We start from the raw sequence: 57671 nt of genomic DNA, 5'->3' as shown, positions 1-57671 counted from the left end.
TTGCGGCAGGCCATGCTGCTTCATTGCCGCTTGCATTCGGCGAATACCACTTCCTTGGTTTTCCGCTATTGTTCCTTTGTCTCTTGCCGGAACATAAGACAATGTCTTAGCAATGAATTGATTACGAGGCACTGACCTTCCGTCATCAAGATTGTCGAGTGTACGGTCTCCCCACAGGCCACCTGGATTGCGAATCTCAACACGGTCACTAAAAATATCAATCGCAACTTGCTCGCTGATCGACACTGGACCATAGTCGCGATGCATCACGGCATTGGTAATTGCTTCGCGCAGGACCACCTCAGGAATCTCCGGTTCCTGCTCTACGGTTCTTCCCCGCTCAACATATCGGGTATTGAGCAGGCTTAACGTCGCACCGATCGCATCTTCGATTTGATCTTTGATGTGGCCTTCACACACCTTGCGATGATCAAACCGTACTTCTGGATCTGCCGATTTTTGCTGTCCGGGGTGCTTCGCCACATCGATAAACAACTGCGGGAAGAATTGCTGGGGATAAACACCAAAGCACATCAAACCGGAAAAAACCACTTCACCAGCCCTATTAAGACTATTGAGCTTTCTCAAAACTGCGAGTGCAGAATTATCTCCGTTGAGCAAACGTGATTGGGAAGCATGAAGACGCTCAATGACTGAGTTGACCAACGGCATATCGAGATCTTCGATAGCCGCATCCTCCACAATTTGTTGATCAGAGAAATCAGATTCGTAACGGTGCTGGAGCTGATAGATCTCATGTGCGGTGAGATGCTTGTTCTTGTCATCGAGGCGCTTATAGCTTCCCTTCGTTATCCCCTGGTCGACAACAAAACACGGCATGCGTTTAGCCTTTTGAGTTTCCTCAGACATCGACGCGATTCCCAACGCCACGATTGGCGCCCTCAAAGGTGAAACGACGCACCTGAAATGTAGGAACCGGTTCTACTCTCGGCGCCTTGTCCCCTAGCCCGTTATCCACTGAGTCAATAATCTTGTTCGGGTCAAATCCTTGGGCAGGGATAAAACCGGAGGTTTCATCAATCCCAAGAAGTATGACGCCACCATCAGTATTGGCGAAAGCTGAAACCGTATTCCAGACGTCCTTGTTGAGTTTTCCTACCGCCGCTTTAGCCTCACAGTCATTGTCATCACTACCTTGCGCACGCAGGCGTTCGACAATCGCGTTGATGTCTTCATCACTGAAGCTTTCGACATTCCATACCGTCACTGCCCGTGCCTCCCTCAGCTATTTTCTTCACTTTAACACTGACACCGCTGACTTTTAACAGTGAGAGCACATATTTGATAAGTGAGGAGTTCACTTCTACCACTGAGGACATCACTTTGATCAGTGAAGCGCCTCATTGTCAGAGTGAGCTACAGAAATAGCAAAGTGTATGCAGCGAGGTCGACGCAGGACGACGGGTTGGCCCTAACAGGCCTTAACGCTTCTGGTAGAGAGCGCTCTTGCGGGCAAAGACCGGATCGGAGGTCACAAGCACGCCGAGGTTGCGGAAGATACCTTCATCCACAGACCCCAGGATGGTGGTGGTGTGGACGTCGCAGCCCTGCAGTTCCTTCAATGCATCGAGGGCGCGGCGGGCATTCTCATCCTTCGCAGCGGAGACTGACAGGGCGATGAGCACCTCATCGGTGTGCAGGCGCGGGTTCTGAGAGCCCAAATGCTTGGTCTTCAAAGTCTGAATCGGCTCGATGGACTCCGGCGACAGCAAGTGCAGCTCGTCGTCGATGCCGGCCAGGTGCTTCAGCGCATTGAGCAGGGTAGCCGCCGAGCAGCCCAGCAGCGGGGAGGTGCGGCCGGTGATGATGGTGCCGTCGTGAAGCTGCAGCGCCGATGCGGGTCCCTCGGTCTCCTCTGCCTTCTGACGCGCCGGCTCCACCACGGGGCGGTCAGTGGCCTTGATTCCAGCCTTGGCCATAATCACCGCAGCACGTTCCGACTGGGTGTTATCGAGACCGTTGCGGGCCTCCTCCACCAGGGTCTTGAAGTAGCGGCGGATGATTTCCTGTTGGGAGGCCTCGCGGCAGACTTCGTCGTCAGTAATGCAAAAGCCCACCATGTTCACGCCCATGTCCGTTGGGGACTGGTAGGGCACGGTTCCGGTAAGGCGCTCCAACAGGGACTTGAGCAGTGGGAAGGCCTCGACGTCACGGTTGTAGTTCACCGTGGATTCGCCGTGCGCGGAGAGGTGGAAGTGGTCGATGACATTCGCGTCATTAAGGTCCACCGTGGCGGCCTCATAGGCCAGGTTCACCGGGTGATCCAGCGGAAGGTTCCAAATAGGGAAGGTCTCAAACTTGGCGTAACCTGCCTGCACGCCGCGCAGGTTCTCGTGGTAGACCTGCGACAATGCCGTGGCCAACTTGCCGGAGCCCGGGCCCGGCGCGGTCACCACGACGAGGTCCCGGGAGGTCTCCACATAGTCGTTCTTGCCCAAGCCATCCTCGGAAACAATGAGATCAATGTTGGAGGGGTAGCCGGGGATGACGCGGTGACGCGCCACGGTCAGACCGAGGCGTTCTAGACGCTCGATGAAGGCTTCCGCCTGGCTATTGCCCTCCTCCAGCTGCGTCATGACGATGTTGTTGACTAGGAAGCCGCGGTCCCGGAAAACGTCGACAAGCCGCAGCACATCATCTTCATAGAGGATCCCCAGGTCACCGCGCATCTTCTGGCGCTCGATGTCCTTGGCATTGATGCAGACGAGGATTTCCACGTCATCCTTGATGCGCTCCAACATCGCAATCTTGTTATCCGGCGTGAAGCCGGGCAGCACACGGGAGGCATGCATGTCATCAAAAAGCTTGCCACCCATCTCGAGATAAAGCTTCCCGCCGATTTCTTGGCGCCGAGCGTTAATGTGCTCCGACTGCAGCTCAATGTATTTTTCACGGTCAAAACCGAGTGCGCGCCCCATAATATTTAGGCCCTTCCGTTCAACGGGTAGTACCCGGAAAGTCTACAGCAGCACAGCCCCCGCGTAGACTTCCTGACATGCCTGAGGGACACGTTATTCACCGCCTTGCCCGCACACTCAATGCGGATTTCCGCGATGCACCACTCGCTGTGAGCAGCCCCCAAGGCAGGTTCGCTGCTGAGGCCGCGCTTGTCGACGCCTCACCCCTCACCCTCGCCGAAGCCTTTGGCAAGCACCTGTTTCTTCACTTCGATGCCGAGGACCCGCGCCACGTCATCTATATCCACCTAGGCCTCATCGGCTCCCTGCGTTTCGAGCCCTCGGCTGACGTGTGGGGCCAGATCCGACTACGCCTCGATAACGGCACAACGGCCGCCAACCTGCGCGGCCCGCAGTTCTGCACTCTTATTACCGAGGAGGAATACCAGGCCAAGGTGGCGAAGGTGGGCCAGGATCCGCTGCGTGAGGATGCTGACCCCGATGCCCTGTGGGCCCGGGTGCATGCCTCACGGCGCAGCATCGGTGCAATGCTCATGGACCAAGGCCTCTTCGCTGGTGTAGGAAATATTTACCGCGCCGAGGCTCTCTTCCGCCGAGAACTCTCCCCCTTCATCCCCGGCACTCAACTCGACCGTGCCGAGTTCGATGCTATCTGGTCTGACCTGGTCGGCCTCATGGATTACGGCGTGGAACACGGCCGCATCGACACCGTCCGCCCAGCTCATACCCCGGAGGCTATGGGCCGCGAGCCCCGCAAGGATGACCACGGCGGCGAGGTCTACGTCTACCGCCGCGCCGGGCAGCCCTGCCATGTCTGCGGCACAGAGATTCAGGAGAAGGTCATGCAGGGCCGCAATCTCTTCTGGTGCCCGACCTGCCAACCCGCGCGCTAGGGTAGTCAGTTATGCGCCCTTGCTACACCGTTGCCACAGTTCGTGCTGCTGAAGAGCGGCTTCTAGCCCAGCAATCGGAGCCGGATCAGCTCATGCGGCTCGCCGCCGCAGCGGTGGCGGAGACTGCCGACACCATGCTGGCCGCCCGCCCCGGCGCAGTGCTCATCCTGGCCGGCCCAGGCGGCAACGGCGGCGATGGCCTCTACGCCGGCGCGCTCTTGGCTGAGCGCGGCGTAGACGTTCACGCCCTAGTCCCCCAAGAGCACCACGACGCTGCACTGGATGCGTTCCTCGCCGCGGGTGGCACGGTCCTTCCTTCCGACGTTTCGCTACCTGACGGCAGCGAAACTCCAGGCAGCGCGCTGCTCATCGACGCCATCGCCGGCCTCGGTTCCGCCCGGGGCCTCTCCGGTACCGCGCTCTCGCTCTACGAGCAAGCCGTTGCATCCGGTGTGCCGGTCCTAGCCGTCGACATGCCCACCGGCATCAATGCTGACACGGGCATGGTCGCCCCAGACACCGTCGAGGCCGATGTCACCATCACCTTCGGGTACCCACGCCTGGGTCACGCGCTGGCTGCCGAATGCGGACAGGTGGTGGTCTCCGATCTCTTCCTGCCCAGCGCGCCCTCCTTCGCTGAAACCCTCGCTGAACTGGATGAACCAGCGGCTTTCATCGCCCACGAGCCCACGGTTCCCTTGCCCTGGGAGTGGCTCCCGGGCGAACTCGATCTTCCTGGCGGGCGTGCTTCCCGCCCCTGGCCCGTCGGCTGCACCGGGCCCATCGCCGATCCCACACCACATTCACGTTCCGACAAATACTCTGGCGGCGTCGTTGCCCTCGCCGCCGGCAGCGAGGCCTACCCGGGTGCTGGCATTCTATGCGCCACCGCGGCGGTGCGGGCCACGCCGTCGATGGTGCGCTTCATCGGCGACAACACCATCACCTCGCTCCTCCCAGAGCTGGTCTGCCACCCCGACGTCGCCTCCGCCGGGCGCGCTCAGGCGTGGGTTGTGGGCCCCGGCCGCGGCACCGATTCGGCGGCGGCCACCGAACTGCGCAGGGTTCTGGCCCACAAGCTTCCCACCATCCTCGACGCCGATGCCCTTACCCTCCTAGCCCAGAACACCTCGCTGCGCCAGCTCGTCACCGAGCACCCGCTGACCATCCTCACCCCACACGAGGGCGAGTTCACTCGTCTCTACGAGGCCACCTTCGGCTCTGCTCTCAATGCGGCTAACGGCTGGAGCCGCGCCCTCCACGAACTAGCCGAAGAGCTGAACAGCATCATCCTGCTCAAAGGTCGCCTCACCCGCGTCACCGCTCCGGACCTGCCCATCTACGCCTTCAACGCCGGCCACTCCTTTGCCGCAACTCCCGGCTCTGGCGACGTGCTCTCCGGCATCCTCGGTGCAGTGATGGCTCAGCTTTCCGCCACCTCGCCCGCCGCGTCCCCCACTAAGGTCATCGCCGAGGTCCTCCACGCCGGCGCCATCCACGCGCATGCTGCGTCCATCGCGGCTGAGACCCCCGAGGGCTTCGCCCCCTGCTCCACCTCCCAAATTGCGGCGGCCATCCCGCAGGCCATCGCGCGCCTCCTCAACGCGCAGCGCTAGCTCCGTAGCCCGGCACTAGCTCCGCAGCAAGGTACGTTTCGATCAAATAGCACCCCAGAGATTCGAAGATCTGGGACCTTATTTGATCGAAACGTACCCAGCCGCCACCGTGTTGGTACGTTTTCGCAACGAAGCCCTAGACTTTCGCGGTTCTCGGGCCACTATTTACGAAAACGTACCGCGGCGCGGCGCAGAATCCCGGACGCGGTGCCGACGGACTTGCGCAACAGTCCCCGAGTGCCCACCGGCACGGTGCCGCGGCGCAGGGAGGTGTTCTCCCAGGGCCATGTCATTCCAGCCCAGGCTGCCATGACGGCGAGGGTCTCCACCGCAATGTAGCCGGGCCATGGGCCGAACAGGTTGATGATGGAGGGACTGCCCGGCGCGTGGTTGAGGAAGCCGTAGTTGCCGTCGGTCTTCGCATTGACCGCCATGGCGATGGCCATCCAGATGGGCGTGACCTTAACGGCAAAGCGGTAGCCCTTCCACGTCGGTCGATAGCCCAGGCCAAAGGTCAGGCCCAGCGGCACGGCGAGCGCCACGATGTGGAAGAACCAGTAGGTGCTAAAGCGCAGCCAGCGTGGGGCAAAGTAGTAGATGACATCCGGGGTGATGATGGCCTGCGGGTTAAGGATGATGCCCCAGAAATACGTCAGGGTGAGGGCATGCTCGTTGCCGGTAATAAGGCCGAGCGCCAAGATGGGGCGCAGCACGTCACAAAGGTGCAGCGGGAGGGACTCTCGGATATCGAACTGGGAGGGGTCCAGGGAAATGACTGTCCATGCGGTGCCGAGGACCAAAAGGACCCAGCCGACCATCTGTCGTACGAACTTTTCACGGCTTGTGCCTTTAACACGGCGAGCGCCGACAATGAAGACACCGCAGGCAGCGATGGTAATCGTCAACATAAGCGCATGCAGCGGGGTCCATTGCTGCATGCGCTCATAGTCGGTAGGGGTTACCCGTGGGCGGCGAGGTCGAAGCATATCGGAGTACTAATGTACTCCGCCTTCAGCACTTGTGGGCACTAAGAAGAAAATTAGTTCCTTGTATCAATTAAGGACTAGGCCGCCACGTCGGAGTAAGCGGAGACGTGTCCGTCCTTGACTTCCAGGACACGGTCGGCATAGTCCAGCAGGCTGCGGTCGTGGGTGATGAACAGGGTGGCGGTGCCAAAGTCCTCGGTGACACCGCGCAGAAGCTTGGCGATGTCTCGCGAAAGCTTAGAGTCAAGAGCAGAGGTGGGCTCGTCCGCCAGCAACACGGAAGGCTGGCCCATAAGAGCACGGGCAATGTTGACGCGCTGGCGCTGGCCACCGGAGAGCTGGTTCATACGGCGGTTACCAAAGCCCTCAAGGCCCACGAAGCTTAAGAGCTCATCGGCACGATCCTGGCGCGGCTTGCGGCCTTCCATGTGGTCGATGATGAGTAGCTGCTCACGCGCGGTCAGTGAAGCAATGAGGTTGGCCTGCTGGAAGATGAGGCCACGGGAACCGGTGCGCTCCACGGTGCCGGAGTCCGGTTCGATAAGGCCAGCGGCTACGGAAAGGAGAGTTGACTTGCCGGAGCCGGACTCGCCAATGACAGCGGTGAGCTCGCCGGGATTCACGTCTAGGCTCACACCGTCCAAAGCGGTAACACGGGATTCGCCGTCGGGGTAGGTCACCACGATGTCGCGGAGGGACAGAGCAGGAGTAGCAGTGGTAATCATTAGGCGTTGCCTCCTAGGGCGTCGAGCGGATTGATCTTGGAAACGCGGCGGGTGGCGAGGAAGGCACCGGCGATGCCGAGCAGCCAGATGCCGAGTGCGGGAACGATGACCGTCAAGACAGAAACCTCAAAAGGCACGGTGCCCTGGGCGGCGAGGCCCAGCAGCCAGCCGACGAGCGCTCCAATACCCACGCCAGCAGCCAGGATGATGGCCGCCTGGGCAATAGCGTCCTTGAGCAGGTACGTCACGCTGGCACCAAGAGCGCGGAGGATAGACAGGTCACGGGTGCGCTGGATGGTCCAAATGCTCAGGAAGGCGATGGTCACCAGCGCGGAGATGCCGTAGAGGAAGGCCTGCATCGTCAACAGGGAGCCGCGCTCCGAGCTGTAGGCCGGCAGGCCAGACAGCGCCTTGCCCATGGACACGGACGTCTCCGTCGGCTCTGTGGTCAGCAGCGCCACGCCCACCATGCCTTCCGGCGCGTGGGAGACCTGCTGCCAGGTGGCCGTGTCGACCCAAATAACCGGGGAGTGGGAGTAATACTCATCCGGGACCATGCCACGCACTTCCAGGTCAACGCCACCAAGCGTGCCCTGAGAAGGAGCGTTCATGTCTTCATCGATGGACTGGCTAAGAATCATGCCGCGTTCCGGAATCAAGGTGTCCGTCCCGGGAATCTCAGTGCCGGCAGGCAGGCCCAGGACGGCCACACCGCCGTGGCCTTCCAGCTTGGTCTGGCTCGCGCCCAGCGGGAGACCACCGTCGACGACATCCTCAGCGAAAATCTCCGACTCAGTAAAAGACGGGTCTTCGGTGGAGAAGGTCACGTTCGGTGTAGTTTCTCCGAGTGCCTCCAGCGCAGAAGTATTTTGCTTGGACAGGCCTTGGGTAAGGCCGGACAGCATAACGAGCAACAACGTAATCAAAGCCACGACGCCGCCGATCAGGAAGAAACGACCGCGCGCGGTGACTATCTCTCTCAATGCAAGGAACATAGTATTCATACTGCTCACGCGCTAAGAGAAAGTAATCGGGTACCTAGTTGAACCTTCACTCAACCAGTTGGTTGATTCGGCCTCAACCGCCGAGGCGATAGGCTGGATCGGCGTGATGATGCGAAACAGCTTGTGGACCGTTGGCCTCCACATCATGTTCGGATTCCTGCTGGTCTTTGGCGTACTCCGCGCCTGGGCCGATGACCGGCTCGATGCCCGAGTCCTCGGTCTCTCGATTGCCCTCGCCGTGGTCTATGCCGGCTTCGTGGCCTACGCCGCCCGCAAGCCCGCTCGCCCCGTGCCCACTACGCTGTGGCTCGCTGTGCTCTGCTTGTTGTGGATCGGCCTCATGGTGCATGCCCAAGACTTCATGTGGATGGAATTCCCGCTGGTCTTCGTCTTTGTCCATGCCCTCCCCTTCTGGCCTGGCATTCTCGCCAGCGTCGTGCTGTGGGCCATCGCCGCCTTCATCCCTGCCTGGCTGCACCCCCAGGCATGGACGGCAGCGGCTGCTATTGGCCCCTTTATCGGCACCTGTTTCGCCGTGGTCGTCTACCACGCCGCCCGCAAGATTCAGGCGGAGGCGGTGCACCACGCGGCCGTCGCCAAGCAACTGCGTGAGACACAAGAAGAGCTGGCCGCCACCGAGCACCAGGCGGGCCGCCTGGAGGAGCGTGAGCGGCTCTCCCGGGAGATTCATGACACCGTGGCCCAGGGTTTATCCTCCATCGTGCTGCTCAGCCGCGCAGCCAAGAACAGCACTGACCCGGAGGAGACCACCGCGCAGCTCGAGCTTATTGAGAAGGTGGCCAAGGATAACCTCGCGGAGGCTCGCCGCTTCGTCAAAGAGCTCGCCGCCCCGACCTCCTCCATCGATGAAGCTCTGCGCGCGCTGGTGGATGAGCTTCAAGCTCAGGCACACGGTCTGGGCCTGCACACGCAGTTGAGCCTCAAACTCACCGGCGGCGGCGAGGTGCCTACCGAACTCCACCACGTCATTCTGCGTTCCGCGCGCGAGGGGCTAACCAACGTAATGAAACACGCCGACGCCGACCGCGCGGTGGTCACACTGGGCGCTTTCACTGATGAGATCACCTTGGACGTGGTCGATGACGGCCGCGGCATTAACGGCCCACAAGGTTTCGGCCTGACCGGCCTAGAGCAGCGTGTTCGCAGCGTTGGCGGCTCTGTCCAGGTAGAATCCTCACCGGCCGGCACCGCGCTCGCGGTGCGAATCCCAACAGGAAGCAGCCGTAATGGTTAACGTGATGCTCATCGATGATCACCCCGTGGTCCGCGCCGGGCTGCGCGCGATTCTCAACACGTTCCACGACATTGATGTGGTCCTGGAGGGCTCTGACGGTTCGGCGGTGGAGAAGCTGGTGCTTGACAGCGTCCCCCCGATCGACGTCGTCGTCTGCGACATCCAGATGCCAGACGTCGATGGCATTGCCGCCACCCGGCGCGTGCGTGAGCTCAACGGCCCACCGGTGCTGATTCTCACCACCTATGACACGCAGGCGGATATCCTCGCCGCAGTCGAAGCTGGCGCGATGGGTTACCTCCTCAAGGACGCTCCCGAGGAAGCCTTGCATAACGCGGTCCTTGATACCGCTGCGGGCAAGCGCACCTTGGCCCCCGAGGTCACCAACCTCTTGGCAGAGCGTCTAGCCCAGCCGGAGACTGCCCTTTCCGCCCGTGAGCTGGAGATTCTTCAGGCACTGTCCACCGGACAGTCCAACAAGCAGATTGCGCAGGAGCTATTCATTTCCGAGGCCACAGTGAAGACCCACCTTGTTCACATCTATCAAAAGCTCGGAGTGGAGACCCGTACCGCGGCGGTGTCTGCTGCCCGCGAGCGCAAGCTCATTTAAGTCGATGCATACCTATGATTGCATTGTCGTTGGCGGCGGCCAGTCCGGCCTCGCTACTGGCTACTACCTGCGCAAAAAGAAGCTCGACTTTCTTATCCTCGACGCCAACCCTTCCCCCGGCGGTGCTTGGCAGCACGTGTGGGATTCGCTGACGCTCTTTAGCGATGCCGAATCCTCCGCGCTTCCCGGCTGGCCCATGCCGCACTACCCCGGGTTCCCGCCGGCCGCCCACGTGGTGGACTACCTCACGCGTTATGAAAAGCGCTATGACCTGCCCGTTCGGCATGGCGTAGAGGTCACCGCCGTGCTTGTCGACGCCCCCTTCTTCCACCTCACTACCGCCCACGAGGAGTTCCGTGCCCGCACTGTTGTGGCCGCCACCGGTACGTGGACCGCACCGTTTATCCCCTTCTACCCCGGCGCGTTTAAAGGCCGCCAGTGGCACACCGCCACCTACCCGGGCCCCGCGCCGTTTCTCTCCACGCTAGGCAACGACGAGAGGAGCTGCGCCGTGGTGGGCGCAGGTAACTCTGGTGCCCAAATCGCTGCCGAGCTCGCTCTCGAAGGCGTGGACACTACATGGTTTACTACCCACCCGCCGCGCTGGATGCCGGATAACGTCGACGGACGCGTGCTGTTTCGTCGCAGTCGACAACGCATGCTGGCTCAGCTCAAGGGCGAACCGGACCCAGGCTCAGAGTCGGAGCTCGGCGATATCGTCATGGTCCCTCCCGTACTCAAGGCCCGGGATAGTGGGCTCCTGCGCGCGACGCCGATGGTGGAATCCCTCGATGAGCTCAACCAGCAGGGCTTTAGCGATCTCATCTGGGCTACTGGCTTCCGCCCTGCCCTGCGCCCTTTCACCGGGCTACTCCACAACGGCAAACCCACGGTGGAAGGTTTCTTCCCCGTGGGCTATGGCTCATGGACTGGGCCTGGTTCGGCGACGATTACCGGTGTTTCTCCTTATGCGCGGCAGGTGGCAACCACCATCGCAGAGCGCGTTCGGCTCACCCCGAACGCTTAAGTTTCGAAACGCCTAATTCAGCAGCATGGCTCCGATAAGCGCCACCGACGCCAGCGCCAGAAGAAAACCCAGGCGCTGCAGGACTTTCATCTGCTGCTCGCGGCTCAGCCGCGCCATGAGAAGTGCGCCAAGAATGCTGCCCACGCTGTTGTAGAGGACATCATCAATATCGCTAAAGCCTAGGGAGAAAACGTACTGCGCGGTTTCAATCCCCAAGCTCACCGTGAGACCTAACAGCAAAGCGCCTCCGAGACCCCAGCGAATCCGCCTTACATTGCGCCCCACCACGTACATCGCCGCGCCGAAGGGCATAAAGAGAAGGATGTTGCCGAAGAGATCGCTCCACCCTCCGTACCACACCGAAGCTGTTTCAAAACCACCAAAGAGATGCAGGTTCACCTTGCGTACTGCATGCGCTGAGCCATCCACGACGCCCGGGATGTCCATGAAGGGCTTGCCCAGCGTGGCCAGCCCGACGGTGACAAGGGCGAGAAGGGTGACGAGGAGGGCGTCGCGAAGCACATGCCGGTACGGATCCGGCACGGACGCAAGCCGGTTTCGAGTGTGGCGTAGCTCTGTGGTGCTCATGGTGGACACTGTAAGAGGAAAAGCTGACAAGTTCCTAGTACATTTGCTGCTAAGAGGCTGCTTCACAGTGTCGGTAGGATAGTGCGCATGAGCACACTAATTGTCACCCGCACCGAGTCCGGCGTTTCCCAGACTTTCCAGGACGAGCAGGTTCTGGCAGAAGGGGACACGCTGGTCAATGTTCAGTTTTCCTCCCTCAACTACAAAGACGCCATGGCTTTGGAGGGCGATAAGGGCGTCATGCGCATTGACCCGCTCGTGCCCGGCATCGACGTCGTAGGCACCGTGGAGGAAACCACGGATGAGCGTTTGAAACCGGGCCAGCTCGTCGCAGCCTTCGGCGACGGCCTAGGCGAGTTCCGCCACGGCGGCTACACCACTCAGCAGCGCGTCAACGGTGAGGCCACCATCCCCGTTCCGGAGCGCTTCAGCGCCCACGATGCTGCTGCCATCGGCACCGCCGGCTACACCGCGGCTATCTGCGTGAACCAGTTGCGCACGCACGGCACGACGGAAGGTCACATCCTCGTCACCGGCGCGACAGGCGGCGTGGGCTCCATCGCCGTACAGTTGCTCAAGTCTGCCGGCTACGAGGTCACCGCCGTAACTGGCCGCGTGGACTCCCAATCGGAGTACCTGACCCGGCTAGGCGCCGATCACATTCTGGACCGCGCTGCGCTCTCGGAAACTGGGCGCCCGCTGCAGAAAGCACTGTACGACGGCGCCATCGACACCGCCGGCTCTACTGTTCTAGCTAACGTTCTGGCGCAGGTGCGCTGGGGCGGTGTTGTCGCAGCCACCGGCATGGCGGCCGGCCCAGACTTGCCGGCTTCGGTCCTGCCGTTCATCCTGCGCGGCATCGTGCTGGCGGGTGGCAACTCTGTCGACGCTCCGCGCGCGGTGCGTGAGGCTGCTTGGCAGCTTCTCGACGACCACCTAGACCTCGACCTGCTGCACTCCATTACGGAAACCGTGCCGCTCGACGCCGTCGCCGCGGCCGCCAAGGAACTGCGTGCCGGCACCCGCCACGGGCGCACTGTAGTGGAAATTTAACTGCGCTGATGAACGCGATGTGACAGGGCTTCGTCATCCGTACCGGGGGCGGAGCCCAGCTCGCCCGTAGTGTCATCGTCAGTGCGGGCTAGCCAGATGGAGGACACCACTAGTCCACCCCAGATGACGACGACGAAGAGGATAAAGAGCAGGATTGCGCTGGTAGTCATTGTCATTCTCCTTTCCTACTTGGTGTTATTTTTGGCCTGAGACGGGCACGGCATTGTGTCCGGGCGCGGCTGCGCTCTCGGTGCTCACTTCTGCCGCGGTACCGGCTGCCAATGGGTTTGGGGTACCTGCGGGGCGGCCGCCGACTGGGACGCCGTAATCCGAGGTCTCCATGCCGTCGAGGTACTTGTGGCCGCGGAATGCTAGGAGCGGCATGAGCAGACTTCCCAGCAGGATAAGGCCGAGAACTGCCCACCCAAAGAGCCCAATCTGGATCGAGGCATAGCCCTCATAACCTTCACGCGCGATGGTGAGAATCTCGTTGACGAGGAAGTACACCAGAAGCAGCGGCGTAGCCACGAAGGTAAGGACCTGCCAGGAGGCTCCAACCTTGAACTCGGACACGGCGTTGAGGTGCTGCTGGATTTCACGGCGGCGGCCGGTAATCCACCCCACCACAATCAGCGCGCAGATAGAGCCAAAGACAATACCCAGGTTGTTAGTGAACTTATCCATGATGTCCAGCGTCACCAACCCGGAGGACGTGGAGAACAGGAAGCAGGACAGGACCGCCATGACACTGCCGACAGAAATCGCGGATACCCGTCGGGACACATCGAACTTATCGGCCACCGCAGAAACCACAACCTCCATGATGGAAATCAATGAGGTCACGCCGGCTAGGAACAGTGAGCCGAAGAAGAGGACGCCGAAGAGCCCACCCAGCGGCATGAGATTGATGATGGTCGGGAAAGCGATAAACGCTAAGCCAATGCCGGAAGAGGCCACCTCATCCACGGCCACGCCCTGCTGCGCCGCCATGTAACCCAAGGTGGCAAAGACACCAATGCCGGCTAGGACCTCGAAGGAGGAATTCGCAAAGGCGGTAACCAGACCGGTGTTGGTCAGGTTGGTACGCGGCTTGAGGTAAGAGGCGTAGGTGATCATGATGCCGAAGCCGATGGACAGCGAGAAGAAGATCTGACCATAGGCGGCAATCCACACTGAAGGGTTACTCAGTACGGACCAGTCCGGAGTAAAGAAGGCGTTCAGGCCTGCAGCGGCCCCTTCCAGGAAGAAGGCACGAACCACAAGGATGATGAACATGACCGCCAGCACCGGCAAGAAAATCGATGTCAGTTTGCCAATTCCCTCGTTGATGCTCGTGGCCAACGTCGTAATACAGACAATCCACACGAGGATCATGACGATGAGGATGGAGGGAACAACGTTGCCGGAATAAGTGGCCTCTGGGTCTGCCTGGAGGAAGTCACTCATGAAGTAGGTGGCCGGATCATCGCCCCACGCCTGCGTCACTGACTTCACGGTGTACAACGCCGCCCACGCAATGATGGCGGCGTAGTAGATGGCAATGAAGAAGTTCACGCCGACCTTGAACCAGCCAACGCCTTCCCAGCTCTTGCCGATGCGACGGAAGGCCAACGGCGCCGAGCCGCGGAAGCGGTGGCCAATGGCCAGGTCAAACCAGAGAATCGGAATACCCGCGGTCAGCAGCGCCACCATATACGGGATAAGGAAGGCACCACCACCGTTGTCATAAGCAACGTAGGGGAAGCGCCAAATATTACCCAGGCCGACGGCGGAGCCAATTGCAGCCATGAGGAATACGAAGCGGGTATTAAACGTATCGCGCGTCGACTTAGTTTTTGTCGTGGTTGTTGAGGACATGAGAGCACCTTCTTGTAGAGCACATCCCGTGCGCACGGGCCCGAAAGAGGGACCTTCAGCATCCACATGCGGACGAGTATTAGGGAGGAGTTTATACTACCTGCCGACCTATAGGTACCACTTTCTGAGAATTGTGTCTCATTTGTTGCCCCCTAGGGTGCACATCACTCCTTCTTCACAACCGCCGAAACCCCTCGGCCCCCAGTCTTCTATTCGGGACAACGTGTCCCGAACTAAAGCTGAGCGCCGAGGGGCGTCGAGATTGAGGAGCTTAGGGCGCGGCTAGACGTGGAGATCGCGGTTCTGGATTCCCTTTGGAACGGCGAGCACTCCAACCAGGGAGATGGCCGAAATTGCAACGCCATAAGCCGCGATGGCCATCGAAGTCTCGAACCTTGTGTAGAGCATCTCCGCAATCATCGGGGCGAATGCGCCACCGATAATCGAACCGAAGGCATAACCAATGGACACGCCCGACAGGCGCACCTTGACCGGGAACATTTCTGCATACATCGCCGATTGCGGGCCATAAGTCGCGCCCAAGATAACGCCCAGGAGGCATACAGCAGCGCCGAACAACATGACATTGCCCGAATCGACCGCTAGGAACACTGGGGTGATGTACAGCGCAAGGACAATATAGCCGCCAATGAACGTCGTGCGGCGCCCCACCTTGTCAGACAGATGACCGAAGTACAGCGTGCCGATGAACCAACCGATCGAAGCGACGAGGGCTACCCCAAGCGCCTGCGGGCGGGTATAGCCCACAACCTTCGTGCCATAGGCGGTGAAGTAGGCGATGACAAAGTAACCAATAGCATTATTGGCAGCAAAGATGACCGCACACTTGATCACGGTTCCTAGGTGACCCTTAAACAGGACCGCGAGCGGTGCCGTGGACTTCTCCTTCAGTTCCTGCATTTCTGCGAAGGCTGGAGATTCTTCCACCGCTCGGCGAATGAGGTAGCCGAGGACGATGAGCACAACGGAGGACAAGAACGGGATGCGCCAACCCCACTCAAGGAACTGCTCCGGGGTCAAGACAGAGGAGAGCACCAGCATGAAAATGGTGGCAAGGAACATGCCGAGAGGAACGCCAACCTGGGGGAACGCTCCAAATAGTCCACGCTTACCCGCAGGTGCATGTTCGACAGACAGCATCGCCGCACCGCCCCATTCGCCACCAGCGGAGAGTCCCTGAAGAATACGCAGTACGACTAGCAGGATAGGCGCTGCCATACCTATGGATGCGTAAGTAGGCAGAACACCCATCAACATTGTTGCCAGGCCCATGCCAACCAGCGTCACGACGAGGACCGGCTTGCGACCAAGCCTGTCACCCAAGTGTCCGGCCAAGATCGCCCCGAGAGGACGGAAGAGGAAGGAGATACCCAGAGACGCCCAGGAGATGATCTGCGCGAGTGAAGCGCTTTCATTGGAAACCGGATCGAAGTACTGAGTAGCGAAAATCAGACCGGCGGCCTGAGCGTAAATGAAGAAGTCAAACCACTCAATAGTGGTTCCAACCATCGAGCCGGCAAGCACACGTTTGTGTTCTTTGGTAATTCCCGGCCCTTGGGCAGGCTGTTGGGTGACTGGTGCAGACATAGTGGGATTCTCTTCTCTATGGGTGCAGAAGCACGGTGAATACAGTTAAGCCAGTGAACGAACGGGGCAATTAGTGAGGCGGGGTATGCCTGAAGGACCGAGAGCGCTGCAGAGTTTTACTGACCGCGGTTGTCGACGATCCTCTTGGCCTTGCCCTCACCGCAGTCGACGTAGTCAGCAATTTCGACACCCACGCTGATGCCGATGCGCTCCTTGATCTGCTTCTTCAGCCACTGGGCAGAAGCATCGATCTGATCGGGCGTCGCCTCCGGGGAGTGCTCAACTACCAAGGTGAGGTGGTCCATGCGGCCTCGCTTGCTCAGCACGCACTGGTAACGCGGGCGCAGGACACGATCTTCAGTGATGATCTCTTCGAACTGAGACGGGAAGCAGTTCACACCACGCAGAATGATCATGTCATCGTTACGCGCGGAGATACGGTCGATGCGACGCATCGAGCGCGCGGTTCCTGGGAGCAGACGGGTGATGTCGTGGGTACGGTAGCGGATAATCGGGAAAGCCTCCTTCGTGAGGGAGGAGATAACCAGCTCGCCATACTCACCGTCTGGAACCGGCTGCATGGTTTCCGGATCAATAATCTCCGGGTAGAAGTGGTCCTCCCAGACAGTCAGGCCATCCTTGGTCTCCACACATTCCTGGGCCACGCCTGGGCCCATCACTTCGGAGAGACCGTAAATATCGGTTGCGGTGATGCCAAAACCTTCCTCAAGCTCACGGCGCATTCCCTCACTCCACGGCTCGGCACCAAAGACACCAGCGCGCAGGGAGGACTCACGCGGGTCCAGACCTTCTTTGCGCATGCGATCAAGGAGGTTAAGCACGTAAGACGGGGTACCCAAGATCGCGTCCGGCTGGAAGTCCTGCATGATCTGAATCTGGCGCTCCGTTTGACCGCCGGAGGTCGGAATTGCGGTAGCGCCCAAGGCTTCGACGCCATAGTGGGCGCCGAGGCCGCCGGTGAACAAGCCGTAGCCAAACGTAATCTGAACCTTATCGCTCTTGCGCAAGCCTCCTGCCCGCAGCGAGCGCGCCACGAGCTCTGCCCAAATGCGCACGTCATTTTCGGTATAGCCCACAACTGTCGGACGGCCAGTGGTACCGGAAGACGCGTGGATGCGGGAAATTTGGTTCTGTCCTACGGCAAACATCCCGAAGGGATACTCCGCGCGGAGAGTTTCCTTGTCCGTGAACGGAAACAGCGCAAAGTCCGAGAGCTCCTTGAAGTCATCCGGATGGACGCCCTTTTCATCAAATGCACGGCGGTAGTGGGGGACGTTGTAGTACGCGTGACGCAACTCGTTCTTCGCGCGCGCGGTTTGCAGCGCAATAATTTCGTCGCGGGAAGCGTACTCAATTCCCATCTGGGGGCCATGGTGGTCGGAGAAAATGTCAAACGTTGCGGTCACGTTATTTGCCTTTCAATTCGGGGAGGGGGATACCACACCCATTGAGCTCCCTCGAAAATGCTGCAAGAAGTTGATTAGCAGGTACAACACGCACAAAGTGCGTTACTTACTTACCGTTCGGTTAGGTAAGTCTTGTGACGTACACTACAGACTACAGCGGTGATAGACAACACATTTAGGCCAAGTTTTTAAGGAGCACCACATTATCGCAGGCCACGGCGATTTCATAGGCAAAAGAAGGTCTCACCCCACATGAAGCCCCCAACGCCGAATCGGCTTACACGTTCAGCGCTACCCCTTTTTCATCGCATGCGGGGCCAAGCCGCCGAAAACGACACTTTCAAATGTGGCAGCCAATTCATCGGCATCAAGCCGTCCTTCCGGCTCATACCAATCGGACGTCGAGTTGATCATTCCGAAAATCATGCGGGTCAGCAGCGAGGCATCAACGTCGGAACGAATTGCCCCCTCCTCCTGAGCTGCCGCAACCAGCGGGACTACAGAACGCGTCAGAATGCGACGACGCTCAAGAGCAGAACGCTCCACCTCAGAGTTACCCCGCAAGCGGAGCAAAAGCGCTACAGACTTCGGATCGGAGCACAGCACCTCGATCGAGCCACGCAACAGCCCACGCACCTTATCCCCCGCCGATACATCGGCTGCAGCCATCTCTTCCGCGACTGCCTCTAGACGGCTCAGCGCCTGCACCACCGTGAGCTCCAAAATCTCCTCCTTTGAGGAGATGTGGTGGTAGAGCGCGGACTTAGAAATCCCTAATTCGCTCGCCACGTTGTCCATCGACGTGGCGTCGTATCCGCGAGCGGTAAAAGCGCGAACAGCTGCACGAATGACATCTTCACGGGAGTAGCCGGGGCGGCCACGGGCCGCGCCCTGAGCGATGGATTTCTCTTTATTCACGCAGTCCATTCAAGCAGAGTGCACTTCACACCGTTAGACTAGTGAGCCACCACACCCTTTATTTGCTCCCTCGGTGTCACTGCGGAAGGCTCTTCCCAAGGAGATTTTCCATGAGCACCGACCACCCCATCCTCGCCCCCGGCGTCGCCGAAGGCCCCGAGTTCACTCACGTGCGCACCATGTTCGATGGTGACCGTGCCACCGCGGAGATCGGCGCGAAGATTACCGCTCTAGGTGTCGGCACGTGCGAAGGCCACTTCACCATCCGCCCGGAAATGTGCAATGGTCACGGCACGGCCCAAGGCGGCTACCTGTACATGTTCGCCGATTCCATCTTCGCCGGCGCCTGCAATTCAGGCGGCGACTTGGCCGTGGCCGCACACAACTCGATCCACTACATCGCACCCGCCTTCGAAGGGGACGTCGTCGACGGCGTTGGAATTACCCGCCAGGCATGGGGCCGCAACGGCGTTGTCGATGTCACCCTCAGCATCAAGGGAAAGCCCATCGCCGAATTCCGCGGCACATTCCGCGTTCTCCCTTCTAAACCACAGAATCGCAACGCGTAAAGCGCAGATGTAAGCCCAGCAGAGGGCATGCAGAGATAGGGCGCAGCTCACAAAATTGGTTGACATAGCTCACACCTGCGCCATATACTGACCAACCAGTCAGTAAGTATTACCCAGCCCACACTGAGCAGAGAGGGAACGATTCCTCCCATGACCCCATCAGAAAAAACACTCGCCGCCGTCCCGGCTGCGGATGAAGCACAAGCACAGCAGCACTTCGACGAGCTCATCGCCGAGGATTCCCGCATCGAGCCCACCGACTGGATGCCAGCTGCCTACCGCAAGACCTTGACGCGCCAGATTTCCCAGCACGCGCACTCCGAAATCATCGGCATGCAGCCGGAGGCCAATTGGATTACCCGCGCACCTTCGCTCAAGCGCAAGGCCATTCTCATGGCGAAGGTGCAGGATGAAGCCGGCCACGGCCTCTACCTCTACTCCGCTGCGGAGACCTTGGGCACGTCGCGCGACGAGCTCGTGCAGCAGCTTCTCGACGGCACCGCCAAGTACTCCTCCATCTTCAACTACCCGGCGCGCACGTGGGCCGACATCGGAGCCATCGGCTGGCTGGTGGATGGCGCCGCCATCTGCAACCAGGTCCCGCTCTGCCGTGCTTCCTACGCACCCTATGGCCGCGCCATGGTGCGCATCTGTAAGGAAGAGTCCTTCCACCAGCGCCAAGGTTGGGAGATCCTCTACGAGCTGTCCCACGGAACGCCCGAGCAGAAGCAGATGGCGCAGGAAGCCATCAACCGTTTCTACGGCCCAGCACTGCAGATGTTCGGCCCGCCGGATGATGACTCCCCCAACTCCAAGCAGTCCATGGCGTGGAACATCAAGCGCTTCTCCAACGACGAACTGCGCCAGCGCTTCGTGGACATGATCGTCCCGCAGGCTGAGGCCCTTGGCCTGCACTTCGAGGACCCGGACCTGAAGTGGAACGAAGAGCGCGGCCACTATGACTTCGGCGAGCTCGACTGGTCCGAATTCAAGGCAGTTATCAAGGGCGAGGGTCCCTGCAACGTGCAGAGGATGCAGCGCCGCCGCCAAGCGCATGCCGACGGCGCCTGGGTCCGCGAAGCCGCTGCGGCCTACGCCGAGAAGCACCACTCGGCTGATACCTCGCTCATCGCTTAACGCCTAAGCACACTGCCCAACCAGCCACGACACTTTAAGGAAGATTCCATGTCTAGCTCCACTTGGCCCATGTGGGAGGTCTTCGTACGTTCCTCCCGTGGCCTTTCCCACGTTCACGCCGGCTCGCTCCACGCACCGGATGCCACGATGGCCCTGCGCAATGCCCGTGACCTCTATACCCGGCGCAACGAAGGAACCTCCGTCTGGGTTGTCCCCAGCGAGGCCATCGCCTCCTCCGACCCGGACTCCAAGGGCGGATTCTTCGAATCGCCACAGGGTAAGAGCTACCGCCACGCCACGTACTACGACAAGTCAGAAGGAGTACCGCACCTGTGACCGGATTTGCAGCCGCCGATTCTGCGACCAAACAATCGCAGGGCAACGGCATCACCGCAGAAGACATCGCCGCTTCCGGCGCAGTCGCCCCCGAAGACACGGCCAACTATGCGCTCATGTTGGGCGATGATGCCCTCATCTTGGCCCAGCGCCTGGGCTGGTGGATTTCGCGAGCACCGGAGATGGAAGAGGATATCGCCCTAGGTAATATCGCCCTCGATCTCATCGGGCACGCCCGCTTCCTCCTCACCTATGCCGGCACCGCATGGGGCAAAACTGAGGATGACTTAGCCTACTTCCGCAATGAGGAGGAGTTCCGCTCCGCGCGCCTTGTTGAGCAGGAAAATGGGGACTTTGGCTACACCATCGCCCGCCAGCTGCTCTTTTCCTACTACCAATACGGGCTCTACACCGCCCTGCTGGAGTCGAAGGATGAGACGCTCGCAGCTATCGCGGCCAAGGCCATCAAGGAAGTTGAGTACCACGTCGATCACGCCAACCAATGGATTCTGCGCCTTGGCCTCGGCACCGAGGAGTCGCACCGCCGGATCACGGAGGGCCTGATGTACATGTGGCCCTACCTCGACGAGCTTTTCGAGGATCTCCCGCTCCACGAAAAGCTGGCAGCAGAAGGCATCGCGGTTCTACCCTCAAGCCTGCGCGCGCAGTTCGACGAGCGCATCGCCTACGTCCTGGACAAGGCAGGCCTGGCCATCCCGGACGTCAAGCAAGCTCGCTCCGGACAGCGCACTGGGCGTTTTTCCGAGCACCGCGGTTTCATCCTCGCGGAGATGCAGTCCCTGGCGCGCCAGCACCCCGGCGCGACCTGGTAGAGACAAGGAAAGGACCAAGGTTTCATCGTGTCCATCACTGATAAATCCCACCCGCTGCGCCCCACGCAGCCTGATGATGCCCACGTGTGGGACGTCGCCGCCGAGGTGCCCGATCCGGAAATCCCTGTCATTTCCATCGCTGACCTTGGGATTCTTAGGGATGCTCGCCTCGAAGGCGACACTGCGGTGACCACGATAACGCCAACGTATTCCGGCTGCCCTGCCATGGAGCACATCACGACGGACATCACCAGAGCGTTGACCGAGGCCGGTTACGCCAAGGTACGCGTTGACCTCGTGCTCCACCCGGCGTGGACCACTGACTGGATGACGGAGACCGGCCGGCAAAACCTCAAGGACTATGGCATCGCGCCTCCCAGCGGGAAAACCCGGGTTACGCCAGAAGGTCCTATCCCGCTCACACTCGAACCACCGCCGGCCATCGAATGCCCCCACTGTGGCTCCCGCCGCACACGTAAGCTTGCCCAATTCGGTTCCACGTCCTGCAAGGCTCTGTACAACTGCCTGGACTGCATGGAACCCTTCGACTACTTCAAGGTGCACTAATGACCACGACTCCCTCCGCTCCCGCTAAGAAGAAGGCCACGTTCAACACCCTGACCGTGTCCGAGGTGCGCGCACTGACTGAGGATTCCGTGGAGGTTTCCTTCGCTATCCCTCCGGAGCTGCAAGACGACTATGACTACATCCCCGGCCAATACGTTGCCCTGCGGGCGACCATCGATGGCCAGGAAGTCCGCCGTTCTTACTCCATCTGCGATGTGCCGCGCGATGGCATTCTGCGCGTCGCCATCAAGCGCGACCGCGGTGGCGTGTTTTCCACGTGGGCTAACGACACTCTGAAGCCCGGCGACACCATGGATGTCATGAACCCGCAGGGCGCATTCACCTCGAAGACCCACCTAACCGGCCTCAACAACCCCGAGGCTGTACGCGAGGAACTGGAGAAACTGGAGAACCCACACCTCGTAGCCATCGCCGCAGGCTCTGGTATCACGCCGATCATGGCGATCGCGCAGACCGTGCTCCACACCTCCCCCGACACCACCTTCGAGCTCATCTTCGCTAACAAAGGCGGCGGTGACGTCATGTTCGCCGAAGAGATCGGTGACCTCAAGGACAAGTTCCCCACGCGCTTTGCCGTGCACCACGTCCTCTCCCGCGAGCAACGCGTCAACCCGTTGTTCTCCGGGCGCATCGACGCTGAAAAACTCCAGACCCTGCTGGATAACGTCGTACGCACCGACAACGTCGATGAATGGTTCCTCTGCGGCCCCTTCGAGCTGGTGCAGCTCGTACGCGACGAGCTGGCCAGTCGCGATGTCGGCGAGAAGGATATCCGCTACGAGCTGTTCACCACCGGCAAGCCCTCCGGAAACCAGAACCAGGCTGGCCGCCACGTCGAAGTCGATCCGGAAGGCGATAACGTCAGCATTAATTTCCAGCTCGATGGCCTCTCCGGTTCTGTTGAGTCCCCAGTTTCTGCACGGGAATCCTTGCTCAACGCGGCCCTGCGCGTGCGGGCCGACGTCCCCTTCGCCTGCGCTGGCGGCGTGTGCGGCACCTGTCGCGCCAAGCTGGTCGAAGGCGAAGTCGACATGGCGGAGAACTACGCACTGGAGGCCGACGAGGTCAAGGCCGGTTACATCCTCACCTGCCAGTCGCGCCCAACCACGCCCGCCATCGTCCTCGACTTCGACGCCTAGGAGTAATACCCATGATTGACCTGCACCACGACGCCGAAGCCGGAGTCGTCGAGCTCGTATTCAACAACCCGAAGGCCCTGAACTCCCTCGCAAAGGAAGATCTCGCCGAGCTCTCCCGCGCACTCGATGAGGCCGCGCAGCTTAACCCCCGCGCGCTCATCTTGCGCGGCGAAGGCAAGGGCTTTTGCGCCGGCCGCAACATCAAGGGACTCAACCCGCGCGAAGACGACGCCACTGCTTACCTCGCGGGCGTGGTTACCCCGGTGCTCAAGAAGATCGACAACTTCCCCGCTCCCACCTTCGCCGCCGTACACGGCCCGTGCCTCGGCGTGGGTCTCGGCCTCGCCTTGGCGTGCGATGTCGTGTACGTCGCCGAGGATGCCAAGTTCGGCTCTCCGTTCGCCAACCTGGGCGCCACCCTCGATTCGGGCGGGCACTCCCTCTTCGTCGAGCGTCTAGGAACGCACCGCGCGATGGACCTCATCATCACTGGTGATCTCATCTCCGGCGCGGAAGCAGTGCGCGCAGGACTCTTCTCGCGTGCAGTCCCGGCAGAGGAGCTGCTGGAGTTCACTCGGGACGTCGCCAAGCGCGCAGCCCACGGCGCCACCCAAGCTTTCCTCACCAGCCGCACCCTAGTCCAGGACATCCGCGATAACGGCACCGGGCTGTGGGCCAGCGTCGATGCCGAGAACATCGCCCAAGGAAAACTCTGCGATACCGAGGACTATTACGAGGGCTTCGCTGCCTTCAACGAGAAGCGCCCGCCAGTCTTCCACGGACGTTAAACCACCAACGCACCCCGTAGTCCACTCAGCTCAGTACACAAGAACTAGTTAAGGAAAAACATGACCGCTTATCTCGTTTCCGGCTTCCGCACCCCCGTGGGCCGCTACGGCGGCGCACTGTCTTCGGTTCGCCCAGATGACCTCATGGCCACCGCCATCAAGAAGACGGTAGAGGAGGCTGGCCTTGACCCCTCCGCGGTGGATGACGTCATCATCGGCAACGCCAACGGCGCCGGTGAAGAGAACCGCAACGTTGCCCGCATGTCCTGGCTGCTCGCCGGTTTCCCGGACACCGTACCGGGCATTACGGTCAACCGACTGTGTGCTTCGGGTATGTCGTCGATTGCCCTAGCCACCGCCCTTGTGGAATCCGGCCAGGCGGATATTGTCATCGCCGGTGGCGTCGAGTCCATGTCCCGCGCGCCCTGGGTCATGGAGAAGCCAAGCAAGCCTTTTTCCAAGCCAGGCCAGGTTTTTGATACCTCGATTGGCTGGCGCTTTGCCAACCCGAAGTTCACGGAGCAGGAGAAGATGACCTACTCCATGCCGGAAACCGCCGAAGAGGTGGCTAACGTCTTCGGTATCAGCCGCGAGGACGCCGATACCTTCGCCGTGCGTTCCCAGGAGCGCGCGCTCGCTGCTATCGAAGCCGGCAAGTTTGCCAGGGAAATCGTGCCCGTCGAGGTCACCGACCGCAAGGGCAACGTCACCGTGGTCGATACCGATGAAGGCCCACGCCCGGGCACCACGATGGAGGTTCTGGCCAAGCTGCGCCCGGTGACCTCCCTGGGTGACGTCACCACGGCGGGTAACGCCTCCTCGCTCAACGACGGCGCCTCCTGCGTCATTGTCGCCTCCGACGAGGCCCTGAAGAAGCACAACCTGACCGCCCGCGCCCGCGTGGTGGCCAACTCCGCGCGCGGTGTGCGTCCGGAGATAATGGGTACTGGCCCCATCCCTGCTACCCGCGACGTGCTGGAGCGCGCCGGCTGGGAGCTGGACAGCGTGGATGCCATCGAACTCAACGAAGCCTTTGCATCACAGTCCATCGCCTGCATCCGCGAGCTCGGCTTGGATGAGGACAAGGTTAACGCCTGGGGCGGCGCCATTGCACTGGGCCACCCTCTGGGTTCCTCCGGCTCCCGCATTACTTTGACCCTGCTCAACCGCCTGGAAACGGATGAGCTCAGCCGCGGCATCGCCACCATGTGCGTGGGCGTGGGCCAGGGCACCGCGATTGCGATTGAGAGGGTATAAATTGACGACTGCCATTGAGATTTCAACGCGCGGTGAGAACGACGAGATAGTCGTCGCCAAGCTCAACCGCCCCGAGGTGCGCAACGCCATCGATGAGCAGATGGTGACGGAGTTTCACGAACTGTGCGCCCAGCTCGAGTCTGATCCGCGCATCCTCATTATCACCGGCTGCACGGTAGATACCCCGAAGGGCCCCCGCGGGATCTTCGCCTCTGGGGCGGACATCGCGCAGCTTCGTGAGCGCCGCCGCGAGGATGCCCTCCGCGGCATCAACTCCGGCATCTTCCACCGCATCGCCTCACTGCCGGCCCCCGTCATCGCGGCGGTGGATGGCTACGCCCTCGGCGGCGGTCTGGAGCTGGCCTTGGCGGCAGACTTCCGCATGTCCACCCCTTTTGCCAAGTTTGGGCAGCCGGAGGCGGGCCTGGGTATCGCCGCCGCTGCGGGCGCTACTTGGCGCCTCAAGGAGTGCGTGGGCACCCCGTTGGCGAAGGAGATTCTGCTGACCGGGCGCATCCTCAACGGCGAGGAAGCACTGGCCAACCACCTGGTCAGCGAGCTGCATGAGCCGGATGCGCTGGTCGACGGCGCTCTGGAACTAGCCGGACGCATTGCCCAACAGGACCCACTGGCCGTGCGCTTGACCAAGCAACTCATCTCTATGCCGGAGTCGGCCCACCCGGCGGTGGATAACATCGCCCAGGCCGTGCTCTTTGAGTCCCCCGCCAAGTTTGAGCGGATGCAGGCCTTCCTGGACCGCAAGAAATAAACCTTCCACTCACAAGGAGATTCAACTCATGTCCTCAGTACTGCAGGTTCCTGCCAAGGTCGGCGTGCTCGGCGGCGGCCGTATGGGCGCGGGCATCGCGCATGCCTTCTTAGCCGCCGGCGCGTCCGTGACCGTGGTGGATATCAACGATGACGCCGTGGCCGCCGCCCGCGAGCGCGTGCACAAAGCCATCCGCGGCTCCCTCGACCGTGGTGCGGAAGGCAGCTTCGAATCCTGGGATGAGCGTCTCAGCTTTTCCACCACTGCCTCCGCTTTCGCCGGTTTCGACCTTGTGGTTGAGGCAGTTCCGGAATCGATGGATCTCAAGGTGGCCGCCTTCCGGGATATCGCTGAGGCAGCCCCACAGGCCGTCGTGGCCACCAATACCTCTTCGCTGTCGGTATCCCAGCTGGCAGAGAGCATCCCCAACGACGTCATCGGCCTGCACTTCTTCAATCCGGTTCCGGCTTCGAAGCTGGTGGAGGTGGTCGTCGCCGAATCCACGCCGGAAGCCCTCGTGGACACCGCCAAGGGCTGGGTCGAGGGCCTGGGCAAGACCGCAGTAGTGGTCAAGGACGCCCCTGGCTTCGCTTCCTCCCGTCTCGGCGTGGCCATCGCGCTTGAGGCAATCCGCATGGTGGAGGAAGGCGTGGCCTCCCCGCGCGATATCGACAACGCCATGGTGCTGGGCTACAAGTTCCCCATCGGCCCGCTAGAACTGACTGATATCGTCGGCCTGGACGTGCGCCTTGGCATCGCGGAGTACCTCGAATCTCAGCTGGGCGAGCGCTTTAGCCCGCCGCAACTCATGCGGGACATGGTTGCCCGCGGGGAGCTGGGCCGCAAGTCCGGCAAGGGCTTCTACGACTACTCCGAGTAGCCACTCCCTCCCACACCCGGCTCGGGCACCACGAAGCGGTACCCCAAGCCGGGCTCGGTGAGGAGGAAGGCGGGATTGGCTGGGTCATCCTCTAGCTTGCGGCGCAACTGGGAGGTGTAAATACGCAGGTAGTGCCCCTGCCCCTCAAAGCCTGGGCCCCAGATTTCAGAAAGCAGATCCTCTTTGCGTACCAAGCCGCCGTGGGCGCGAAGTAGCGTGGTGAGCACGCCCCACTCGGTGGGGGTCAGGTGCAGCGGCTCACCGTCTTTAGTGATGGAATGGCGCGGAACGTCGATCACAACGTCTCCGGCGCGTACCACAGCGGTCTCAGTGCGCCTCACTGGACTCTGTGGGCTACCATGTCTTAGCGCCACGCGCACGCGGGCCAGAAGCTCCTCCATAGAGAAGGGCTTGGTGACGTAGTCGTCCGCGCCGCGGTCGAGAGCTGCGGCGCTGAACAGCGGATCAGAGCGTGCCGTCAAGATGATCACCGGTACTGCAGACCATCCGCGGATTCCTTCCAACACGACGGTTCCGTCCATATCCGGCAACCCCATGTCCAAGATGACTACGTCTGGCTGCTGCTGTGACACCACCTGCAGTCCCTCAGCACCTGTACGTGCTGGGTGAACATCGTAGCCTCGAGCCTTGAAATTAATGCTCAATGTGTTGAGCAGACGCGGGTCATCGTCCACGATGGCGATGCTAGTTTTCTTCGACGTCATTTTTGTTCTCCTCCCGCGACGGGAAACCGCAAAATAAAGGTTGCGCCCGGGGTGGCAGCCACCTCGATGCTACCGCCCATGGCCTCCACAAAGCCTTGAACAACAGAAAGGCCAAGGCCCACTCCGTTGTCGTTGCTGGTATCACCCAAACGCTGAAACGCCTGGAACAGTTCCTTCTGTTTCTCCGGCGGGATACCCGGTCCTTCATCACCGACAATCAGTTCCACCTGTTCGGCGATGGTCTGAGCACTCATCGTCACCTGACCAGTCGGTGCATAACGCAGGGCGTTATCAAAGAGATTGGCCAAGACACGCTCCATGAGGGCTGCATCCGCGCAGCACGTAACTCCACGCACAGTAGGGTCCAGATGGATGCGCCCGATTTGCTCCGGGGAATGCCCAAAGGCGCAGGAAGCGATGGCACGATGAGCCACCTCTGCCACCTCGACGACGTCGTGGCGAGCGGTGATTGCTCCAGCGGTAAGCCGGGAGTAATCCAACAAATTGGTGACCAACCCGGTGAGTTCCTCGATGCTCGCCGCAGTTTCTGCCAAAAGCATATCTTGGTCCTCGGGAGTGAATTCAATGTCGGCATTACGCAATGACGACACCGCCAACTTGGCCGTTGCCAACGGAGTACGCAGATCGTGGCTGACACTCGACAGCAGTGCTCGTCGCAGCTCGTCTGCAGCGGCTATCGCATCAGCGCGCGCGGCCTCAGCAGAAAGCTTTTCGCGGCGAACAATTCCCGCCAGATAGCCCGCGACCACGGTGACAAGGCCACGATCCCGGGCAGACAGAGTCGGGCCCGCAAGACGAAGCTGAACCGTCCCATCTTCGCTCGCCACAACGGTGTCCACTGTCTGTTCATGGCGCACTTTCTCGGGAATATGAAGGTGTTTCGAAGTGCGCTCGGGGCTAACTGCGCGCCAGGTGGCAAGGACGTCACCGTTGTCATCCAGCAGCTCCGCTCGACGACAATTGAATGCCTCCCCCACCTTGCGCATCACGGCATCTTTCGGGGAGGAATCTGCTCGGCGATTCAACGCGGCACGGGAAAACACCGTAAGCAGCTCAGCATCGCGCGCAGCCACAGCTGCATTCGCCCGCTCAATCTTGGCGCGGCGCACAAGTATGCCAACTGCCAGAGCGATAGCCACCATGACCACGGCGATGATAGCGTTAGCGGGATCGGCGATGTCGAAGGTATGGATTGGCTCGGTGAAAAACCAATTGACCGCCAAACCGGAAGCCACCGCCACCACCACGGCCGGCCACAGGCCACCCACCAAACTGACAAGCAGAATGAGTGCAAAGTAGAACGCAGAACAGGTACCTGTTCCCAAGTCCTGGCTGTCAGCCTGCACTAACAACGCAGTGAGTCCGACGAAGGCCAACGCTGAACTAAGCCACGCGATTGCACGCTGCGGGAAGGGCCGGAAAGGATGCAGCATCCGCGTGAGCGGAAGCGGCTTTTCCGGGGGAAGGTTGACAAGGTGGCAGTCAATCGAGCCGGATTCGCGCAGTACTGTCTCTGCTACTGTGCTGTGCCAGTGCACGCCGAAACGCCGCCGCGGCGACACCCCGACAACAAGCTGGGTAGCGTTGACGCTTCGCGCAAAGTTGAGCAGAGCTTCCGGCACGGAGTCCCCAGTAACCTGGTGCAGCCGCGCGCCCACATCGTGGGCCAAGGTCTGCAGCCGGGCAAGTTGTTGCGCCGATCCCGCCACCGAAGAGGAACGCGACGTGAAGGAATCACCAAAAACAACGTGGACCACATGCAGTTCCGCCGAAGATTTCGTCGCGATGCGCCGCCCGCGCCGGATCAGGGTCTCAGCATGGGCAACGTTTTGGATGGCCACAACTACCCGCTCACGTGCTTCCCACGTATCGGTGATTTTTTGATCCGAGCGATACGTAATGAGTGCTTCATCAACCTGATCTGCCAGCCAGAGCAGTGCCAACTCGCGCAACGCGGTGAGGTTTCCCACGCGGAAGTAGTTGTTGAGTGCAGGTTCGATGCGTGCTTCGCGGTACACGTGTCCGTCGCTAAGCCGGGTGCGCAGAAGCTGCGGGGAGACGTCGACCAGCTCGATTTCATTCGCAGCACGCACTACCTCATCCGGCACGGTTTCCTGCGGTGCGATGCCAGTAATCTGCTTAACAACATCGTTGAGGCTCTCCAGATGTTGGATATTGAGAGTCGAGATGACGTCAATTCCGGCATCCAGAATCTCTTCGATGTCTTCCCACCGCTTCTCGTGCTCTTCGTCGCGAGGATTGGAGTGGGCAAACTCATCGACGAGGACTATGTCAGGCTTGCGCTCGATGACTGCGGCGGTATCCAGCTCCCCGGCGGACAGACCGTCAACGGTGCGCCGCGGAATGATCTCCAAACCCTCGCACAAGGCTTTCGTATATGCGCGACCGTGGTCTTCCACAATGCCGACGACAACGTCACGGCCTTGGTTAATCAGCGTGTGCGCCTCACTAAGCATGGCGCAGGTTTTGCCCGCGCCGGGAGCGGCGCCCAACAAAATCTTCAAGGTGCCGCGTTTGGTGCGCGAGGACGGCGCAGTTGCTTCGGTCAACATTGCTTCATCTTATGAGCTGATCTTTATGAGCAGGGAGTAGGCGTGGGCAACGACATATTGAGAGTTGTCACATTGACCGTGTCTTCGCCTAGAAACCCGAGGCTGGCATGCTCCGTGTTCTCGGCGATAAGCTTTTCCATCTCTTCCTCGCTAATGCCCTGCTCCCGAGCCACACGCGGAGCTTGCAGCTCGGCGTACTCGGGGCTGATGCCGGAATCCACTCCGGAACCGGAGCCCGTGACGGCGTCGGCAGGCACACGGTCTTCGCTTACGCCTTCCCGTTGGGCAATAGCGGCGCGGCGTTCCTGGATGTTCTTCTCCAGCTCCGTGCTGCTCGTACCGTAGTTACTCATTCCCTCGGCGCGAGGGAAGAAGTAGGGGCCCTCGCTCACCCCGTCTTGGATTTGGGTAGAACCCACGAGGCACTCACCTTGGTAGATGAGATTGCCGTCGGCGGACTGCGGTGTGATGCGGGAAATGGCCCACACAGCCGCCGGATAGACCATGCCAAGCGCTACGACGCAGAGCAGCACGGCGACAAAGCCGGCAATGAGGTTACGCAGATAAACACGCATTGTTCTTCCTTTTTCTTTGCAGGTTCTCTTTAGAGGCCTGGGAGGAGGGAGACGACCTGGTCAATGAGCCAGATGCCGATGAACGGGGTAATCACGCCGCCTAATCCCCAAATACCGAGGTTGCGGCGTAGAAGGGAGGACGCGGAGGCTGGCTTATACGACACGCCCTTGAGTGCCAATGGGATGAGCGCGACGATGATGAGCGCGTTAAAGACCACCGCGGACACGATGGCGGACTCAGGCGAATGCAGGTGCATGATGTTGAGGCGTTCCAAGTGCGGCAACTGCGCGGTGAAGAGCGCCGGCAGGATGGCGAAGTACTTTGCCAAGTCGTTGGCCAAGGAGAAGGTGGTCAACGCACCACGGGTGATCAGCAGCTGCTTACCAATGCGAACGACGTCGATAAGCTTCGTCGGATCAGAGTCCAGGTCCACCATGTTGGCGGCTTCCTTCGCCGCGGAGGTACCAGTGTTCATGGCTACCCCCACATCCGCCTGCGCCAGGGCCGGGGCGTCGTTGGTGCCGTCACCGGTCATGGCCACCATGCGGCCTTGCGCCTGCTCTTCGCGGATGCGGGCGAGCTTATCTTCCGGGGTGGCCTCGGCGATGTAGTCATCGACACCGGCTTCCTTAGCAATGGCCGCGGCGGTCAGCGGGTTGTCGCCGGTGACCATGATGGTTTTGATACCCATCTGGCGCAGCTCGGCGAAACGCTCGGCCATGCCGGGCTTGACGACGTCACTCAGCTGCACCACCGCGATCACCTTGCGGCTGCCATCGGATTCTTCCACGGCAACTGGCAGCGGGGTACCGCCGTCTTGCGCAATCTGGGTTACTGAATCCTCGATCTCTTGCGGCCACGTGCCGCCTGCCTCAGTTACCCACTTTCGCACGGCGTCGCCCGCGCCCTTGCGCAGCTTTCTGTTAGCCAGGTCGAGACCAGACATCCTGGTAGAAGCGCTGAACGGGATGACTTCAGCCTTCCGAGCTTCCGCGTCGCCCTCGCTAGACAGAGAGTAGTTCTCCGTCAACCAAGCCACGATGGAGCGGCCCTCCGGGGTTTCATCCGCCAAAGAAGAAATGCGCGCAATTTCTGCAGCGTCGCGCTCGTTCACACCCGAAGCCACGATCAGGCCCGTGGCCTGGCGGTTGCCGTACGTGATGGTGCCGGTCTTATCCATAAGAAGCGTGGCGACGTCACCGGCTGCTTCCACCGCACGGCCGGAAGTGGCCAGAACGTTGTGGCGAACGAGGCGGTTCATGCCGGCGATACCCACGGCGGATAGCAGTGCGGCGATGGTCGTCGGGATGAGGCATACCAGCAGCGCGACGAGGGACAGCGGGGACAACTCAGCGCCGGTGAACAAACCCATGGGAGCCAAAGCCGTCACGGCGATGAGGAAGAGGATGGTCAGCGTGGAGAGCAGGATGCTCAACGCAATCTCATTCGGAGTCTTGCGGCGTTCGGCTCCTTCCACCAGAGCAATCATCGTGTCCACAAAGGTGGAACCCGGTTCAGAGGTGATCTTGACCTTGATGGAGTCAGAGAGCACCACAGTGCCGCCAGTCACGGCACAGCGGTCACCGCCGGCCTCGCGGACGACGGGAGCCGATTCACCCGTGATAGCAGACTCGTCGACGGTAGCGGCGCCTTCGATGACGTCACCGTCACCCGGGATGGTCTCTCCGGCCTCCACTCGCACGATAGATCCTCTCGTGAGCTCAGACGCAGGGACCACCTCAATGCCGGAGTCCGTTATGAGGTTGGCAGTAGCATCATCACGCACAGAGCGCAGGCTGTCGGCCTGGGCCTTTCCGCGGCCTTCGGCATAAGCCTCCGCAAAGGCCGCGAAGGCGATAGTAAACCACAGCCATATAGTCACGACCCATCCGTAGAAGCTGGGGTTGATGATGGACCACACCGTAGTCAGTGCGGCGCCGACCCACACGACGAACATCACGGGGTTGCGTGCTTGGGCAAGCGGGGACATTTTGCTTGGCAGCGCCTTCAGCGCCGCAGCGGCAAGACCGCTATTTTTGTCCGCAGTCTTTGTGCGAGGAGCCTTGACCTGCTCAGCGGTCATGGTGGGGGTTGTCATGATAGTGCCTCCGAAATGGGACCCAGGGTGAGGACGGGGAAGAAGGTGAGTGCTGCGACCAGCAGGATGACGCCGATGGTCAACAGGGAAAAGGTGATGCCGGACGTGGGCAAGCTGCCGGCAGTGGTGGCCTGGCGCTTCTGCCCTGCCAGGCTTCCGGCTAGGTATAGGGCGAAGACGATCGGCAGGAAGCGGCCCAACAGCATGGCCAAGCCCAACGTGATCTGCCACCAGGGCTCAGTCACCGTGAGACCTGCAAAAGCCGAGCCATTGTTGTTGGCCGCGGAGGTAAACGCGTAAAGCACTTCAGAGAGGCCGTGCGCATTGTCCGCTGTGCCCGGCGCGCCGAAGTTGGTTGCAGAGAGCTCAACCAGCTTGCGCTGCGCCACGGAGGCTCCGACGCCCACGAGGACTAGAACCGGCATGGTGAGGATGTAGAGGCTGACTGCCGAAATTTCCTTGCGTCCAATCTTGTTGCCCATAAACTCCGGTGTGCGGCCTACCAGGAGACCACCGATGAACACTGCGAGGATGGCCACAATCAACAGACCATAGAGGCCAGTGCCCACACCGCCTGGAGCGATCTCACCCAGCAACATGTTGAGGATGAGCAAGCCGCCGCCCAGCGGAGAATAACTATCGTGCATGGAGTCCACCGCACCCGTCGAGGTACCCGTGGTGGACACGGCGAACAATGCCGAGGCGTCAATGCCAAGGCGCTGTTCGATACCTTCCAAGTTGGCGCCTGCCAGCTGGGACGCACCGCCGACGAGGGTGTGCTGTGCCCAGGTCACTAGGACAACCATCACGGTCCACAGTCCACCGGCAACGCCAAGCAGCGTCCACGCGTGCTTCTGCGACTTAAGCATCACACCGTACGTGCGAATCATGCAGAAGGAGATGACGAGCAGGGAGAAGATCTCCACCAGGTTGGTAAAGCCCGTTGGATTCTCAAACGGGTGCGCAGAGTTGGCTCCGAAGATGCCACCACCGTTGGTGCCCAGCAGCTTGATAGCTTCTTGGCTGGCCACGGGAGCACGGGAGATATCCACGCCAGAGTCAGTGACCAGGTTGGATCCAAAGGTTTGCATGGTTCCGCCGAGGATGAGCACGGTGGAGATGATGAGTGACAGGGGAAGCAGGATGCGAACCAGACCACGGGTGAGGTCCACCCAGAAGTTACCGATGAGCTTCTGACCATCCTTCGTTGCTGCCACGTCGCGCTGGTAACCCAGGTGGCCGATGCCGCGGATCAACGCAACAGCCACGCACATGCCCACAGCAGCCGAGGCAAAGTTTTGTACGGTCAGGCCCAGCATCTGCGAAGCATTGGTCAGGGTGTCTTCGCCAGAATAGGACTGCCAGTTGGTGTTGGAGGTAAAGGAAGCCGCGGTGTTGAAGGCCATCCACGGCTCCACTGCGTCTTCGCGGGCGTTGCCAAAGCTTGGCAGCACTGCTTGGAGCCGCTGCACTGCGTAAAGAACCAAGACAGAGGCTAGGCTGAAGCCCAGCAGCGCACGAGTGTAGTTCTTGGCGTTATGGCCCCGGTTGGGGTCAACCCGCAAAATTCTGTACACGAGGCGCTCGACAGCCCAGTCTTTTTCAGAGGTATAGGCACGGGCCATCCAGTTACCAAGCGGCACATAAGCCGCCGCTAGAAGGGCAAGGAGGGCGAGGTACTGCGGTGCTACCGCCACAATGCTGGCGATCATGCGAAACGCTCCGGGTCAATAAGGGAAATGATGAGATAGGCCACGAGCGCGACAACAATAATGAGCCCAATGACCGCTGTGATGGTGTTCATGATTTACGCGTCTCCGTCCATAAACTCGTTGATGGCGGAGGGAGCGCTAAATGTAAGGACCACGATCACGATGACCAGAATGTCCAACATGTGGGAGAGACCCCCTTGGGTGAAAGCAATACAAGGTGTGCCCGGTGCCCCAGAGCATCGAGCGCCGGTGCTGGTGAGCACCTGCCGATCATTGACGTTAGGCCCGCTCTCCCCTAGACCTACGGGTTATTTGCGGCATCTTTACACCCCTTGACCCCGATTTTTACGCTTTATTTACGGACTCCCTTACCTCCCTTCCGCTTTAGGGGAAATCAACGCATTCGTGATGCGCGCCGTACACAGTCTCCTCCCCTCGTCATCAACGATGACGATCTCGTGGGAGCACAGCGTCTTGCCCAGCTTGATCGCGGTGGCCGTCGCCGTGACTAGGCCGGTGCGCCCAGAGGCGTGGTGCGTGGCGTTAATGTCCACGCCGACGGCGACCTTGCCCAAGGTTGAAGCGTGAATCACCGCCGCCCAGCTGCCAACGGCCTCGGCGATACAGGCCATGGCACCACCGTGGAGCAGACCGAAAGATTGGGTATTGCCCTCAACCGGCATGGTGGCCACCACTCGCTGAGCTGACTCTTCCAGGATTTCTACGCCCATCTTCTTGTCCAGCTCACCCAACTGAATCTTCCATACCTCCGCGGCCATGCAGTACTCCTTACTTACTCCTAGAAATGTGACGCAGACTATACTAGCCTGTATTTACTGACCAACCGTTCGGAAACTAATGGAAAGGCCAAACTTTTCGCTATGACTGAAGCCCTCGTCCCCAGCTACCTCTCCGGCCAGTGGCTCACCCCAGACAATCCTTCGCGCGTTACGGACGTGCACGACGCCTCCACCGGGGACGTTGTCGCCAGGGTTAGCGCCGAAGGCCTCGACATCGCCAGCGCCATCGACTACGCCCGCCACACTGGGCGCGAAGGACTCCAGAAGCTCACCTTCCATGAGCGCGCCCTCAAACTCAAGGAGCTGGCACTCTACCTCCAAGATCACCGCGAGGAGCTTTACGAACTAGCCAATAAGGCCGGCGCCAACAAACGCGATAATTTCGTTGATATCGACGGCGGTATTTCCACCATGTTCACCTTCTCCTCGAAGGGACGCCGCGAGATGCCCAACTCCACCGTCTTGCCGGATGGCGAGGCAGAAGTCTTTTCCAAGGACGGCTCCTTCATTGGCCGCCACATCTACACCTCCATCCCCGGCGTCGCAGTGCAAATCAACGCCTTCAACTTCCCCGTTTGGGGCATGCTGGAGAAGTTCGCCCCGGCCTTCATCGCGGGCGTGCCCTCGATTGTTAAGCCGGCGACGCCGACTGGTTACATCACCGCGGCCTGCGTGCGCCTCATGATTGATTCCGGGATCCTGCCGGAGGGCAGCCTGCAGCTCATCTCCGGCTCCGCCCGAGACCTGCTCGATCACCTGGATTACCGCGACCACGTGGCGTTTACCGGCTCCGCTGACACCGCGAATACCCTGCGTGCACACCGCAACGTCATCGAGGGCGGCATCCAGTTCAGCGCGGAGGCGGACTCCCTCAACGCAGCCATCCTGGGCACCGATGTCACTGCAGATTCCCCGGAGTTCGAAGCCTTCGTCAAGGCGGTCTTTGGCGAAATGACCTCGAAGGCCGGCCAGAAGTGTACGGCCATCCGCCGCGCCATCGTCCCGCATGCGCTTGTCGACGCCACCATTGAAGCCCTCAGCGCACGCCTGAGCGAGAAGGTCGTCGTGGGCGATCCGCGCGATGCCTCCGCCACCATGGGCCCGCTGGTCTCTGCAGATCAGAAAGCAGACGTCGCGGAAGCCGTCGAGAAGCTCAAGGCAGGCGGCGGCGAGGTTGTCTACGGCGGCGAGGAGGCCGAAGGCGCATTCTTTAACCCCACCATCCTGCGCTTTGCCGATAACCGCGCCCCGGCCGTGCACGACACCGAGGCTTTCGGCCCCGTCGTCTCCTTCCTGGGCTATGACTCCCCCGCCGAGGCCATCGAGCTCGCCGCCCTGGGCTCCGGTTCCCTGGTCGCCTCCGTCATTACGCACGACCCGCAGCTCACAAACGAGTATGCCCTCGGCATCGCCGCCCACCACGGCCGCCTGCACTTCCTTGACCGCGATGACGCCAAGACGTCTACTGGGCACGGCTCTCCCCTTCCGCACCTCGTCCACGGCGGCCCAGGCCGCGCCGGCGGCGGCGAGGAACTCGGTGGCGTGCGCGGCATTCAGCACTACATGCAGCGCACCGCCATCCAGGGAACCCCAGACCATCTCACCGCCATCACGGGCCAGTGGCACCGCGGCGCGGCCGTGCAGCGTGTGACCCGTGCCGACGTTGAGAATGGCCAGGGTACCCACCCCTTCCGCAAGGACCTGGCCACGCTGCAGATCGGCGACCAGTTCGCCTCCGACCTGCGCCACGTTTCCCTCGAAGAGATCCTCGAGTTCGCGGAGAAGACCGGCGATACCTTCTACGCTCACACCGACGAGGAAGCCGCCACAGCTAACCCCTTCTTCCCGCGCCGCGTAGCACACGGTTACCTGCTCGTCTCCTGGGCAGCGGGACTCTTCGTGGAGCCGGCACCGGGCCCAGTCCTGGCCAATTACGGCCTGGAAAACCTGCGCTTCATCACGCCGGTGACCTATGACGATTCCATTCGCGTGGAGCTGACCGCCAAGCGCATTACCCCGCGCGTGACCGATGACTACGGTGAGGTCTGTTGGGACGCCGTCCTCTATAACCAGGAGGATGAGATTGTGGCGACCTACGACGTTCTGACACTCGTAGAGAAGGTCAACACAACCTACGCCTAGGACTCGGCCTCGATTTCTCGCTAATTATTTGCGAGATAAGTCACACAATCGGGGCGAGTTTCTTTTATCATTACTGTCATGAAAGAAACTACCCCAGTCACTAACTCCATCATCATCGTGGGCACCGGCCTCGCCGGCATGGTCGCCGGCTACGAGGCCCTCAAAGGTGGCAAGCACGTCATCTTCCTTGAACAAGAAAACCGCAATAACCTCGGCGGGCAGGCCTTTTGGTCGCTTGGCGGGCTGTTCTATGTCAATTCCCCTGAACAATCCATGATGCGGGTCAAGGACTCCGAAGAGTTGGCGTGGCGGGACTGGGCCAACTCCGCTGATTATGACCCAGTGACCGAGGAGGACCGTCACGATTACTGGGGCAAGAAATGGGGACGCGAGTATGTGCGCTTCGCCGCCAATGAAAAGCGTAGCTACCTCAAAGGCCTGGGCCTCAACGTCTTGCCCACTATCGGCTGGGCCGAGCGCGGCTCTGGTGATGCGTCCGGCCACGGCAATTCCGTCCCGCGCTTTCACCTCACGTGGGGCACGGGCCCCGAGGTCGTGCGTGTCTTCCGCGAGCCACTCCTTAAAGCAGAAGAAAAAGGCCAGGTAGAGTTCCATTTCCGCCACCGCGTGGATGAGCTCGTCGTCGAGAACGACGAGACGGGTCGTCCGCGTGTCGTGGGCGTGCGCGGCAGTGTCCTCTCCCCCACCAACCAGATACGTGGCGAGGCGAGCCCGAGGGACGTCGTCAAGCACTTTGAGCTCCGCGGCTCCGCCGTGGTCATCGCCACCGGCGGCATCGGCGGCAACCTGGAGAAGGTACGCAAGATGTGGCCCACTGAGCGCTGGGGCGAATGCCCGAAGGAACTGGTCACGGGTGTGCCGGCACATGTCGACGGCCGCGGTATCGACATCGCCCAGAACGCTGGCGCTTCCGTGGTCAATACCGACCGCATGTGGGCCTACACCGAAGGCATGACCAACTGGGATCCCATCTGGCCTGGTCACGGCATTCGCATCATTCCGGGCCCTTCGGCACTATGGCTCGACGCCGAAGGTAATCGCCTGCCCACCAACCTCTTCCCCGGCACCGATAATCTGGCCGCGCTCGCCCACATTGGTCAAACCGGCCACGGCTATTCCTGGTTCGTGCTCAACAAAGCCATCGTGGACAAAGAGTTCATCTTCTCCGGCTCCGAACAAAACCCGGACCTCACCGACAAGGAGATCAAGAAGCTCGCCGGCAAGTTGGGCCCGGGTACGCACGTGGCGGTTAAGGCTTTCATGGATAACGGCATCGACTGGGTCGTTGAGGATAACCTCGCCGATCTCGTCGCCGGCATGAACCGACTCGCTCCGGAGGGTTCCCCCACTATTGAGGAGGCCCACTTGAGAAAAGTCCTGGAAGACCGCGACTCGCAGCTTGATAATCCTTTCAGCAAGGACGCCCAAGTCAACTACATCCGCGTTGCGCGTGGCTTCTTAGGCGACAAGCTCATTCGTGTCGCTCCCCCGCACCGCATCCTCGATGAATCCAAGGGCCCACTCATTGCGGTCCGCCTGACGTTTCTCACCCGCAAGACTCTGGGCGGGCTGGAAACCAACCTGGATGGCCAATGCCTCAACGCCGACGGCTCGGTGCTTCCCGGTTTGTATGCCTGCGGCGAGGCCTCCGGCTTTGGCGGCGGTGGCATGCACGGAAAGAACGCACTGGAAGGAACCTTCCTCGGCGGCTGTATCCATTCCGGCAAGCGTGTAGGCGAAGCCCTAGCGAAGAGTTAACTAAGAGCCAACCAATAGTTCACCCAGCGCCATCGCCCATACTGTCCTACCGTAGAGACCATGAACCTCGCTAGAAACGTCCGCATCGTCGTGGAGAATCCTTACTTTACGGTCACACGCTTCGTCGCCACGCCCGCTGAACTCACCGTGGGCGAAATGATCATCATCGTGCATGCAGCTCTCGGCCTCGAACCATCAAGCCCGGGCCAGCTCATGGTGCGTGAGGACGAGGAGCCCATCGATATCTTCCCCATCATCGACTCGGACTTCTACACGTCCTTCGGTGATGACGTCCACTACCACCCCTCTGAGGGCGATTGGTGCATCACCATCAGCATCGCAGATACCTCCCGGGTGGTCATGGGGCTGCCTGCGCTTATCTCCGGCGAAGGCCCCGACCTAGTCACTGAGTTGGGCTCCCCGCAGGCGATGTTCAGCGTCATGCTCGACGTTCAAGCCTCCATGGCTTACATGGGCGTCCCGCCACAGGACATGGAGCGCATCTTCAGGCTCTTTCCCAATTACACCCTTGACCAGATCAATCAGCGGCTGACAACGTGCTATCACCCAGCGATCGCGCAGCGCTTGGCGACGATGGGCACGGAAGCCGCCAACCTTGAAGGAGGAACCCAATCCTCACTCAGCTCCGAGCTCCCCTTTGATCCGTTCAGCGCTCACCCGTGGGATGACTTCTCAGATGACGTTGATGACTTGGGCTTCCCCACTGAGCTCCTCGAGCAATGGCGCGAGGAAGTTTATGAGGCCTACCCAGAGCTGAGCCCGGATTTTGCGCTTCCGGAGTTATCTGAGGACACCGTCCAGATGATTGGTCAGCGTGTACGCGAATACTTGGATGTCATCCGCGACTTTCCCCGCCTCACCGGCGCTGGATTCCTCAAACAAGCTGCAGTTCAGCGCTTGAAGGACTGGCTGCCGAAGCCTAACGCCCATGAAACCGTCAAGCGTGAGGACTACCACCAGACGCTGTTGAATCTGCGGGAGTTCTTCCTCGGCCTAGATTGGATTACGTGCACCACCTCTACCATCCGAGTCACTGAGCTTGGCGAAAGGGCTGCCCGCGATCCGGACTTTGCAACGCAGCTCATTCTTGGAGCCATTCCCTATTCCTACTCTCCTCCGAGTGGTGCTCCGCAGCTGGGCTTAGACCTCGTGCATCTGCTGCGCGGCGACATACCGACGCAACTGGACTGGGACCCTATCCTCATCATCTCGCGTGACCTGTTCTTCGCGCTGGGCATTCTTACCCATGACACCCACCTGGCCACTATCAAGCCAGGTCACGAAGGTTTTGTGGCCGCTGTACTCGCGTCTTTGCGCGATGACCTCAACCAAGAACTCGACTAGCACCAGCACGCGCTGTGTAGCGCGTGGCTAGGCCTGTGGCCCCGCGCCAGGGCCCTGATTCTGGCTCTGGCCTGGGTTGCGGCCTTGGCTGTGACTGTGGCCTTGTGGCGCAGCGGGTTCTTCCTGTGGCTTCGCAGGAGTTGAGCGCACGCGCCGCACCGCAATCACCAGCAAGACAAGACCGCTGAGCAAGAACGCCAGGGCCCGGAAAATACCGGACAAGGCAGCTAGGTCGAAGAAGGTCAGCTTCAGCGTTGCCACGAGGGCAAGGAGAATACCCAGGCCAGTGAAACCTTCGTGGTGCTTGATGAGCAAGCGCGCGGCAATGAGCATCCAGGCAACGGACACCACCACGTGGCTGGCAAACCACGGCGAGGAACCCCAGGCGTCACCGGTAATGAGTCCGCCAAGACCGGTAATTGTTCCAACCACTGCAACCATGCTGAGGCCCAGCGCAAAGACTGTCGCGCACGCAGCGTACACGCGATTGTTAGCGAGCCCATGGATCTGGGACCTGCGCAACCACGTTGCAATCAATGCCAGACCCAGCAGCACTGCGGAAGCAAACATTGTCGGTTCTTCACGGAACGCCTGCGGAACGGCAATGCTCGAGAAGAATAGGGGATTGACAAAGATCACCACGCCTACTACCCACGCTGCTTGCAGAGCGCCATGCTTTAGGTAGGGCAGCAGAAGCACCAGCGCGATGTAGAACACTGCCGTGAGGGCAACCGCAACCCACAAGCGCACATCGGACATGCCACCGTTTGCCCCATGTTCACTATCGGAAAAGTTGGCGAGCTGGGTGGCTTTATACGCGAGCGCAAAGGCAACAGGGAACACTCCCAGCGCAATGCGTCCTTGTAGTTGGCCCCACGCTACCGCAGCGATGGCGGCAAAAGCGGCAACCAGAATCCACGCAGGAATCTCATAGTTCACTCGCACAAGGCAGAGCCCCAACAACAGTGCTGGCACAAGCAAGCCAGCTGTGTAATCACCGAAAGCCCTACGGCTAGTGGGGAAGTGGACTGCAAGGCCTACGAGTAGTACAGCGGATACACCCAACACCGCGTTGGCCACGATATGCATATCGGATGACTTGCCCATGATCAGGTTGGCCACGACCAGCAGCAGTGCAATAGCGCCGGTACCACGCAAAGTATCGTTCCTGCGCCACGCTGAGTAGCCCAACACCATCAGCGGCATGAGCAGCACGGGCAAAGCACCAACACCGGTATTGGCAATCAGAATGCTGGCTACCACGGCCATACCGATGGCAAACCACATGATGGTTAGCCTATGGAAGCCTTCGGGCTTGTAGTGGACGGAGGCCATGTACGCGGCAAAAAGCATGGTCAGAATTACCGCGCCTAGCCACGCTGGCCACCATCCCAGCCAGGTCACCACCAGCAAGGAAGTAACGAGTGCTGAATACAGCGAAGTCGCCAGCAGAGCAGTGGTTCCTGCTTCTGGCGCCTTGCCACGGAACTTCCATGCTGCGCCGGCCAGCGCTAAGGAGACCACATAGGCAAGGATCACTCGTCCGAGCGGACCAAGCAGCCCTGCCTGAATGGCCATGCCCACGAGGAAGGCGACACCAATCAGGGTGATGACCGTTCCAGCAATAGCCACAACACCGATGAGTGTCTTTTCTTGGTCTTCTGGATTACGCGGCTTCTTAGGCACCCAGGGCTGCGCCGGCGGTCGCTGCTGACCACCGTGCGGGGCCGGGGCACCGTTGGGTCCATGCTGCGGCGGGAATTGCGGCACAGGTTGTCCTTGCGGTCCCCGCTGTGGCTGTGCTCCTTGGTGTGGCCGTGGCATTGCTCGCTGAGGAACGCCTTGAGCCTGTCGCTGATGCTGCTGCGGAGGCTGTTGAGGTTGCTGCCGCGGACGCTGCACCTGCTGCGCACTCGGTCCTGCCTGCTGGCGGGGCATAGGCCGCTGAGGGCCAGACTCCAGAGGACGCGGCTGGCCACGATAGGGCGGCTGTTGCGACCGTTGCGGTTGCTGCTGCTGTGCGTTGGGGAATCGCGTAGGCGAAGGCTGCAGTGGTGCCTGTGCTGCCGCAGCCTGGGCCCGAGCCTGTTCTTGCTGGGCTAGCCACCGGCGGGCTTCATGAAGCTCGCGCTCTGCCGCATCCAATCGGCGGCGGAGCTCTTCAAGTGCTGGATCCTGTTCCATGCCTATTGCTTACCTTTGTTTTCAGTAAGCAGCCACGCAACTGACAGCTTTGTTATCTACTTGAAACCAAATATTGCCCTTGCCGCCACACTCATAACCCCAGACCTGAAACCCCATACTCGCTGGTCGGCGTCGCCTAGCGCTTGGCGACGCCCCACCTCCCACCAGGGAGTTGCGGGTTCCAGGTCTGGGGGTTTGGTGTTATGCGGCCTGGCGGAACGTGGATGTTGGTTTACTTCACCACCAGGTTCACCATGCGGCCCGGGACGTAAATCTCCTTGACCACGTTCTTGCCGGCGGTAAGCTCCGCAATGCGCTCATCGGCCTTGGCGATGCCTACGACGGTGTCTTGGTCGGCGTCGGCAGGCACCATGACGCGGGCCTTGACCTTGCCGTTGATCTGCACCGGCACCTCAATCTCGTCGTCGACAAGGTACTTCTCGTCAAACTCCGGGAAGGATTCGTAGGTGATGGTGCCCGCGTGGCCGAAGCGCTTCCACAGTTCCTCCGCGATGTGCGGGGCGACGGGGGAGACCAGCTGGGCCAAGGGCTCTACCGCGATGCGCGGAGCGCCCTTCGGGTAGGTCTTGGTCAGGTAGTTGACGTACTCGATGAGCTTGGCCACCACCGTGTTGAGGCGCAGGTTCTCGTAGTCGTCACGTACGCCGGCGATGGTGCGGTTGAGGTGCTTCAGGTCATCGTCGGAAAGCTCTGCGTCCGTTGTGGACAGCTCGCCCGAGGTCTCATCGATAGCTAGGCGCCACAGGCGCTGCAGGAAGCGCTGCGCACCGACGACGTCCTTGGTTGCCCACGGGCGGGAGGTGTCCAAGGGGCCCATGGACATCTCGTAAACACGCAGGGTATCGGCACCATAATCGCGGCAAATGTCATCCGGAGCGACGGAATTCTTCAGGGACTTGCCCATCTTGCCGTACTCCTGGTTGACCTCTTCATCCCCGTAGTAGAACGCGCCATCGCGTTCTACTACCTCGGCGGCCGGGACGTAGACGCCGCGGGAATCGGTGTAGGCATAAGCCTGGATGTAGCCCTGGTTGTACAGGCGGCGGTAGGGCTCCTTGGAGCTCACGTAGCCCAGGTCAAAGAGGACCTTGTGCCAGAAACGGGCGTAGAGCAGGTGCAGCACGGCATGCTCAACGCCACCAACGTAGAGGTCAACGCCACCCGGGTCGTTGGCGCCGTGCTCGTCTGGGCGCGGGCCCGTCCAGTAGCGCTCGTTCTCCAGATCGCAGAACTTCTCATCGTTCGTCGGATCGATGTAGCGCAGCTGGTACCAGGAAGAACCTGCCCACTGCGGCATGACGTTGGTGTCGCGATAATACGTCTTGGGGCCATCCCCCAGACCCAGGTCCAGCTCCACCTCAACCCACTCGCGGGCCTTGGCCAGCGGCGGCTGCGGGGAAGAATCGGCATCATCCGGGTCAAAGGACACCGGTTTGTAGTCTTCTACCTCCGGCAGCTCGATGGGCAGCATCGACTCCGGAAGCGGGTAGGCCTGGCCGGCCTCGTCGTAGACGATGGGGAAGGGCTCGCCCCAGTAGCGCTGGCGGGCAAACAGCCAGTCACGCAGCTTGTACTGGATCTTCTCGCGGCCCACGCCCTGCTTCTCCAGCCACGGGATGATGGCAGCGATGGCCTCATCCTTGGACATGCCGTTGATATCCAGGGAATCGTTGGCGGAGTTCACGGCCTTGCCGGACTCCGTGTACGCCTCCTTGGTGATGTCGCCGCCGGACACAACCTCGGTAATCGGCAGGCCAAAGACGGTAGCAAACTCGTAGTCACGGGTATCGTGTGCCGGAACCGCCATGATGGCGCCGGTGCCGTAACCGGTCAGGACGTAGTCCGCGATGAAGATCGGAACCTTCTTGCCGTTGACCGGGTTGGTGGCATAGGTGCCCAGGAAGACACCGGTCTTTTCCTTATTCTCCTGGCGCTCCAGATCGGACTTCGCCGCAATGGAGGCGCGATAGGCCTCCACGGCCTCCTTGGGGTCGTCGTTGCCAAAGGTCCAGCGCTCGTCCACGTCATCGTCGTAGGGGATGGGGGAGAGGAGAGCGTCGACAAGCTCGTGCTCCGGAGCCAGCACCACGTACTCCGCGCCGAAGAGGGTGTCCGGGCGCGTGGTGAAGACGTCGATGTCGTAGCCCTCGGCGTGGAAAGTGACCTCCGCGCCGCGGGAGCGGCCAATCCAGTTGCGCTGCATGGATTTGACCTTGTCCGGCCAATCCAGAAGCTCCAGGTCATCGAGCAGACGGTCCGAGTAGGCGGTGATGCGCATCATCCACTGGCGCAGGTTCTTGCGGAAGACCGGGAAGTTACCGCGCTCGGACTTGCCCTCCGCGGTGACCTCCTCATTAGCCAGCACCGTGCCCAGGCCCGGGCACCAGTTCACGGTGGAGTTGGACAGGTACACCAAACGGAACTCATCGAGCGCGTGGCGCTGTTCTTCCTTAGTCAGATCCGCGTAGTAGCGGCCATCCTTGGTGGTGCGCTTGCCCACCTCGAGCTCCTTGATGAGCTCAGACATTGGGCGCGCCTTCTGCTGCTCCTCATCGAACCAGGAGTTGTAAATCTGCAGGAAGATCCACTGCGTCCACTTATAGAACTCCGGGTCAGTCGAGGCCACCGAGCGGCGTGGATCGTGGCCCAGACCCAGCAAACCCAGCTGGCGGCGCATATTCTTGATATTCGCCTCCGTCGTAGTGCGCGGGTGCGTACCCGTCTGGATAGCGTACTGCTCCGCCGGCAGGCCGAAAGCGTCGTAGCCCAACGTGTGCAGGACGTTCTTGCCCAACATACGGTTATAACGGGCAAAGGTATCAGTAGCGATATAGCCCAGTGGGTGGCCCACGTGCAGACCCGCACCAGACGGGTAGGGGAACATATCCTGGATGTTCAGTTTCTCCGCGGGGAGCTCCTTGCCCTCCTCCGCGAGCGGCCCAACTGGGTTCGGCGCGTTGAACGTACCGTTGTCCTTCCAGTATTGCTGCCAGGCACTTTCAATTTGCGCGGCGAGCTCCGGCGTGTAGCGGTGGGTGGTGTTATCGCTCGGGTTAGTCATGGTTAGACAGTGTAGTCACCCCACGGACATCTCCCCAGTTAGACCCAGCCATGCCGCATTCTGCTCCGCTGCGCGGCGGCGCCACTGTCGACGCCCCCTTGTTCTCCCTAGGCATCGCCACTAAAATCACCATTGTTCTACTGTTCTACATTTGGCTATCCAAGGAATCACTAGCCAATAAGCAAGGACGCAGAGCACCGGTCTACCGGACGTTCAGGCAAGGCGGTTGAAGCGATGACCAGCATTTCGTTGCACAAACTCAATCAACGTTCTTGCCGCATAGTGCAAGCGGTGGCTGCCGGAATCTTGAGCCACAATCCAGAGCCTTACTCACAGCCAAGCAGCACAGACTTTCTACCTTCTGGTGCCGACGTTGTTTCGTTACTGGACCGAGAAGACCGCTTGTGACGATTTGTGCGGTTACTTCGGCATTCCAAAAACGCCGAGATTTTAGCCACGCCGCGCCATCTCTGCCACTTCCTTGCGCGCGTCTTTAAGGATCTGCGCAATGTCAGCTGCGTCTGCAGCATCTACGTCATAGGCACCAGCCGCTTGGGCTTCAGCCGCCAGCTCTCGCAGCGCTTTACGACGTTCAGTCCGCTGTCCATCCCGGTACTGCAGTAGGTCAACAAGCCGAACCCGCCTATGCTTGCCCCCTGTGGTGCACTCAAACGGGATCGACCCATCCTCGAGCTTTTTCACCAAAGTTGGCCTACTAATACTCAGGAAGTCTGCTGCTTCCTGCGTTGTGAGCAACTGGTCCACCGGCGCCACAGTAATAGCCTTTCCTTGACGCATCGCACTAACAACCTTCGAAAGGGTGCCCCCGGAAGGGCGCTTTAGACCTTCTTCACCACAGCAGGCTTCAGCTTCATCGCGCCAAAGCCGTCAATCCGGCAATCGATGTTGTGGTCTTCCTGGCCTGTGCCGGCATCAAAATTAAGGCGAATACCGCGCACCTTGGTGCCGGACTTCAGTGGCTGCTGCGCGCCTTTGACCTTGAGGGTTTTGGTGATGGTGACGGTGTCGCCGTCGGCAAGCGCATTGCCCACTGAATCCACGATGGTGAGGGCGGCTGCCTCCGCGGGCGAGGCTTCGACAGCGTCGGCGGAGAACTCGTGCGCGCACTCCGGGCAGACGATGAGCGGCGGCATTTCGTAGGTGTATTCGGAGGAACATTCGGGGCAAGGTGGCAAAGTTGTGCCTGCAGCGTCAGTCATAAGGAACAGTCTATCCCGCGTGGCGCAAAAAGATGATCCTTCTCTCATTCCTTTGATTGATACCCGGGTGGGGTATAGGATTATGGCACACCCAATCGGATTCATTCGAAAGAACTATGAAACGTCTTATTTCTCTCACTGCCGCATGTGCCGCAGCTATCACCCTGTCCGCCTGCTCCACCGAGAGCCCCGTTCAGAGCGAAGCCTCCAAGAGCGACGCTGCCACCACCGAGGTCCAGCAGGTCTCCGCCGAGGAGATCCAGGCCGAGTTCGACCTTGAAGGATTGGACGGCCCGGAGATCATCGACAAGCTGGATCGCATGCCCAAGGAGGAGCGCAATCGCGATCTTCACGCTTCCGTGCGCCCGAACGAGTTGATCCTCACCGCCGAGCAGGGCCAGGCCTCCCTACCCCTGCCGGAGGACAAGTTCTACGTCTCCATCGCACCGTATGTCTCTGCTACCCACGATTGTTTCAACCACTCCCTGACCACCTGCACCGGTGAGCTCGGCAAGGAAGACATCCACGTCACCATCACCGATGACGAAGGAAACGAGCTGGTCAACGAAGACACCACGACCTTTGACAACGGCTTCATTGGTTACTGGCTGCCCGCCGACAAGAAGGGCACCATCACCATCAAGCAGGACGGCAAGACCGGTGAGGTTCCCCTGGATACCTCTGACGAAGGCGGTACCTGCGTGACCACGCTGCAGATGGCATAATCTGCCCATTCACTCACCACGGTGAATCCCACCTCCTGGGGTTCACCGTTTGTCGTTGTTAAGGTAGCTTCGCCGTGCTTGCCGACGCCGCCCGGAAAGAGCGCTTTCACACCCACGCTTAAATTTCCCTGGCGTTTACCCGTCCGTAGCCTTGCCGACATCCACACTCACTACGGTTCTTCAGTGGATTCAGGCCATGCACACAAAAGATGGCCCTACAAAGAAAACTCTGCCAAGCAGTCGTACAAGAAGTCCATCAATGTCGTGGCATCATCCGAACGGAACAACTCATCAAGGGCAAGGTTGAACTCCAATCTTCTCGCCTTAGGGATATTCAATGCCGTATAACCGCAACTCATCAACTGACCAAATGCGAGGAAAAGCGCCATGTCTTGAGACATCGATCCTCTGCGACTTTTCCGCACCGAAGTGACGGCTGCTGAAAATAAGCCCGCATACGGGGCACAATCTCGGCCCGCACAGCTCCCTGTCCCGCGAAGTATCCGTGACGTTGCGGCTACCCGATTTTCGGGCACCAGCCCACAGCCCTGGATCTCACACACCTGTCACTGTCGTTCACGGTGAATAAGGGCGAAAAATTTCAAATTTCTGGCCCTTATCTACCGTGAATGTAGCCTCAAGCCTGAATGCCGGTTCCGAAAACGAAAAGTCTCGAGACTTCACACGCTCCCACCAGCCACATGGCAACCGCACCCCGCCGTGTCCTATGATGAAGCAAATGAGCGCGGAGATTTATTCACTTCCAACTACGCCACTGGTAGCCAGCGAGTACATCGAGCAGGGCCCCCGTCTTTCCCTGCGCCGCGGCAGCAATATCCTCACACTTCAGCTGCCCGCCACCTTTCCGGAGGCAGAACTCACCAATCCCCGCTGGGTCGTCCAATCACATTTCATTGATCGCCCACGCACGCTGCGTGAATTCGCCACGGACGAGCCACTTGAGGTTGGCATTCCTGGCCCCTTTACCCGCATCATCGTGACGCTGCGCGACGGCGAGGAGGAGCTCATCGAGCCCACGACCTTCACGGGCATTACGGAAGACGCTCCTTTTATCGTCTACGACCGCACGACGCTCATCGCCCCACAGGGCACCCTCGAGGCCGCTGAACCTCTCGGTATCTGGGCTGGCTGGGAGGTCGGCGCGCTGCCGGACCGGGTGACGGTGCCGCAGAGGGAACCGGTGGACGTCGCCAAGCACAGCGATTTTGAGTGGGACTTTGACGTCGCCGTCCTTCCCAACGCCTGCGGACTCGATAACGAGCCGATTTTTACTCAGTCCCCACGCGTGCACCTCATCGCGGAAGGGGAGTGGCGTATCGATCTCACCTACGCGCCCCTCGGCGGCGAGCAGGAGGAGATTTCTGAACAGACCTTCGAGCCGGACATCGCCGAACCTTTCCCGGGCGATCTCTACGAAGACCCCTGGGTAGGGCGCTATAAGGTCTCCTTGCACCGCGACGACGAGCTTGTCGACGTCCGCTTCATCTCCCTCGCCGAGGGCCTCCACATGCGCGCGACTAACGACGGTCCGCGCGGGATGGATTTCCGCATCATCGATGCCCTCGGCGCGCACTCGGCTTTCAGTTACACGCTGGCCTCTCCGCCAAAGAAGCCCATTGCGCTGGAGAAGGGCCTGCGTACCTTCGAGGACACCGAGGTTTCGCGCCGCGAGGTCGTGGCCAGTGATGCCGGGTACGAGCTCGAGTTCGACGTCTGGCCCGAAGCCCTGTTCAGCCGCGTCAAGCGCATTGGTCTGGAACCCACGGAGCACTCCGACAAACCGGTTATTTTCGCTGGTCAGCTCGATCAAGACGATATGTTTACCGTCCATTCTCCGCGCCCGCTGCCGCTGGCCAAGTTCGTCACCATTGATGGCCGCCAGAAGATTAAGGAGTTGGCCCGCACCTCGAAGACCACGCAGGCAGTCACGAGCCTCGCCGTGCCGAATGCCGCCTTGGCCAATGCCGTGCGCAAGCAGCCTTCTGCCGAGCTTTTCCTCATGTGGTCTACGTTGTCCTACGAGGACTACCTGGATTCCCTGCCGGACGCGGAACGCGCCGCCCACGAAGCCCGCAGCCTCGAGCGCCGCATTGTGGAGTACGAGGCGTCGGCCTCCACCAGCCTCATCTATGCTGCCTTGGCCACGGTGCGCAAGACCCCGTTGGTCAGCCGCGGCCTGCTCGGTGATGGGGAAGTAATCATCGAGCAGAACGTGGATCCGCAGGTAGAATTGCTGGGCTGGGCATGGCCTTTGGCTAACCCCACCGTTTCCCCTACCCAGCTCACTCCGACAGAGAATGGTTTCGAGCTGTCTGCCGACCTCCTCGAACAGGGCTCGCTGCTTGTCGACGTCCGCGAGCTCAACCCCACCTCGAACCTCACCGCCCCCGCCCGCCCTTCGAGCGCGTCCATTGTCGTGACCCCGGAGGGCGCCGAACCGGCCCGTGCGTCCAAGGATTGGACACCGGAGGAGCTGTGGGGTGCCTTCCGCGCGCTGCACGTGCTGTCGCAGCGCAGCCCGAACCCGAAGCTGCAGGCGATGTTCGACAGCATCATCGACCGCCTGCGTACCAACCCTGAAGCAGCGCTCCACGCCTTGGCCCGCACCGGCGTCAGCGTGAACCAGCAGGCACGCGCCATAGCGCGTACCCGACTCTTCCACTCGCCACTCGCGACCGACATGGAACACAGCGCTGACCACTACCTGGATCTTCTCCTCGACCCCTCCGCCAGCAAGAATGCCGAGCTCACTGCCGTGCGCGAGACCGGCGCGGATGGTCTGACTCGCCCGATGCTGCTCAACGCGGCAACGGTTCACAGCCCAACCCCGAATGTTGATGACCTCATGGGGGAGGCCGCTCGCGTCGCCGCCCTCCGCGAATGCTTTGCCAACAACGGCGCCCTCGATGCGCTGGGCACCATCGAGCACCTGCGCAAGGACGCCACTGCACTCGCGTCGGTGGTGCAGAATGCCGGCGTGGACATGTCGATTAGCCATACCCTCGTGGCCTTGGGCGCCTTTGCCAGCGGAAATACCGCAGACGAGCTCAATGCCGCTGCTTGGATGCCTTATATCTCCTATGCCTTCGCCTTGGCTTCCCGCGCCGCGGCGAACGACATCATCATGGAAAGTCCCTTACTCAAGGAGGACATGCCCATGCTTGCCGACGTCCTCCCCCTCGCCCCCCGCCTTTTCTTCTACGACCTCGTGACTGCGGAAGCCCTTTTCCACAATCGCGACATCTAGCGCAGTGAGGTGTGCCACAATAGGTGAGCATGAAGGTTATCTCCACCAACGTCGCTGTCCGCCGCCCAGAGCCGCATGGGCGGCACGAGTACACGGGCATCGATAAGCAGCCGCGCCCTTTCCTTGACCTTGAGGTCCCCGGGCCCAACTACGGTGACGGCTCCGGTGTGGTGGGAGATTCCATTGGTGACCACGCCCACCACGGCGGCGCCGAGAAGGCTGTCTACGCTTATGCCCGCGAGGAGCTCGACTACTGGGAAGGCGCGCTCAACCGCGTGCTGCGTGACGGTTACTTTGGGGAGAACCTCACCACTGAGGGTATTTCTTGGCCGAATATTCGCATCAACCAGCGCATTCAGGTGGGGGAGTGCGTGCTCGAGGTTTCCATCCCGCGCACGCCCTGCGCCACCTTCTCCGGCTGGATGGACGAGCCCGGCTGGCTCAAGTCCTTCACCGAGCGCGGCGATTGCGGCTCCTACCTGCGCATTATCACTCCCGGCCGTATCAACCCCGGCGATGAGATTACGCTTATCGGCCGCCCCGACCATGACATCACCATGGGCATGGCCTTCGCCGCCAAGATGGGGGACAAGGACCTAGCCCAGCGCGTCGTCGACGCCGACTGCCTCGCTCCCGTTCATCACGACCAGCTGGTTAAGAGCCTGCAATCCCGCGGTTAGCTAGCCATTCATAGGTTGTCGCTTGTGAGCCGCGCGTACCATCCATACGCACGAATCGTGCCTTCACCAGTGACTTCAGAGCATATCGGACCTGCGCTCGAGTGAGGTTTGTGGCTGTTTCTATTTCGCCAATGGACAGGGGTTGTACCGCCGCACTCAGCGCCTCCGCTACGCGCGGGGCGTTGATCCCTAGGCCATCCAAGTTCACTGGGGTATCCATACGTCGGTCAGTGTCAATACGTGATTCCTGCTTGCGTAGTGGCTCCCAGGTACGGGCTTCTCCACGCGTGTCCGGCCGCCACATCTTCACCGTAAATTGCACACCGGAATCTATCAGGTCAGGCTCCGGCAGTCCTTGCTCTCGCGCGGCATCCAACATGAGCTGCACGCCGCCGCCTTCGCCCTCAATGACAAAAGAGCCATCGTCTGCTTTGAGATATCGGCACAGTCTATAGAGACGCTGGTTAATCTCCTGTCGTGCCAGATCTCTCGACTTCAGCTGCTCTACCGTCAGATCCCGCAGGCCACCTGGGCTGGAGATGACCATCTTGTCCGGTAGTAAGCGGACATCAATCGATTTACCAGCCCCTAAGGTATTCGGCCCAAGATCACGGTGCACCAGTGCATTCGCCACGGCCTCTCGAATGGCCGAAAGGGGAAGTTCAGGAACTTCCACCATTGATCCATCCTCTCGATATCGCCGTACGGCGGCTAAACGTTGCCTTACCCAACCCATTACCGAGTTCAACAGCACCGGGACGGGCCCCTCAAAGGTCTCCAACCCCAACACTCGCCCGTGCTTCGAACCATTCGGTAGCCTTTGCGCCACTGTTACTGCTAAGGAGGGAAAATGTCCTTGAGGATAGAAACCCAGCGCATACAGGCCAGCAAGCGTCAGCTCTCCAGTCGCGGTCGTTACCGCTAGTGCCCGTAAGACGTCCTCATCTTGAGTAAGTCCCGATAGTCGCCGATTCTTCCTCCGCGCCTGAACCAAGAAATCTTCCACCACGGCGCGGTCCAAGTCTGCGATACTCGTGCCTTCCACAATCGTCGTGTCATAGGACACTGCCTCTTCGGCATGCAGCTTCGCTACGTCCATCATGCGTAGCTCGGAGGCACTCATACGATAATCCCCATCAGCCATTCGAAGATACGCTTCTCCCCTGTAGATAGCAGGCTTATCAATAATCGGAAGGCCCGTAACCTCCGCAATCACGACATGCGTGCCATCTATTGCCACACTGTCGGTATGCACTGTGACTGGAGGGGTGATGGCATGACGCGCCTGCGAGGCCAGAGCAGCCTCCATCTCCGAAGGATTCTCAATGCCAGTGACAATGAAGCCTTCTTTCTCATTGACGCCGAGAATGATAAGACCGCCACTCGGCATGTTTGCGAACGCGCACAATGTCTGCGGTAGAGAGTCCGGAATGCCCCCTTGAGCGGTTTTGACCTCGACTGTTGTTGAATCACCGCCGCGCAACTCAAGCTCGGCCAATAGCTCTCTCAGCTGATTCTCGGACCAATTGTTCACGATGAATACCCGCCCTCAATGTTAACAATGACGGCTCAATGCTAACTTCATTCCCGTTCAATGACAAGATTTCTCATTGATCTTCCCATTGAGGTGTCATTGACGTTCTCGTTGAAGCCGAATTATGACCCTGAAACCCCGCATGTTTAAGAGTTATCTAGCGCCCAAACCCCGATGAGTGGTTGGATAAGAGTTATCCAACCACTCATTTACTTTTTGACGAATGGACAACCTCTAGCAGACGACATCCTGAACCTCCTCAACCTTGCAGACCGTCAGCTCGCCTGCAGCCGCTTCGACACAAGACTCTCACCACCTACCGGGCGCGCAGTTCCACGTGCGCAGTCTTAAAGGTTGCGGATACGCTCTGCGTCAGCCACGAGATTCTGCGTGAGCTTCTCCGCTTCAAGACCACTCAAGTCGCAACTATCGAAACGGGCCAGCCAGTCGGTACGGATAGCGCGGGAGTCGAACCAGGTTGCGCGCTCAGCCTCAATATCCTCGATGCCGCGTAAGGTGCGGCCGTCGCGGGTGCGGATCTCGAGGTCGTCGACAAGCGGCGCGATAGCCCGAAGCCCTGGAATGATGGCCTTAAAGCCCGACGTGTGGGAAACCTCGTTAGTCCACCGCGGGTAGCGGCTCACGCGCTGCGCCTCCAAGTATCGCTGGACCACGCCTAGCCTTGAGACCTCCTGCGCTACCGCCAGCCCCACGACCTTCACTCGGAAACCCGCAGACCGAAACTTGGCTATCTCTCCCGCTATGAATTCCGGGTTAGACAACGTGTTCTCAATGATGAGGGAGTGCCCATGCTGTCGGCCATATTCAATGAGCGAGGACATCCAATAGGGAACCGGCCCATTGGTGAGCACGTCCATGCGCAGGGGATCGCGCTCCATGATCTCGTCGAGGGCAGGGTGATACTTTCGTAGTTCATCCGAATCTAGAATGACGTGATCACCCGTGAGCATTTCAATCACCGAAGATTTTCCCGATGCTGGTTGCCCTGCTACATAGATGACCTCAGGCTCAGCGGATGGCTGACGAAAAAGATAAGCAATACGCCGCTCAAGGACGCGGCGTTTGAAAGCATCATCTACCGGAAAATCCGCGGCCTTCAGCACTGTCACGCCACCTTTGCCCGGGTTTCAAGCTCATCGAGCAAGCGAGCAAAGAATTCTGCGGCCGCGCGGATTTCATCAAGGTCGGTGTTATCCACACCACTCACAGTGCGCTGGACAAAATCCTCTTGGGCAGTCCAATACTCAATCTCCAACGCGCTGTCGGTTGCAAGCTGCTGGCGGAAATAGGCAGCTTTTAGCGAGGACGCAACCTCCTTCATGGCGTCGAAGGCTGCGTACTCGATCTCCGGGACTTTGGCGGTGCTCATGGCGCTAAGAATAGCAGCGCCATGGCGGTTTTAGCCGTTGATGATCTGCGGGTAGGCCAGGCCCTTGAGGCCCTCGGTGCCGAACTCCACGCCGTAACCGGAGGACTTGATGCCGCCGAAAGGCACGCGCGGATCCACCGCACCGTGGCTGTTAATCCAGGTGGTGCCGGCCTCCAGCTGTGCGGCAACTTCCAGAGCACGCTCGCGGTTGGAGGACCACACGGAGGAACCCAGGCCCACATCGAGCTTGTTGGCCTGCTCAATGGCCCAATCGAGGTCCGTGTACTTCACAATCGGCAGTGCGGGACCGAACTGCTCCTCCACAACCAGCGGGTTGTCCGGGTCGATGTCCGCCACCAGGGTGGTGGGGTAGAAGTAGCCCGGCGCGTCATAGTCCGGGTCACCGCCGAGCAGCACGCGTGCGCCGGAGTCCTTGGCGGCATTGACGAGCTTGTCGACGATGTCGAACTGCTGCTTGTTCTGCAGCGGGCCGAGCACGTTCTCCTCTTCCAGGCCCACGCCCATCGGGGAGGCCTTGGCTACCTCGATGAGGGCTTCGCAGACGGCGTCGTACAGCGACTCCGGCACGTACACGCGCTTCATCGCCGCACAGGTCTGGCCGGTGTTGATGAACGCGCCCCAGAAGAGGTCGCCGGCGATCTCCTTCGGGTCGGCATCATCCAGCACGATGCCCGCGTCATTGCCGCCAAGCTCCAGCGTGAGGCGGGTGAGGTTGTCCGCGCTGGCCTCCACAATCTTCTTGCCGGTGGCGGTGGAACCGGTGAACATGATCTTGTCGACGCCCTCGTGAGTAGTCAGCGCCGCGCCAACCTCACCGGCGCCAGTAACAACCTGCAGGATGCCCTCCGGCAGAACGGAGTTGATGACCTTAATCAGACCCAATACGGACAGCGGGGTGTACTCGGAGGGCTTGACGACGACCGCGTTACCCATACGCAGCGCCGGCGCAATCTGCCAGACGGTAATCATCATCGGCCAGTTCCACGGGCCAATAGCACCGACGACGCCGAGCGGGCGGTAGTTGACGGTGGCGGTGATGTCATCATCCACGGCGGTGTAGTTCGGGTGTTCAAAGGAAGCAGTAGCATTCAGCCAACCGGAGCAGGCACCGACCTCGAAACGGGCGTTCGGCCCGTTGAGCGGCTTGCCCTGCTCACGGGAGAGCAGCTCAACCAGCGCTTCCGCGTTGGCTTCCACAGCCGCAGCTGCCTTGGTGAGAAGCTCACAACGTTCTTCGTCGCTAAGCTTGGCAAAGTCCTTCTGCGCTGCACGTGCAGTCTCCACCGCAGCGTTGAGGTCCTCCACAGAGCCTTCCGGCACGCGGCCGACAACCTCACCGGTTGCCGGGTTGAGGATTTCGCGTCCGTTCTCGTCCGTAATAGCGTTGAGCAGGTCAGCATAGGTAGCGAACTGAGTCATGAGATCTCCTTCTAAGGGGTGTCAACAGCTTAGAACCCAAAGAAACTAAGCCAAGAGAAACTTCTTTTAGCTATGTTACCTGCGACACACTGAACCAGTTGACTATGCGCGCACACAATTTGTCCAAAAATGTGCCAGCTCTCACGATATGATTCCACTTATGTCTGCTTCAGCTGTTGAGCATTTCGATATCGCGTCATGGCGCACCGCGTCATCCGGGTCTTTTGGCCAACTCGACGTGGACACCGAAGACCCTGCCACTTTTCACGCCACGCTGCGTTCAACGAAGGTAGGGGATATTTCTCTCTTCGACATGCGCACTTCCCCGCACACCGTGAATCGCTACAAAATAGCCGCCAACGAGGCCCCCTTTTGTAAGCTCAGCTTGCAAATCACCGGTTCCTCAACCATGAGCCAAGACGGGCGGACGTGTGAACTGCACCCAGGGGACCTAGCTCTGTACGTGACCCAGCGGCCCTACACGCTGCGCTATCCGGAAGATCAGAACACACTCATTGTGCACTTCCCGCAGAGCTTTCTCGACATTTCACCAGCGCAGATCCAACGCCTGACCGCGAACCCAATCTCCCGCTCACACGGCCTAGGTGCGGTGGCTGTCCCTCTCTTTGAGCAGCTGGCCAAGAACCTCGATCTGCTCAATGGACCCCACGCCACGGCCTTGGTCCGCTCCGCGCTCACCATGTTGGTGTCGGTTTTAGCCTCCGATGTGGCCGATGAGCCCTCAGCCGGCACGCTACTGTTCAACCAGGCCACCGCCTACATCGAACAGCACTTGAGCGACCCGGACTTAGGCCCCAACACCATCGCCCAAGCACTGTTCGTATCGGTACGCCATCTCCACGCCAAGTTCTCCGAACAGGGCCTCTCCGTGAGCAGCTACATCAGAACGAGGCGCCTAGAGCACATCCGCAGAGAGCTCGTGGACCCGCGGCACTCCGCGGAATCAATCAGCCACATCAGCGCTCGCTATGGCCTGCACGATCCCTCGCACCTTTCGCGCATCTTCAAGGCGGAGTACCACAAGTCACCGAGTGCGTATCGGGCTCACGCGCAAAACCATTCGAGAACCTTTTCTGGGACAACCTAATGATAGATCACCCTCCGTCGATAAATCTCACTGAATGGCGCAAATTTTTGAGTGCCAAATTTTCTTCGATAAGGACAGCTGAAGCGAAAGAATCCGATTTCCAGGCATCCTTCCTCGAATCAAACGTTGGTAGCGTACAAATCTACGGAATACAATCGAACCCCCACACTTTGGAGAGATCCCCGCAGCTTATTAGTCCGGAGAGCCCTCACGACGTAAAGTTCTATTTGCAGCTATCTGGCACAACAATTATCGAACAAGGCAATCGAACTACCGCGTTAAGACCTGGTCAACTGACACTCTTTGTGACCTACCTTCCTTACACGATTCGCTTTCCTACCGCGCAGCAAGGCCTTCTGGTTAAAGCCCCTGAAGCGTCCTGGGTTTAGTTCCGCTTCTTTTACGGCCCTGTGTTGATGGGCTGGGTGAGATAGTACTCGGTTTCGA

53 protein-coding genes (1 of these 53 running past the window's edge) are annotated in these 57671 nt (G+C 60.3%); 25 read left to right on the top strand and 28 right to left on the bottom strand.

Annotated features, from left to right (window positions below; genetic code table 11):
• The 3 genes from QP922_RS10200 to QP922_RS10190 form a co-directional block, all read right to left on the bottom strand.
• On the bottom strand, positions 1-870 hold the 5' portion of the coding sequence (locus QP922_RS10200; RefSeq protein ID WP_284809331.1) for an ATP-binding protein. 501 nt of this gene lie to the left of the window's left edge; the window shows 870 of its 1371 coding nt (coding positions 1-870); the start codon lies at positions 868-870; its stop codon lies off the left edge, out of view.
• The gene (locus QP922_RS10195) at positions 863-1228 is read right to left on the bottom strand and encodes an AlbA family DNA-binding domain-containing protein (protein WP_284809330.1); all 366 of its coding nucleotides are present in this window, start codon (positions 1226-1228) and stop codon (positions 863-865) included. Before QP922_RS10195 ends, QP922_RS10200 begins: the two co-directional genes overlap by 8 nt.
• A 214-nt stretch (positions 1229-1442) precedes the next feature.
• A complete protein-coding gene (locus tag QP922_RS10190) occupies positions 1443-2939 on the bottom strand; it encodes a DUF1846 domain-containing protein (RefSeq protein ID WP_284809329.1) in 1497 nt (498 codons plus the stop codon).
• A 77-nt stretch (positions 2940-3016) separates the two neighbouring features.
• On the opposite strand from QP922_RS10190, the gene QP922_RS10185 reads away from it, so the two are divergent.
• Both QP922_RS10185 and QP922_RS10180 read left to right on the top strand, forming a co-directional pair.
• Entirely contained in the window at positions 3017-3832 is an 816-nt protein-coding gene (locus QP922_RS10185) for an Fpg/Nei family DNA glycosylase (RefSeq protein ID WP_284809327.1), read from the top strand.
• 11 nt (positions 3833-3843) lie between these two features.
• A complete protein-coding gene (locus tag QP922_RS10180) occupies positions 3844-5448 on the top strand; it encodes an NAD(P)H-hydrate epimerase (RefSeq protein ID WP_284809326.1) in 1605 nt (534 codons plus the stop codon).
• Between the two features lie 161 nt (positions 5449-5609).
• Here the strand turns inward: QP922_RS10180 and QP922_RS10175 are convergent, their stop codons facing one another.
• From QP922_RS10175 to QP922_RS10165, 3 genes are all read right to left on the bottom strand, one after another.
• A complete protein-coding gene (locus QP922_RS10175) occupies positions 5610-6434 on the bottom strand; it encodes a YwaF family protein (RefSeq protein ID WP_284809325.1) in 825 nt (274 codons plus the stop codon).
• Between the two features lie 77 nt (positions 6435-6511).
• Positions 6512-7159: an ABC transporter ATP-binding protein gene (locus QP922_RS10170; RefSeq protein ID WP_284809324.1), complete on the bottom strand. Its 648-nt coding sequence runs from the start codon at positions 7157-7159 to the stop codon at positions 6512-6514.
• Positions 7159-8154 carry an ABC transporter permease gene (locus QP922_RS10165; RefSeq protein WP_284809323.1) on the bottom strand — a complete coding sequence of 332 codons (996 nt, stop codon included), beginning with the start codon at positions 8152-8154 and terminating at the stop codon, positions 7159-7161. The genes QP922_RS10170 and QP922_RS10165 overlap by 1 nt, the downstream gene beginning before the upstream one ends.
• A gap of 115 nt (positions 8155-8269) precedes the next feature.
• Here QP922_RS10165 and QP922_RS10160 point away from each other — a divergent pair, with 115 nt between their 5' ends.
• The 3 genes from QP922_RS10160 to QP922_RS10150 are packed head-to-tail and all read left to right on the top strand — an operon-like array spanning position 8270 to position 11055.
• The gene (locus QP922_RS10160; RefSeq protein WP_284809352.1) at positions 8270-9418 is read left to right on the top strand and encodes a sensor histidine kinase; all 1149 of its coding nucleotides are present in this window, start codon (positions 8270-8272) and stop codon (positions 9416-9418) included.
• Entirely contained in the window at positions 9411-10028 is a 618-nt protein-coding gene (locus tag QP922_RS10155) for a response regulator (protein WP_284809322.1), read from the top strand. The genes QP922_RS10160 and QP922_RS10155 overlap by 8 nt, the downstream gene beginning before the upstream one ends.
• Positions 10029-10032: 4 nt before the next feature.
• Positions 10033-11055 carry an NAD(P)-binding domain-containing protein gene (locus tag QP922_RS10150; RefSeq protein ID WP_284809320.1) on the top strand — a complete coding sequence of 341 codons (1023 nt, stop codon included), beginning with the start codon at positions 10033-10035 and terminating at the stop codon, positions 11053-11055.
• 12 nt (positions 11056-11067) lie between these two features.
• Here QP922_RS10150 and QP922_RS10145 read toward each other — a convergent pair whose 3' ends face one another.
• Positions 11068-11643, bottom strand: a complete 576-nt coding sequence (locus tag QP922_RS10145; RefSeq protein ID WP_284809319.1) for a VanZ family protein — start codon at positions 11641-11643, stop codon at positions 11068-11070.
• 87 nt (positions 11644-11730) lie between these two features.
• Here QP922_RS10145 and QP922_RS10140 point away from each other — a divergent pair, with 87 nt between their 5' ends.
• Positions 11731-12696, top strand: a complete 966-nt coding sequence (locus QP922_RS10140; protein WP_284809317.1) for an acrylyl-CoA reductase family protein — start codon at positions 11731-11733, stop codon at positions 12694-12696.
• Here QP922_RS10140 and metS read toward each other — a convergent pair.
• The 5 genes from metS to QP922_RS10115 form a co-directional block, all read right to left on the bottom strand.
• Positions 12693-12866, bottom strand: a complete 174-nt coding sequence (gene metS / locus QP922_RS10135; RefSeq protein WP_070533705.1) for a methionine/alanine import NSS transporter subunit MetS — start codon at positions 12864-12866, stop codon at positions 12693-12695. The genes QP922_RS10140 and metS overlap by 4 nt on opposite strands.
• 25 nt (positions 12867-12891) lie before the next feature.
• Positions 12892-14553 carry a sodium-dependent transporter gene (locus QP922_RS10130; protein ID WP_284809314.1) on the bottom strand — a complete coding sequence of 554 codons (1662 nt, stop codon included), beginning with the start codon at positions 14551-14553 and terminating at the stop codon, positions 12892-12894.
• A gap of 282 nt (positions 14554-14835) precedes the next feature.
• On the bottom strand, positions 14836-16161 hold the full coding sequence (locus tag QP922_RS10125; RefSeq protein ID WP_284809313.1) for an MFS transporter: 1326 nt from the start codon (positions 16159-16161) through the stop codon (positions 14836-14838).
• Between the two features lie 116 nt (positions 16162-16277).
• Positions 16278-17543 (bottom strand): AMP-binding protein, encoded by a 1266-nt coding sequence (locus tag QP922_RS10120; protein WP_371327546.1) that lies wholly within the window; start codon positions 17541-17543, stop codon positions 16278-16280.
• Positions 17544-17879: 336 nt separating this feature from the next.
• Complete coding sequence (locus QP922_RS10115; protein ID WP_070669768.1) at positions 17880-18515, bottom strand: TetR/AcrR family transcriptional regulator; 636 nt, start codon at positions 18513-18515, stop codon at positions 17880-17882.
• A gap of 101 nt (positions 18516-18616) precedes the next feature.
• Between QP922_RS10115 and QP922_RS10110 the strand changes: the two genes are divergently transcribed.
• The 10 genes from QP922_RS10110 (at position 18617) to QP922_RS10065 (ending at position 26802) form a co-directional block, all read left to right on the top strand.
• Positions 18617-19075 carry a hotdog fold thioesterase gene (locus tag QP922_RS10110; RefSeq protein WP_284809311.1) on the top strand — a complete coding sequence of 153 codons (459 nt, stop codon included), beginning with the start codon at positions 18617-18619 and terminating at the stop codon, positions 19073-19075.
• Between the two features lie 150 nt (positions 19076-19225).
• A complete protein-coding gene (gene paaA / locus QP922_RS10105; RefSeq protein ID WP_284809310.1) occupies positions 19226-20212 on the top strand; it encodes a 1,2-phenylacetyl-CoA epoxidase subunit PaaA in 987 nt (328 codons plus the stop codon).
• Positions 20213-20260: 48 nt separating this feature from the next.
• Positions 20261-20548, top strand: a complete 288-nt coding sequence (gene paaB / locus QP922_RS10100; RefSeq protein ID WP_046648767.1) for a 1,2-phenylacetyl-CoA epoxidase subunit PaaB — start codon at positions 20261-20263, stop codon at positions 20546-20548.
• Positions 20545-21381: a 1,2-phenylacetyl-CoA epoxidase subunit PaaC gene (gene paaC, locus QP922_RS10095; protein WP_284809307.1), complete on the top strand. Its 837-nt coding sequence runs from the start codon at positions 20545-20547 to the stop codon at positions 21379-21381. Before paaB ends, paaC begins: the two co-directional genes overlap by 4 nt.
• Positions 21382-21408: 27 nt before the next feature.
• Positions 21409-21948 carry a 1,2-phenylacetyl-CoA epoxidase subunit PaaD gene (gene paaD / locus QP922_RS10090; RefSeq protein ID WP_070669772.1) on the top strand — a complete coding sequence of 180 codons (540 nt, stop codon included), beginning with the start codon at positions 21409-21411 and terminating at the stop codon, positions 21946-21948.
• The gene (gene paaE, locus QP922_RS10085) at positions 21948-23108 is read left to right on the top strand and encodes a 1,2-phenylacetyl-CoA epoxidase subunit PaaE (RefSeq protein ID WP_284809304.1); all 1161 of its coding nucleotides are present in this window, start codon (positions 21948-21950) and stop codon (positions 23106-23108) included. The genes paaD and paaE overlap by 1 nt, the downstream gene beginning before the upstream one ends.
• 11 nt (positions 23109-23119) lie before the next feature.
• Positions 23120-23896 (top strand): enoyl-CoA hydratase/isomerase family protein, encoded by a 777-nt coding sequence (locus tag QP922_RS10080; protein ID WP_284809302.1) that lies wholly within the window; start codon positions 23120-23122, stop codon positions 23894-23896.
• 60 nt (positions 23897-23956) lie between these two features.
• Positions 23957-25153 (top strand): thiolase family protein, encoded by a 1197-nt coding sequence (locus QP922_RS10075; protein WP_284809301.1) that lies wholly within the window; start codon positions 23957-23959, stop codon positions 25151-25153.
• A gap of 1 nt (position 25154) precedes the next feature.
• Positions 25155-25922, top strand: coding sequence for an enoyl-CoA hydratase/isomerase family protein (locus tag QP922_RS10070; RefSeq protein ID WP_246817003.1), 768 nt, complete (start codon positions 25155-25157; stop codon positions 25920-25922).
• Between the two features lie 28 nt (positions 25923-25950).
• A complete protein-coding gene (locus QP922_RS10065; protein ID WP_284809299.1) occupies positions 25951-26802 on the top strand; it encodes a 3-hydroxyacyl-CoA dehydrogenase family protein in 852 nt (283 codons plus the stop codon).
• Here QP922_RS10065 and QP922_RS10060 read toward each other — a convergent pair.
• The 7 genes from QP922_RS10060 to QP922_RS10030 form a co-directional block, all read right to left on the bottom strand.
• Positions 26790-27527, bottom strand: a complete 738-nt coding sequence (locus QP922_RS10060) for a response regulator (RefSeq protein ID WP_284809298.1) — start codon at positions 27525-27527, stop codon at positions 26790-26792. The two genes, QP922_RS10065 and QP922_RS10060, sit on opposite strands and share 13 nt — an antisense overlap.
• Entirely contained in the window at positions 27524-30121 is a 2598-nt protein-coding gene (locus QP922_RS10055) for an ATP-binding protein (RefSeq protein WP_284809297.1), read from the bottom strand. Before QP922_RS10055 ends, QP922_RS10060 begins: the two co-directional genes overlap by 4 nt.
• A gap of 23 nt (positions 30122-30144) precedes the next feature.
• Positions 30145-30696 carry a potassium-transporting ATPase subunit C gene (locus QP922_RS10050; RefSeq protein ID WP_070669780.1) on the bottom strand — a complete coding sequence of 184 codons (552 nt, stop codon included), beginning with the start codon at positions 30694-30696 and terminating at the stop codon, positions 30145-30147.
• 29 nt (positions 30697-30725) lie between these two features.
• A complete protein-coding gene (gene kdpB, locus QP922_RS10045; protein WP_502869604.1) occupies positions 30726-32795 on the bottom strand; it encodes a potassium-transporting ATPase subunit KdpB in 2070 nt (689 codons plus the stop codon).
• The gene (gene kdpA / locus QP922_RS10040; protein ID WP_502869606.1) at positions 32792-34504 is read right to left on the bottom strand and encodes a potassium-transporting ATPase subunit KdpA; all 1713 of its coding nucleotides are present in this window, start codon (positions 34502-34504) and stop codon (positions 32792-32794) included. Before kdpA ends, kdpB begins: the two co-directional genes overlap by 4 nt.
• On the bottom strand, positions 34504-34599 hold the full coding sequence (gene kdpF, locus QP922_RS10035; RefSeq protein ID WP_039672809.1) for a K(+)-transporting ATPase subunit F: 96 nt from the start codon (positions 34597-34599) through the stop codon (positions 34504-34506). The genes kdpA and kdpF overlap by 1 nt, the downstream gene beginning before the upstream one ends.
• Before the next feature lie 276 nt (positions 34600-34875).
• The gene (locus tag QP922_RS10030; RefSeq protein ID WP_284809295.1) at positions 34876-35286 is read right to left on the bottom strand and encodes a PaaI family thioesterase; all 411 of its coding nucleotides are present in this window, start codon (positions 35284-35286) and stop codon (positions 34876-34878) included.
• A gap of 102 nt (positions 35287-35388) precedes the next feature.
• On the opposite strand from QP922_RS10030, the gene paaZ reads away from it, so the two are divergent.
• From paaZ to QP922_RS10015, 3 genes are all read left to right on the top strand, one after another.
• On the top strand, positions 35389-37449 hold the full coding sequence (gene paaZ, locus QP922_RS10025; protein ID WP_284809294.1) for a phenylacetic acid degradation bifunctional protein PaaZ: 2061 nt from the start codon (positions 35389-35391) through the stop codon (positions 37447-37449).
• A gap of 78 nt (positions 37450-37527) precedes the next feature.
• Positions 37528-39228 (top strand): FAD-binding dehydrogenase, encoded by a 1701-nt coding sequence (locus tag QP922_RS10020; protein ID WP_284809293.1) that lies wholly within the window; start codon positions 37528-37530, stop codon positions 39226-39228.
• A 60-nt stretch (positions 39229-39288) separates the two neighbouring features.
• Positions 39289-40593, top strand: coding sequence for a hypothetical protein (locus QP922_RS10015; protein WP_284809292.1), 1305 nt, complete (start codon positions 39289-39291; stop codon positions 40591-40593).
• Positions 40594-40620: 27 nt separating this feature from the next.
• On the opposite strand, the gene QP922_RS10010 is transcribed toward QP922_RS10015, so the two are convergent.
• Positions 40621-42363, bottom strand: coding sequence for a DUF2339 domain-containing protein (locus QP922_RS10010; RefSeq protein WP_284809291.1), 1743 nt, complete (start codon positions 42361-42363; stop codon positions 40621-40623).
• Positions 42364-42386: 23 nt separating this feature from the next.
• Here QP922_RS10010 and QP922_RS10005 point away from each other — a divergent pair, with 23 nt between their 5' ends.
• Positions 42387-42533, top strand: a complete 147-nt coding sequence (locus tag QP922_RS10005; protein WP_284809289.1) for a hypothetical protein — start codon at positions 42387-42389, stop codon at positions 42531-42533.
• A 476-nt stretch (positions 42534-43009) separates the two neighbouring features.
• Here QP922_RS10005 and leuS read toward each other — a convergent pair whose 3' ends face one another.
• From leuS to QP922_RS09990, 3 genes are all read right to left on the bottom strand, one after another.
• A complete protein-coding gene (gene leuS, locus QP922_RS10000; RefSeq protein WP_284809287.1) occupies positions 43010-45859 on the bottom strand; it encodes a leucine--tRNA ligase in 2850 nt (949 codons plus the stop codon).
• Between the two features lie 450 nt (positions 45860-46309).
• On the bottom strand, positions 46310-46657 hold the full coding sequence (locus QP922_RS09995; RefSeq protein ID WP_284809286.1) for a helix-turn-helix domain-containing protein: 348 nt from the start codon (positions 46655-46657) through the stop codon (positions 46310-46312).
• A gap of 41 nt (positions 46658-46698) precedes the next feature.
• The gene (locus tag QP922_RS09990; RefSeq protein WP_115024132.1) at positions 46699-47079 is read right to left on the bottom strand and encodes a zinc ribbon domain-containing protein YjdM; all 381 of its coding nucleotides are present in this window, start codon (positions 47077-47079) and stop codon (positions 46699-46701) included.
• A 116-nt stretch (positions 47080-47195) separates the two neighbouring features.
• Between QP922_RS09990 and QP922_RS09985 the strand changes: the two genes are divergently transcribed.
• Complete coding sequence (locus QP922_RS09985) at positions 47196-47804, top strand: CueP family metal-binding protein (protein WP_115024134.1); 609 nt, start codon at positions 47196-47198, stop codon at positions 47802-47804.
• A gap of 215 nt (positions 47805-48019) precedes the next feature.
• Here QP922_RS09985 and QP922_RS09980 read toward each other — a convergent pair whose 3' ends face one another.
• Entirely contained in the window at positions 48020-48205 is a 186-nt protein-coding gene (locus QP922_RS09980) for a hypothetical protein (protein WP_284809283.1), read from the bottom strand.
• A gap of 338 nt (positions 48206-48543) precedes the next feature.
• Between QP922_RS09980 and QP922_RS09975 the strand changes: the two genes are divergently transcribed.
• Positions 48544-51072: a hypothetical protein gene (locus QP922_RS09975; protein WP_284809281.1), complete on the top strand. Its 2529-nt coding sequence runs from the start codon at positions 48544-48546 to the stop codon at positions 51070-51072.
• Positions 51073-51101: 29 nt separating this feature from the next.
• Positions 51102-51752: an MOSC domain-containing protein gene (locus QP922_RS09970; protein ID WP_284809280.1), complete on the top strand. Its 651-nt coding sequence runs from the start codon at positions 51102-51104 to the stop codon at positions 51750-51752.
• Here the strand turns inward: QP922_RS09970 and QP922_RS09965 are convergent.
• The 4 genes from QP922_RS09965 to QP922_RS09950 form a co-directional block, all read right to left on the bottom strand.
• Positions 51727-53286 (bottom strand): ATP-binding protein, encoded by a 1560-nt coding sequence (locus tag QP922_RS09965; protein WP_284809278.1) that lies wholly within the window; start codon positions 53284-53286, stop codon positions 51727-51729. The genes QP922_RS09970 and QP922_RS09965 overlap by 26 nt on opposite strands.
• 347 nt (positions 53287-53633) lie before the next feature.
• Positions 53634-54416 carry a zeta toxin family protein gene (locus tag QP922_RS09960; RefSeq protein ID WP_284809277.1) on the bottom strand — a complete coding sequence of 261 codons (783 nt, stop codon included), beginning with the start codon at positions 54414-54416 and terminating at the stop codon, positions 53634-53636.
• Entirely contained in the window at positions 54413-54676 is a 264-nt protein-coding gene (locus QP922_RS09955; RefSeq protein WP_010187979.1) for a hypothetical protein, read from the bottom strand. The genes QP922_RS09960 and QP922_RS09955 overlap by 4 nt, the downstream gene beginning before the upstream one ends.
• 30 nt (positions 54677-54706) lie before the next feature.
• Positions 54707-56116 carry an aldehyde dehydrogenase family protein gene (locus QP922_RS09950; protein ID WP_284809275.1) on the bottom strand — a complete coding sequence of 470 codons (1410 nt, stop codon included), beginning with the start codon at positions 56114-56116 and terminating at the stop codon, positions 54707-54709.
• Between the two features lie 160 nt (positions 56117-56276).
• On the opposite strand from QP922_RS09950, the gene QP922_RS09945 reads away from it, so the two are divergent.
• Together QP922_RS09945 and QP922_RS12940 are read left to right on the top strand one after the other, a co-directional pair.
• Positions 56277-57224, top strand: a complete 948-nt coding sequence (locus QP922_RS09945; protein WP_284809274.1) for an AraC-like ligand-binding domain-containing protein — start codon at positions 56277-56279, stop codon at positions 57222-57224.
• Positions 57224-57613, top strand: a complete 390-nt coding sequence (locus tag QP922_RS12940) for an AraC-like ligand-binding domain-containing protein (RefSeq protein WP_350309356.1) — start codon at positions 57224-57226, stop codon at positions 57611-57613. Before QP922_RS09945 ends, QP922_RS12940 begins: the two co-directional genes overlap by 1 nt.
• The last annotated feature ends 58 nt before the right edge of the window (positions 57614-57671 follow it).

This window comes from Corynebacterium sp. MSK218 (assembly GCF_030232655.1).
Taxonomy (GTDB): Bacteria; Actinomycetota; Actinomycetes; order Mycobacteriales; family Mycobacteriaceae; genus Corynebacterium.
Note: the sequence above shows the minus strand (reverse complement) of the source record. Positions and strands in the feature narration are given on the sequence as shown.

Bases quoted from the DNA above. Each gene is read 5' to 3' on its own strand.
- QP922_RS10190 (WP_284809329.1), bottom strand. From the start codon at position 2,939: ATGGGGCGCGCACTCGGTTTTGACCGTGAAAAATACATTGAGCTGCAG.
- QP922_RS10185 (WP_284809327.1), top strand. From the start codon at position 3,017: ATGCCTGAGGGACACGTTATTCACCGCCTTGCCCGCACACTCAATGCG.
- QP922_RS10180 (WP_284809326.1), top strand. From the start codon at position 3,844: ATGCGCCCTTGCTACACCGTTGCCACAGTTCGTGCTGCTGAAGAGCGG.
- QP922_RS10175 (WP_284809325.1), bottom strand. From the start codon at position 6,434: ATGCTTCGACCTCGCCGCCCACGGGTAACCCCTACCGACTATGAGCGC.
- QP922_RS10170 (WP_284809324.1), bottom strand. From the start codon at position 7,159: ATGATTACCACTGCTACTCCTGCTCTGTCCCTCCGCGACATCGTGGTG.
- QP922_RS10165 (WP_284809323.1), bottom strand. From the start codon at position 8,154: ATGTTCCTTGCATTGAGAGAGATAGTCACCGCGCGCGGTCGTTTCTTC.
- QP922_RS10160 (WP_284809352.1), top strand. From the start codon at position 8,270: ATGATGCGAAACAGCTTGTGGACCGTTGGCCTCCACATCATGTTCGGA.
- QP922_RS10155 (WP_284809322.1), top strand. From the start codon at position 9,411: ATGGTTAACGTGATGCTCATCGATGATCACCCCGTGGTCCGCGCCGGG.
- QP922_RS10150 (WP_284809320.1), top strand. From the start codon at position 10,033: ATGCATACCTATGATTGCATTGTCGTTGGCGGCGGCCAGTCCGGCCTC.
- QP922_RS10145 (WP_284809319.1), bottom strand. From the start codon at position 11,643: ATGAGCACCACAGAGCTACGCCACACTCGAAACCGGCTTGCGTCCGTG.
- QP922_RS10140 (WP_284809317.1), top strand. From the start codon at position 11,731: ATGAGCACACTAATTGTCACCCGCACCGAGTCCGGCGTTTCCCAGACT.
- metS (WP_070533705.1), bottom strand. From the start codon at position 12,866: ATGACTACCAGCGCAATCCTGCTCTTTATCCTCTTCGTCGTCGTCATC.
- QP922_RS10130 (WP_284809314.1), bottom strand. From the start codon at position 14,553: ATGTCCTCAACAACCACGACAAAAACTAAGTCGACGCGCGATACGTTT.
- QP922_RS10125 (WP_284809313.1), bottom strand. From the start codon at position 16,161: ATGTCTGCACCAGTCACCCAACAGCCTGCCCAAGGGCCGGGAATTACC.
- QP922_RS10120 (WP_371327546.1), bottom strand. From the start codon at position 17,543: ATGGGAATTGAGTACGCTTCCCGCGACGAAATTATTGCGCTGCAAACC.
- QP922_RS10115 (WP_070669768.1), bottom strand. From the start codon at position 18,515: ATGGACTGCGTGAATAAAGAGAAATCCATCGCTCAGGGCGCGGCCCGT.
- QP922_RS10110 (WP_284809311.1), top strand. From the start codon at position 18,617: ATGAGCACCGACCACCCCATCCTCGCCCCCGGCGTCGCCGAAGGCCCC.
- paaA (WP_284809310.1), top strand. From the start codon at position 19,226: ATGACCCCATCAGAAAAAACACTCGCCGCCGTCCCGGCTGCGGATGAA.
- paaB (WP_046648767.1), top strand. From the start codon at position 20,261: ATGTCTAGCTCCACTTGGCCCATGTGGGAGGTCTTCGTACGTTCCTCC.
- paaE (WP_284809304.1), top strand. From the start codon at position 21,948: ATGACCACGACTCCCTCCGCTCCCGCTAAGAAGAAGGCCACGTTCAAC.
- QP922_RS10080 (WP_284809302.1), top strand. From the start codon at position 23,120: ATGATTGACCTGCACCACGACGCCGAAGCCGGAGTCGTCGAGCTCGTA.
- QP922_RS10075 (WP_284809301.1), top strand. From the start codon at position 23,957: ATGACCGCTTATCTCGTTTCCGGCTTCCGCACCCCCGTGGGCCGCTAC.
- QP922_RS10065 (WP_284809299.1), top strand. From the start codon at position 25,951: ATGTCCTCAGTACTGCAGGTTCCTGCCAAGGTCGGCGTGCTCGGCGGC.
- QP922_RS10060 (WP_284809298.1), bottom strand. From the start codon at position 27,527: ATGACGTCGAAGAAAACTAGCATCGCCATCGTGGACGATGACCCGCGT.
- QP922_RS10055 (WP_284809297.1), bottom strand. From the start codon at position 30,121: ATGTTGACCGAAGCAACTGCGCCGTCCTCGCGCACCAAACGCGGCACC.
- QP922_RS10050 (WP_070669780.1), bottom strand. From the start codon at position 30,696: ATGCGTGTTTATCTGCGTAACCTCATTGCCGGCTTTGTCGCCGTGCTG.
- kdpB (WP_502869604.1), bottom strand. From the start codon at position 32,795: ATGACAACCCCCACCATGACCGCTGAGCAGGTCAAGGCTCCTCGCACA.
- kdpF (WP_039672809.1), bottom strand. From the start codon at position 34,599: ATGAACACCATCACAGCGGTCATTGGGCTCATTATTGTTGTCGCGCTC.
- QP922_RS10030 (WP_284809295.1), bottom strand. From the start codon at position 35,286: ATGGCCGCGGAGGTATGGAAGATTCAGTTGGGTGAGCTGGACAAGAAG.
- paaZ (WP_284809294.1), top strand. From the start codon at position 35,389: ATGACTGAAGCCCTCGTCCCCAGCTACCTCTCCGGCCAGTGGCTCACC.
- QP922_RS10020 (WP_284809293.1), top strand. From the start codon at position 37,528: ATGAAAGAAACTACCCCAGTCACTAACTCCATCATCATCGTGGGCACC.
- QP922_RS10015 (WP_284809292.1), top strand. From the start codon at position 39,289: ATGAACCTCGCTAGAAACGTCCGCATCGTCGTGGAGAATCCTTACTTT.
- leuS (WP_284809287.1), bottom strand. From the start codon at position 45,859: ATGACTAACCCGAGCGATAACACCACCCACCGCTACACGCCGGAGCTC.
- QP922_RS09995 (WP_284809286.1), bottom strand. From the start codon at position 46,657: ATGCGTCAAGGAAAGGCTATTACTGTGGCGCCGGTGGACCAGTTGCTC.
- QP922_RS09990 (WP_115024132.1), bottom strand. From the start codon at position 47,079: ATGACTGACGCTGCAGGCACAACTTTGCCACCTTGCCCCGAATGTTCC.
- QP922_RS09985 (WP_115024134.1), top strand. From the start codon at position 47,196: ATGAAACGTCTTATTTCTCTCACTGCCGCATGTGCCGCAGCTATCACC.
- QP922_RS09980 (WP_284809283.1), bottom strand. From the start codon at position 48,205: ATGTCTCAAGACATGGCGCTTTTCCTCGCATTTGGTCAGTTGATGAGT.
- QP922_RS09975 (WP_284809281.1), top strand. From the start codon at position 48,544: ATGAGCGCGGAGATTTATTCACTTCCAACTACGCCACTGGTAGCCAGC.
- QP922_RS09970 (WP_284809280.1), top strand. From the start codon at position 51,102: ATGAAGGTTATCTCCACCAACGTCGCTGTCCGCCGCCCAGAGCCGCAT.
- QP922_RS09955 (WP_010187979.1), bottom strand. From the start codon at position 54,676: ATGAGCACCGCCAAAGTCCCGGAGATCGAGTACGCAGCCTTCGACGCC.
- QP922_RS09950 (WP_284809275.1), bottom strand. From the start codon at position 56,116: ATGACTCAGTTCGCTACCTATGCTGACCTGCTCAACGCTATTACGGAC.
- QP922_RS09945 (WP_284809274.1), top strand. From the start codon at position 56,277: ATGTCTGCTTCAGCTGTTGAGCATTTCGATATCGCGTCATGGCGCACC.
- QP922_RS12940 (WP_350309356.1), top strand. From the start codon at position 57,224: ATGATAGATCACCCTCCGTCGATAAATCTCACTGAATGGCGCAAATTT.